Origin of the sequence: Gordonia sp. CPCC 205515, assembly GCF_048537925.1 — a bacterium.
In the GTDB taxonomy this organism is placed as follows: Bacteria; Actinomycetota; Actinomycetes; order Mycobacteriales; family Mycobacteriaceae; genus Gordonia.
This window is the reverse complement of record NZ_JBCLVJ010000004.1, coordinates 114,805-172,475: the sequence shown is the minus strand read 5'-3', so window position 1 is coordinate 172,475 and position 57,671 is coordinate 114,805. Positions and strand designations below refer to the sequence as shown.

The window sequence follows — 57,671 nt, the reverse complement described above, 5'->3', positions numbered from 1 at the left end:
GTCGCAGTTGATCTCCCGCGTCCCGCCGCACCGGTGGGAAGCGCACTTCTCGATGACGCCGGACACGATTGTCGGCGCCATCGATCCCGCCGAGGCCGGGCTCGTCGCAGCGTTGTGCACGGCGGCAGTCACGCACCGCGACCGGCGGTGGGCCACCGCCCTGCTCGCCCATCCGGCGGCGACCCCGGACATCATCGCCGTGGCCGACGAAACCCACGTCGTCGACGCCTTTCCCACGTTGCCCGGCGCGCTGAAGGTGCCGGCGCTACGCGCCTACCCCGGCGTGTGGCCGGATGCTCTGTGCCGCAGTGCTGTTCGAATGTTACAGGCCGAGCTGTCCGGGTCGCGGTTCATCACACCGCCCGCGGTGCAGATCATCGCTCTGATGGCGACCGGGTTGCCCGCCACCGACGGTTGGCGGCAGAGTGTCGAGGCGATGCGCGAGTCGGCACCGATTGCCACCACCCAGTTCGCGACGCTCAGCGAGGCGTTGCGCATCCGATCCGTCCTCGAGAAGGAGCTCACGTGACCGACGGCATCACCGAGGAACAGTTGTTGCGGCCCCACGCCGAGCAACTCTTCGCCGACGAACTGGCCGCCCTGGCCCGCCACGACACCGGGACCCGGCCATCGAGCTGGTTGCTCTCCCCGTCCGCGGTGGTGACCTACCTGCTCGGTGGTGAGCTCGACGACGGCACCGTGATCACCCCGAAGTACATCGGGCCGCGCCGGCTGATGGAGGTCGCCGTCGCGACCCTGGCCACCGACCGCGCGCTGCTGCTGCTCGGTGTCCCCGGAACCGCCAAAACCTGGGTATCCGAACACCTTTCCGCAGCCATCAGCGGGACGTCGACGCTGCTGGTACAGGGCACTGCGGGCACCCCGGAGGAGGCGATCCGGTACGGCTGGAACTATGCGCGACTCATCGCCGAGGGACCGTCGACGGCCGCACTGGTGCCCTCGCCCGTCATGATCGCGATGCAGCAGGGCAAGATCGCCCGCCTCGAAGAGCTCACCCGCATCCCGTCAGACGTACAGGACGCCCTCATCACCATCCTCTCCGAGAAGACACTGCCGATCCCCGAACTCGGCATGGAAGTGCAGGCGGTCAAGGGATTCAGCGTCATCGCCACCGCCAACGACCGCGACCGCGGCGTCAACGACCTGTCGTCGGCGCTGCGCCGCCGGTTCAACACCGTCGTCCTGCCGCTGCCCGCGACCGCCGACGAGGAGGTGGCGATCGTGACCCAGCGGGTGGCGGCGCTCGGTGCGTCGCTGGATCTACCCGCGTTGCCGTCGGCGGCCGAGGAGATCCGACGGGTGGTCACCGTGTTCCGGGAACTGCGCTCCGGCGTCACCGAGGACGGTCGCGCCAAGGTCAAGCAGCCCAGCGGCACTCTCTCGACCGCCGAAGCGATTTCGGTGATCACCCACGGCATCGCGATGTCGGCGCACTTCGGCGACGGCATGCTGCGGGCCGCGGACGTCGCCGCCGGTATCCAGGGTGCGGTGATCAAGGATCCGGCCGCCGACGCTGTGGTGTGGACCGAGTACCTGGAAAGTGTTGTGCGGGAGCGGCAGGACTGGTCGGACTTCTACCGCGCCGCACGCGGGGCGCTGCGCTGAGGCCATGACGCTCACCGAGACCGCACTTGAACCGGGAACGTACGTGCTGGGCATCCGGCACCACGGGCCCGGTTCGGCGCGCGCGGTGCTCGCCGAACTCGACCGCATCCGCCCGCAGGCGGTACTCATCGAGGGACCGGCCGACGCGACCCCGCTCATCGCCGCAGTCATCGACCCGGGCATGGCGCCGCCGGTGGCGGTGCTCGGCTACGCCGCCGACAACCCCGCCAAGGCCGCGTTCTGGCCGTTCGCGGAGTTCTCCCCCGAATGGCAGGCGATGCGCTGGGCGGTCAAAGCCGCAGTACCCGTGGAGTTCTGCGACCTCCCCACCTCGCAGGTCCTCGCCCACCGCGACGAAGCTCCCGTCGACGAGCCGCGGGCCCCGAGCCGCGCCGACCCGATCGGCACCCTGGCCGCCGCGGCCGGCTACGACGACCCGGAACGCTGGTGGGACGACGTCATCGAAACCCGCGGCGAGGGCACCGGTTTCGCGGCGATCACCGAAGCGATGGCGGCGCTGCGCACCGCCGCCGAACCGTTCGAACTCGGCGAGCCGAGCGCCGAGGAGGTCTATGAACGACGCCGGGAAGCGCACATGCGGCAGGTGCTCCGCAAGACGCTCAAACGGCCCGGAGTGGAGCGGGTCGCGCTCGTCTGCGGCGCCTGGCATGCGCCGGCCCTGTCCGGGAGGCTGCCCGCGGCCACCGTCGACAGCAAACTGCTGCGCGGCATGCCCAAGGTGCGCAGCAAACTCGCCTGGGTGCCGTGGACACACTCCCGCCTGGCCGCCGCCGGTGGCTACGGCGCCGGGGTGATCTCCCCCGGCTGGTATCACCATCTGTTCACCACCGCCGACGATGTCACGGTGCGCTGGCTCATCCACCAGGCCACCCTGTTGCGCGACAAAGACATCGACATCTCCTCGGCCCACATCATCGAGACCGCACGCCTGGCCGACACCCTGGCCGTGCTGCGCCGCCGACCCCTGGCCGGACTCACCGAGATCAACGAAGCCACCCTCGCGGTCATGTGCCAAGGGGATTCCGGACTCGCCGACCTGATGTACCGCGAAGCGGTCATCGGGGAACGTCTCGGCAGTGTCCCCGACGACGCTCCGGTGGTACCGCTCCAGGCCGATCTCACCGCGAGCGCGCGCTCGGCCCGCCTCAAGGTGGAGCCCGGCGCGAAGGAACTCGTCGTCGACCTCCGCCGTCCCGCCGACAAGGCCAAATCACTCTTGCTGCATCGACTCTCGGTACTCGACATCGAGTGGGGCACACCCCTGGAGGTGTCGGGCACCGGCACCTTCAAGGAAGGCTGGACGGTGCGGTGGCGCCCGGAGTTCGTCATCGACGTGGTGATGGCGTCCGTGTGGGGAACCACCGTGCACGCCGCCGCCACCGCCAAGGTCATCGACCGGGCGCGCTCGGGAGGATCGCTCGATCAGGTCACCGGTGCACTGGAGGCCGCGCTACTCGCCGAACTGGCCGACGCGCTGCCGCCGGTCCTCGACGCGTTGCATGCGCGGGTCGCCGTGGATCATGATGTGCTGCATCTGATTTCGGCGCTGCCGGCGCTCGGCCGGGCGCGACGCTACGGTGACGTGCGCGGCACCGACACCGCGGCGCTCGGCTCGGTCGCGTCGTCGTTGCTACTACGGGTGTGCATCGGTGTGCCGGCGGCGATCTCGAACCTCAACGACGACGCGGCCACCGAGTTCAAACGCGGACTCGATGCGGTGCACGCCACGGTATCGCTACTCGACGACGAGGACCGCGAGCGGTGGGCCGCGGCGGTCCGGGTCATCGCCGATCGGTCCGACGTCAACGGGCTCCTCGTCGGCAGAGCCACGCGACTACTGCTCGACGGCGGGCAGATCGACGCCGCCGACGCCGCCCGGCGACTCGGCCTGGCGCTGTCCACGGGTGCGACGCCGGTGGCCAAGGCGCAGTGGATCGAGGGGTTCCTCGGCGACGGCGGTTTACTCCTCGTCCATGACCGTCACCTGTTGGCCGTCATCGATCGCTGGTTGCTCGGCCTCGGCGACGACGACTTCACCGATGTTCTCCCGTTGCTGCGCAGGACCTTCGGCGAGTTCGACGCCGGTGTGCGTCGCAACATCGGCAACCGGGTCGCGTCCCTTGGTGAGGCTCCCGTACCCACGACGCCCGCCACCACCTTCGATACCGAACTCGCCGCGCCTGCGGTGGCAGTGGTTGCCGAGATCCTGGGGCTGCCATGACCGACGACATCTCGACCGATGACGAACGCGGCCGCCGCTGGCGACTGGTGCTCGGAGACGCAGCCGCCGAGTCGCTGCCCGCTCTCGGTGGCGCCGACTCCGCCATGGACGGTGCGCTCGGCGCCCTGTACGACAGCGGCGGAGATCGCAAGGGCGGCTTGGGCAAGTCGGCGCCGTCGGTGGCGCGCTGGCTCGGCGACATCCGCACCTACTTCCCGTCCACCGTGGTGCAGGTGATGCAGCACGACGCAGTGGAGCGTCTCAACCTGCACGCGCTGCTGACCGAACCGGAGCTGCTCGACAGTGTCGAGCCGGATATCGACATGGTGACCACGCTCATCGGCCTGGGCCGGGCGATCCCCGCGAAGTCCAAGGCGTCCGCGCGGGCGTTGGTGCGCAAGGTGGTTGACGAGGTGGAACGCCGCATCGCCGAACGCACCCGCAGTGCCGTGGGTGCCGCACTCGACAAGGCCGCCCGCGTCAACCGTCCCAAGCTGCACGACGTCGACTGGAACGCCACCATCGCACGAAATCTGCACAACTACCTGCCGGAGCAGAAAACCATTGTGCCCGAACGCCTTGTCGGCTACGGCCGCCGTTCCCGGGTGATCACCAAGGACATCGTGCTGGCCATCGATCAGTCCGGATCGATGGCCAATTCGATTGTGTACGCGTCGATCTTCGGGGCCGTGATCGCCACCATGCGCTCGGTGCGGACGTCGCTGGTCGTATTCGACACCGAGGTCGTCGACCTCACCGACCGGCTCGAAGACCCGGTGGACGTGCTGTTCGGCACCACCCTCGGCGGCGGCACCGACATCAACCGGGCCATCGCCTACTGCCAGGGACTCATCACCCGCCCCACCGACAGCATCTTCGTCCTCATCTCCGACCTCTACGAAGGTGGGGTGCGCGACGAAATGCTCAAGCGGGTGGCGCAGATGACCGGCGACGGCGTGCAAGTCGTTGTGCTGCTGGCACTCTCCGACGAGGGGGCACCGGCTTTCGACCGGGAGATCGCTGCCGCACTGGCCGCGCTAGGGGTGCCCGCCTTCGCCTGCACCCCGGACGCCTTCCCGGATCTACTGGCGGTCGCCATCAATCGCGGCGATATCGTCGGTTGGGCCGACGCCAACGAACTCGCGCAGCGGGGGATGTCGGACGAGGGGTGACCGGCCGACGGAATCGATGACTCGGCCGTCAAGTGAATTCCTATGTCCGCTATGGCGATCGCCGTCCGGTCGGGCCATCCTGCGGTGGAGCAGCATCCAGGGCGCTGGGGTGATCTCGGCCGCGGCTCGGAGTCAGAACGAATCGAGGTGTGCGTCGATCTCTTCGAAGCGAGTGACGGTCGGCCGCTCGATGACGGTTTCACCGAAACGGACAGCGTGATCCATCTCGCGCCACGTGTTGTAGTGGGTCACATACGTCAGTGACGCATCAGTACCCATGCCGATCGCGACCACACTGAGATGGCTCATCGTAAGCACCCGAAGGCGTCACGACTGTCGATTTCCAACGGACAGCATGTCGCGAGCGCGCAGGGCCAGCCACAGTTCGGAGATGTGCCCGGTGGCTTTGAGGTCGCGGTCGGTGAGTTCTTCGACGCGGTGGATGCGGTACACCACGGTTTGCCGGTGAACACCCAGGCGTGCCGACGCCTGCTGCCAGGAGCGATTGCAACTGAGGTAGGTGTCAAGGGTGGTCAGGAGTTCGGTGCTGTGACTTGTGTCGTACTCGATGAGTGTTCCGAGCACTCGGTCGACGAACAGGCGCGCGTCGTCGGTGCCTCGCAGCACCGACAGGGCTGAAGCGTCGGCGTATCGGTTGATGTTGCCGAGGGTGTGTTCGGCGGCGCGTACAGCCCAGTTGGCTTCCCGCACGGCGTCGGGGACCCGGTCCGTCTGGCGCAGCGCATTGCTGATGCCCAGTCTCGCGCGTGACCCCAGCCGGTTGTGTAAGACCTTGGTCGCTGCGCGGTCGTCGGGCAGCAGGGCGTACAGGTATCCGGCTCGTCTGACGACGAGGTTGGGAATGGAACGGCGATGAAAGCTCAGATGGAGACGCTGCTCATCGGTGTCGGTACCGCCGGTGGCGGCGATGAGAACACAGCCGTCGGGGTACAGGCCACGTTGGGCGAGGGCTTCGGCGGCCTCCAGATCCCCCAGTCGCCCGTCCATCATCGCGGCCAGCAGCTCACCTCCGACTCGCCGCTCGAGCTCGCGCCGGATTCCCTGCTGAGAAAGTAGAACCGCTGATGCGGTGGCAATGTGCAGCAGCAGCGCGATGTCGGGCGGCGCGGCTCGAAAGTCGTAGGCGAGCAACACCGTCGGCTCCACATCGGGCACATCGACCATATGTGCGCGTAAACCGTCGGCGTCCAGATGCACCACGCCCGGCAGTGCGCCACCGCGGCGGCGCACTTCGGCTACCACCGCGGTGCGCAGGGCGTCTGGGATCGAAGCGGCACCGTCGATGGCCGGCAGGCCCGTGTCGGCGTCGAGCACCGTGACTCGGCACGCGAGATCGCGGGCGAGCGGCCCCAGCACGTCGAGGCCGGCAGGTCCGGCCACCGCCCGTCGAATTGTGGTGTACACCCGGCTCGTCAGCGTCAACCGGCGGCTCTCATCGCTGACGTTCTGGTCCGCGATGATCCGGCCGATGGCACCAAACCCCACGGAGTAGGGCGCGACGAGGATCGGGAAACTCAACTGCTCTGCCGCGCCGAGGGTCTTCGCGGCGATGGGCGGCGTATCGGGATCCATGCCCAAGACCAGGCCACTGATGGCGTGGTCGTGCAGGTGGGTGACGAACTCGATCTGGGCATCCACCGACCGCGGCATGGTGAGCCCGTTCTTCATGAGCAACTCGCCGCCGGTCATCCAGTCCCAGGGGTTGTCCAGATCTGACGCCTGCGCCCAGGTGACCTCGTGGCCGAGTCCACGCTCTCCGGACCACAGCTCGAGACGCAGATGCCGCGTGTTCACCAGGTCCTCAACGGTTATCAGTCCCACCAACTACTCCGCCCGGCTTATATGATCATCTAAATTCTTCTGCAATTCTTAGCTGATCATAGTATTAAGTGTGACCCTCGTTACTGCCATAGTTGCGGCTACCCCAATCGTGAGGAGCCCAACCCATGGCATCGCCCGCCAGTGATTCGACGACAACCGCTCCCGCGACCGACGTGCCCGTCGGTCCGGTCGACGGACTGTCTGTACCCCGGTTCGCCGGGCATTCGACGTTCGCGCGGCTGCCGCGCATCGAGGACGTCAATGGCCACGACGTGGCCGTGGTCGGTGTCCCCTTCGACACCGGTGTGACTTACCGGCCCGGCGCGCGATTCGGACCCGCGCACATCCGACAGTCTTCTCGTCTGCTCAAGACCTACAACCCGGCTCTCGGCGTCGAACCCTTCGCCCATCAACAGGTCGTCGACGCCGGCGACATCGCGGTCAATCCCTTCGACATCACTGCCGCGATGACCCAGATCGAGCACGGTGCGTACGAACTGGTTCGCAACGGCGAACGCATCGTGTCCCTCGGTGGTGACCACACGATCGCCTACCCGCTCCTCAAGGCCCTCAACCGGGTTCACGGACCCGTCGCGCTGGTGCACTTCGACGCCCACCTCGATACCTGGGACACCTACTTCAACGCACCCCTGACCCACGGAACGCCCTTCCGGCGGGCAGCTGAAGAAGGACTGTTCCTATCCGGACACAGCGCCCACGTCGGTACCCGCGGATCGCTGTACTCATCGGACGATCTCGTCTCCGATGCCGGTCTCGGATTTCATGTGGTCGACTGCCGGGACTTCATCCGACGACCGATCGACGACATCATCAGCGAATTGGCCACGACCATCGGCAACCACCCGCTCTACGTCTCGATCGACATCGATGTCCTCGATCCCTGTCATGCACCCGGAACCGGCACCCCCGAGGCCGGCGGCATGAGCAGCCGAGAACTGCTCGAGCTGATCCGTAGCTTCGCCGGTCTCAATCTTGTCGGCGCCGACATCGTCGAGGTCGCCCCGGCCTACGACCACGCCGAGATCACCGGGATGGCCGCAGCCGCCCTCGGTTTCGAACTCATCTCGGTCATCGCGGCAACCTCACGCTGACCGTCGACGCCCGATCCGGCGTTTCCCGACGTTCGCCTTCGTCACTCCCCCCTTGCCTCATTCGTCTTCCTGTTGTGCCCTTGTCTATCCGGCGGCCGATCCGCCGAGAATCGAGTACTCGTCATGGATATCGCGATCATCGTGATCTACCTCGGAGCCATGCTCCTGTTCGGATGGTGGGGCAAACGCAGATCCACCAACTCCGCCGACTTCCTCGTCGCCGGACGACGTCTGGGTCCGTTCTTCTACACCGGCACGCTGTGCGCGGTGGTCATCGGCGGGGCGTCCACCGTCGGCGGAGTGGGTCTGGGCTACCGCTACGGTATGGCCGGAATGTGGCTGGTGGTAGCCATCGCCGTCGGAGTGCTGCTGGTCAGCCTGTTCATCGCTCCCCGCATCCAACAGCTCGGGATCTACACCGTCGGGGACATGCTGCGACTGCGCTACGGCCTCGATGGCACCCGAGCCTCGGGAATCCTCATGGCGCTCTACACCTTGATGCTGTGCGTCTCCTCCACCGTGGCGTACTCGACGATCTTCCGCGTGCTGTTCAACCTCGGCCAGGTCCAGTCGGTCCTCCTCGGCGGCGTCATCGTGGTGATGTACTCCAGCATCGGCGGCATGTGGGCCATCACGCTCACCGACATGGTCCAGTTCATCATCAAGACTGTCGGCATCTTCGCGTTGATGCTGCCGTTCACCTGGTCACGGGCCGGTGGTTACGACGGCATCGTCGATCGACTCGGCCACCAGGTGTTCAACGTGACGTCCATCGGCTGGGCCAGCATCATCACCTACTTCATCGTCTACACATTCGGAATCCTTATCGGACAGGACATCTGGCAGCGAGTGTTCACCGCACGCTCGCCCCGCGTGGCCCGCTGGGGAGGCACCGCGGCCGGCGTCTACTGTCTGCTCTACGGTGTCGCCGGCGCCGCCATCGGCACCGCGAGCGCGGTACTCATTCCGCATGCCGACGCCGCCGACGATGTCTACGCCGACATCGCCGCCAAAATCTTGCCGGTCGGTGTCGCCGGACTCGTCCTCGCCGCCGCCGTCGCCGCGATGATGTCCACCGCGTCCGGAGCGTTGATCGCCACCGCCACCGTGTGCCGAAATGACATCGCCCCATTCATCAAAAGCCTTCTCGGACAACCCCAGCACCACCAGGAAATCGTCGATACCGAACACGACGTGCGGGGCAACCGCATCTACATCGTCGTCACCGGTGTCCTCGCTGTGACACTCTCTATCATCATCAACGACGTGGTCAGCGCCATCACCATCGCCTACGACATCCTCGTCGGCGGACTGTTCGTCCCGATCATCGGCGGTCTGCTCTGGAAACGCGCCAATGGTGCCGGTGCGATAGCCGCCATGGTCGCCGGTCTGCTGGCCACCGTCGTCACACTGATCATGGTCGACGACGTGCTGGCCAACATGCCCGTCTACATCGGTCTGGGCACCTCGCTACTCGCCTACATCATCGCCAGCCTGGCCACCCCGCCTACACCGAAAGACGTTCGCCGGGAATGGGAACGGCGATCTGCAGGCAATCACGCCGATAGCGATGCCGCGGCATCGGCCGACCCCTCGCCGACCGCAAGCACACCCGGGGCGGCATAACCCCTCTCGGCCGGCCCCCGGCACCGCGGAGCGAGCGCCCGATCCGCATCGTCGGCTTGGCCGACGCCAACAAACTCGCGCATCGGGGGATGTCAGACGAAGGGTGACCGACAGACGGAGATCCTAATCACAACCGAGCCCGTGGCGCAGTGTCAGCAGGGATTGGGTTCGCTGTTCTTCACCACCGAGAGCACTGCGTCACCTTCAGTGAATGGTGTGCCTGGGTCGGGCGTCTGGCCGACGACGACCCAGTCACGATCGAGTATCTGATGCCGGCCCTGTCCTGTGGCGTCGCGGCTGCGGGAGAAGAACACCCCAGCAGCCTGGATGGCGTCCTGTGCCAGTTGCAGATTCATACAGACAACATTCGGCATGATCGCTTGGGTCTCGGTGGTCGTCGTCGTGGTAGCCGCGGGTTCGGTGCTCATAGCGGTATCGGTCGCGGTGGCTTCCTCGGTGGTCTCGGTGGCTGCCGGAGAAGGCTCGGTGGCCATATCCACAGTTGAGGTGGCCGGCGCGGTGACCGTGACCGTCGCAGGTGTGTCAGTAGCGCCGCCGCATCCGCCGACGAGTAATACCGCCGCGGCGATACTCAGGCCTGCTCCCGGGCTACGCGCCCGCATCGTCATCTCGGATCCTCCCCGCAGGCCACCACCCTGGAACCTGCACGAACATCATGCACCCAGAGACCGACAATTCGTACACCGCATCTGAGCTTGTCCTCTGGCAGGCGGCCGCAATGCCTCGTCAGAACCGAGCCCGAGGCGTCATGTCGCCAATCAGTGCCTCGATCCGATCCGCACCGGTCGCGATCCCATCGAGTGCCCGAATGTCACCGCCCAACCGTGCAGCGGCGGTGCGTATCTCGATATTGCTGAGCAGTTCCTCGATCGCCGGCCGCAACGCCGATGACCGGGAACGCCTGCTCATCATTCGCCCGGCCCCGGCATCCTGCAGCGAGCGGCCGACCCGCGGCTGGTCGCCGAGCCCGAACAGCGTCAGGGCAAGGACCGGGAGATCATGTGCGAGTGCGAGCATCGTCGTCGAGTGTCCACCGTGCCCCACCACCGCGGACACATGCGGCATCAGCTCGGCATGTGGCACGAACGAGTGCACCTCAATCCCCGGACCGACACGCAACGACGACGGATCGACGAGCGGGCCGGTCGTCACGATGCCCCGGACACCGAGTTCGCCGATCGCGTCGACGATGCGCTGCAAGGTCTCACGCATCTTCGGATAACCAAAGGTGCTGAGACTGACCAATACAACGGGCTCAGTGGGCATCGCCGCACGGCCGGCTACCAGCGGCCCGATCTGTTCGCGGTTGCCCCGGGCAACAGACAGCGGATCGAGCTCCGGCGCGGTAGCCACCAATACTGTTGCCGCGGAACCCAACAACTCGATCGGCGAGTATCCCCGTATCCGCAGGCCCAGGCCAACGGGCCCCTTCAGCCCGTCCTTACGCAGATACCCGTCATAGAGATGCTCCAACACCACGTACCCGATCCCACGCGCACGCAACGCGTCCATGACACCGAACAGCAGGCAGTCGACGACGACGAGGTCAGCCGGTCGTGCCGCCAGTTCCTCGAGCACATCGGCGCCCATCCCCCGGTCGCTGAACAGCTTCACCATGGTCAGAGGTTTGCTGCCGACGGATGCCGAGAACGCTCGGGCGGTGCGATAGCTCTGAACACAAAAGCCTCTGCCGCTCAGCGCCTCCCGCTGACTCGGGTGGCCGATGAACCGCACCCCATGGCCGCGCTTGACCAACTCGCCGGCAAGGGTGACGGCTGGCGTGACGTTTCCGCCGCCGTCCCAGGTGACGAACAGTATGCGGGCCATGGCGGCCTCCTCGGATCAGGGTTCCGGTGGGATGAGGACGGCCTCGACGAGGCGTCGCATGCGTGCTTCGGTGACGCGCCGTGATCGTCGTCGGTCGCGGCGGAGGAGTTTCCACGTGTAGACGTCGGTGGCAGTCACGAGGAGGTCGAAGAGTTCCTTCGGGTCTGCGGCGTCGGCGAGCATGGGAGCGAAAGCCGCCCGCACCCACGATTCGTGCGTGCCCCGAGCCGAAGCGACCACGGGTGCCGCGTCGGGGTCCTGTTCCTGCGCGAGGAGGAGCAGCGCCAGATCGCCGCGCTGCTCGTAGTGATCGATCACCACGCGGACGGCCTCGTCGACGTCTCCGACTGGCACCAGGCGTTCCTCGCTGATCACTGTCTTCGCATAATCAATGCTGGCTGCGATCAGCCCAGCGCGCGAAGCGAATTGGCGCAAGATCGTCTGCACCGACACCTCGGCACCGACAGCCACCGCGTCGAGGCTGATGGCGGCGATCGGCTGGATGTGCGCCAGGTCGAAGGTCGCCTGCATGATGCGTCGCCGGGTCTCTTGTACTGCCTCGGCCCGGGCTCCCATGGTGTACGCGCGCTTCGTTTTCATGTCAATGTAAGTACACGCCAATATTGATTTGGTGTCAATGGGTGATCACGCGAATTAAGTAGGCCTTCGCTCGCCGCGCACTCACCAATGCCACGCAGAACCGCCGACATTCTCGATCGTGCGTTGTAGTGTCCGGATCGTCGTGACGTAGTCGGTATCGGAGATTCCTTGGCGACGTTCAATTTCCAGCTCCTGTTGCACATCGGCGGCAATGCGGAAGATGTCACGGCCGGCGGGACTGGCCGACAGGACACCGCTGATACGAATGATCCAGCCGTTCGCGATGGCCTCATCGATGGCCGCGCGAATCGCGTCGTCCGAGTCATTCGGTCCGATGACCTCGATCATGCGCCCGTCGTCCATCCCGTCCGGATGCAGCGACAGCTGATGGAGGAGCCACCATTGCGGTTGCGTGACACCGACCTCCGCAAGTCGTCCACGGGTCCGGGCACGAATCGCCTCGCCGGCTCGGGCCGTCCAGAATCCAATGGGTTGTCGCAGCGGAGGTTGCATCTCAGCGGTCATGGCTCGACCGTAAGAGTTCAAGTCAGGTTGAGGTCAAGCGTCGCATGCAGGCGCGCACCGCAGATACAGTGAGTCGGTGGATGACGAGTTCAACCTGCTGACCGAGAACGCCGACGAACTGGGCTTGGACACCGCGATCCCTGACGTCCGGCGCATCGACACGACCGTCGACGGCAACGTCGTGAGTGCGCTCGCGTGGGGTTCGTCGAGTCCGAGAGCGGTGTTCCTGCATGGCGGCGGACAGAACGCCCACACCTGGGACAGCGTCCTCATCGCCCTGGGCATCCCAGCACTCGCGATCGACCTTCCCGGGCATGGCCACTCGTCGTGGCGCCCCGACCGTGACTACTCCCCGCAACGCAACGCCGAAACTGTCGCACCGGTCATCGAGCACCTGGCCCCCGACGCCGACCTGATCGTCGGTATGTCGCTCGGCGGGCTCACCACCATCCGTCTCGCCGCCACGGTCCCCGTACTGGTGCCTCGCGCTGTCATCGTCGATGTCACTCCCGAATCTCCCGAACGTGCAGCACAACTCGAACGCGAGGCGCGCGGCACGGTTGCGCTGATCGACGGCCCGCCGGAGTTCGCCACCCGCGACGAGATCATCGACCTCACCCACGCGGCCGCGCCGACCCGATCACGGGCGGCAATCCGTCGCGGCGTCATCCACAACACCCGTCAACGCCCCGACGGCGCGTGGGTGTGGCGCTACGACCGTCTCCGCGAAGCGCCTCGCGCACAACCACTCTGGGCCGATCTCGAGGCAACCCCGGTACCGATGACCCTCGTCTGTGGCGGACGCTCCGGATTCACCACCGCCGAGGATGTGGAACGCTTCCGCAGTCGACCCGCCCCCACCGATATCGTGACAGTCGACGACGCGGGCCACTCAGTGCAAAGCGATGCACCGCGCGACTTGGCAGAGCTGATCGCGCAGGTGCTGGCGCAGGGAGCGTGAACCATCCGGTGTTCCCCACGCGGTCGAGATCAGAGCATACCTCGCTGACGATGAGCTGAGCTGAGCTCTGAAACTTGTCATACCCCTCCCCTATCCTGAATGTGTCAGGTGATCCTCCCGCCCGCGGTGCCATTCCCGCCTCCGGCAGGACCCCCGCTCCTCGCACGTCCGCACCGCCGCCGAGGCGATGGTTGAGCGTGCCAACAGAAGGGAGAAGTCATGTCCGACTTCGATTCCGACGCCTTTACCGCCGAGGCGTGGCAGCGGTTCCAGGAGGCACTCGCACTGCGCCTGTCCGACGTGGTGCTCGATGATCTCCTCTTTGTGATGCCGCGCGACTCGGACCCGAACGAGCCGTTCGCGCTGCGCTTCAACCCGTCGCCCGAGGGCGTGCGCGGCACCGTCGCGTGCGATGCCCGCAACCGCGCCCAAGCGTTGCAGCGGCTGGGCTGGCGGCAACTCGACGACGGCCGATTCATCGTCGAGCGGCCGGCGGACCAGATCTCCGACCTCGTCCAGCTCGCGGTGGGGACGCTCCAGCAGATTTGGTCGGTGGCCGACCCCGGTTCCGTGGCCTACCTCGGGATCGGCCGGCGCGGGCACTGTTCCGAGCTCCCGGCTGCAGACATGGGGCCCGACTTGATGCGCGATCTCATCGGTTCCGAAATCGAAGGCCGCACCGGCGGGCACTTCCCCAGCAGAACCGACGGCACCATCTTCCTGCCGACCACCCACATCGCGTCGTCGATCGGCGTCAGCCACGACGACCCGCGGATCGACATCTTCGCGTGCCTCGCGACCGACGTCACCGGCACGCCGCACCTGGAGTGCATCCTCGCCGAGGTCCGGCGGGCCTGGCCGTCGATCGAGTTGGTCGTCAGCGACGACGACCTCTACGCGGCCCATCTGGTCGACGCGGAGATCTTCTCCCACGACCGCGTGTATACCGGGTTGATCACCTGGTTCGACTTCATCGACAACGGCCTGCCCGACCTCGATCGTCGACTTCACCCGGAGAACCCGCCGGTTCCGTACCTCTCGACAGGAGACACGATGATCTGCAACGGTTTCGATGAATCCATCGACGACGCGTGGCGTGCTTTCGGCCACGATCTCGGCAACCGACTCGCAGACCTCGCTCCGGGAGACAGCCTGCTCGTCGAGCAGGCGCGCGAGTTTCCGGAGGGCCCGCACGGTGTTCTCACGTTCACCGTCACCGGTGGGCGCCGGGTGCGGTGCACCGTCGTCGCCACCGACCTGCATCCCACGTGGGAGTTCTTCGACGAGCAGGTCACGGCCATGAAGGCGGCCGGCTGGCGGGAGTTGCGTGGTGGTCGGCTCATCTACGAGGTCGGCCGCCGCCGTGTCGATGAGCTCGCACGGGTCGCCGTGGACTCGCTGCGGGAGATCTGGGAGGTCGTCCATCCCAGTTTCCTGGCCGATGAAACCTCCGTCCCGATCGAGCCACGGGTCGAGGTAGGTGCAGCGCCCAAATCGGGAGATCATTTGCAACGCATGGTCATCGACGTACTCGAGGACATCGCCAAGTGTCCGATCACGGTCGACGAGGACGGTGACGTTCGACTCCCGACCCGCAGCCCATCGTGGCTGCGCGTGCGATCCGATGAACCGGTCATCGAGTTCTTCGGCACCCTCATCCGCACGGTGCAGGACCCGGCGGCCGCAGCCGTGTTCATCGCGACTCAGTCGCGGCGCTGGCTGGGCATCAAACTCACACTGACGGACTCGACACTGATGGCGTCAACATCGATGCGAGTCAAAGTCTTTCATCGCAAGAATCTGGTGACGACACTTAGCCACTGGCTGGACTTCATCGACGAGACCGGGATGGAGATCGTCGCGGAGATCGCCGAGCTGGACCCCGTCGTGGCTCCCACCGCTGACGCCGAGGCCACCGACGACGACCGCCTCCCCGATCCGCTGCAGACGCTCATCGTCCTCGACGATGACCACACCTCGCTCACCGCGCGGGACGTCGCGACCATCTGCCGCTTCGACCAGTCCGCCATCCTGCGCTACATCCACACTTCGCAGGAGCAGTACCTGTCGTGGAAGAGTTCCGCGGACGACGCCGACGACGCAGAGGAAGCAGCCGCCTGCCGGCACGAAGCCGAGGCGTGGGATGCAACCGTCGACAAGCTGCGCGGGGCGCTGCGGATGGTGGTGTTGGGCGATAGCGACGTCGGCCGCAAGCGTGATGTTGCAGGATGAACGACAGACACACAGGGAGCCGATCATGACCAAAGATGCCGCAGCGCACACGAAGAAGTCGAAGAAAAAGACGACGAAGAAGCCGAAGCTGAGGACGAAGAAGATCCTCTACATTGACATGGACAACACCCTTGTCGACTTCCAGTCGGGCATCGACAAGCTGAGCGAGGCCGAACGCACGCGGTTCGACGGGGACCTCGATGACGTTCCGGGCATCTTCTCCTTGATGGACCCGATGCCGGGCGCCATCAAGGCATACCGGCAGTTGTCGAAGAAGTTCGACACCTACATCCTGTCGACGGCACCGTGGGACAACCCGCTCGCGTGGACCGAGAAACTGCTCTGGGTCAAGATGCACCTCGGGCGCGACGAGGAGTCGCCGGCCTACAAGAGGCTCATCTTGTCGCACCACAAGAATCTCAACCACGGCAACTACATCATCGACGACCGCACCGCACGCGGCGTGGATGAAATGCCCGACGGCATGCATATTCACTTCGGGCAGCCGGGCTTCGAGACCTGGAAACAGGTCGTCGCCCACATGCTGCCGCTCGCCGAGCGCTGATTCGGTGAGGGTTTGATTCACTCCCGATGACCGGCGCCACTAACGATCCGAAGGACGGAGCGGTCGACAGCAAGGCCGACGTCCTCGCCGACGTGTGCGCCGAGTTGAGCATGGACGAGTTCGACTCCGCTCGCGGAATTCTGCGTTCCGACTACCCTTTTGCGGCCCAGACGACCACGGCCCGCCGCTACACCGCCCGGGAATCCCTGTGGGTGTTCTACCGCGACGGTTTCATCGACCGCTACTTCGGCACGCGCCTTGTCAATCCCGGAGTGCTGCGCGCACTTTCGGTGATCTTTCCGGCTGACTTTCCCACCCACTCGACGGCGAAGATGACCGAAACACATTCCGCGCATTGGGAACTGTGCCCCACCATCGACCATGTCATCCCCATGTCCCGCGGTGGCAACGACGACGACGCCAATCAGGTGACCACCTCCCTGCTCCGGGGTTCCGCGAAGGCGCACTGGACGCTCGACGACCTGGGGTGGTCGCTGGTGCCGCCCGGGGATCACCGCGAGTGGGATGGGCTCAGCGAGTGGTTTGTCGAGTACGTGCCGATGCACCCGCATCTACTGACCAACAACTATGTCGCCCGCTGGTATCGCGCCACCGTCGAGGTGCGTGGGGAGTTCGGCGCAGAGTAGTGCCACGAGTCGAGGCAAGAAGGAATCGATAACCGGTCTTTGACCTAAGAGGCGAGTACCGCAAAATAGCTTGTGCCCATCCGCTCGGCAAGCTACCTTGTCACGGAAGCGAAGTGGCGACGACACTCCCAGTGATCGTTCATGCACTGCTCCCAGTTCGACACCACTACGTGAGGTGATGACAATGCCACGAACCACAGCAGAGATACTCGCCCACGCAGATGAGCTCGCCGATCGGTTCGAGAACGGATTCGAACCGATCGAGACCACCGACGTCGAGGCGCTCGAGGGTCTCGGTCGAGCCGTCGTCGAGGCAGCAAACGCTCAGCGGAACGTCGAGCTGTGGGTACGCCGAGCTCGGGAACAGAACCATTCGTGGGCGTCGATCGGGACGGTGCCGGGAACTTCAGGAGAAGCCGCGCGGCAACGCTACGCACCGTCGCAAGAATCAGCTTGACCGGTCGTCGAGTTCGGATGCTTTGGCCCCCGAACGTCATCCGCACGCAGACTCAACACTTACCCCGCGTCACCTCATACGGCAGCGACCCGTTCATCACGACCTGCGACCCATTCCACTCGAACACAACTGACGCCTGACCCGTCGGATTCGCATTGGCATCACCAGGATTCGGCCAACGGTAGGTGACATTGACACTGCTCGGCGTCGACCCGGTCACCGTCTGAAACGCGGCGTTGCAGGCGATGGCCGGACCCACGAACTTCCCGAGATGGAACATCAACAACTGCGACGGCGACGACGCCGTCCCGCGTGCGGTCTCCACTGCCGCATAGCTCAGGTCGTAGCAGGTGTTGTAGTTGGTCTCGCCTTCGAAGATCCAGTTGTTGTCGGGCATCGATCCCGCGAACGGTGGCGGGATCTGGTTCATGGCCGCAGTGATCGCCGTGTTGCCGTCGGTGGAGCAGGTCGGTGCCGGCGTAGCGGTCGTGGTGACGGGCGGCGCGGTGGTCGTCGCGGGAGCGGAAGTCCCGGCGGGCGCCGACGCGGTCACCGTGACGGTCACCGGTTCCGGCGTCGCCGATGGCTGACCGTCGGTACTGCAGGCGGCCAGGCCACCACTTGCCATAGCCAGGCCCAGCGCGAGGCAAATCACGGATCGAGCGGACCTCATCACGACCTCCTTCCGCCGAGAACGGTACCGGAGTCGGCCGCTTCCCTACCCCACCACAGCGGCGTCGAACTCCCCCAACACCTCCCGCGTGTGCTCACCGTGCCGCGGCGGCGCGGTGCGCAGTGGTGGCCGCACCCCGGAATAGCTGACGGGGAAGCCGATCTGCCGCAGCGCCCCCGTGTGGTGCGGGACGGTGCCGATCATGCCGATCGCCTCGGTGTGCGGGTCGTCGTAGATCTCGTCGAGGTGTCGGATCGGTGAGACGGGCACCTCATGTGCCTTGAGCAGCGTCACCCAGTGGTCGACGGTGTCGCCGGCGAACACCTCGGACAGCACGGCGGCGAGCCGTTCCCGGTTCTGAACACGGTCGCGATTACGACGGAAGTCGTCGGAGTCCGCCAGCTCGGGCTTCCTGATTGCCGCGCACAGGGCGGCGAACAGTTTGTCGTTGCCGACCGCGATGACGAAGTGGCCGTCTGAGGCCGGGAAGGCCTGATAGGGAGCCAGATTCGGGTGCGCGGACCCCATCGCCTGCGGCCGTTGACCGTCGGCGAAGTAGTTGGTCGCCCAGTTGACGTGCATGGCCAGTTGGCATTCGAACAGTGAGGTGGTGACGTACTGGCCGCGTCCGGTGCGGGACCGTTCGACGAGCGCGGACAGCACGCCGATGATGCCGAACAGTCCGGCGCCGAGATCGCCCATCGCATAACCGGATTTCATCGGTGCGCCGCCGGGCTCGCCGGTCAGCGACATCAGCCCGCCGGCGGCTTGCGCGACCATGTCGTAGCCGGGTTCATCACGCAGTGGCCCCTCCTCCCCGAACGCGGAGATGTGCAGCACCACCAGGTGTGGATGCCGCGCGGAGAGGTCACGGTAGTCGAAAACCTGCTGCAGGCTGCTACCTGGCCGGAAGTTCTCGACGACGACGTCGGCGTCCTCGAGCATCCGATCGATGAGTCGCTGCCCCTCTTCGCTCTTCAGGTCGACAGTGACCGACTTCTTGCCGCGATTGACGGCCAGGTAGTAGGTGGCGTCGTCGCCGACGAAGGGCGGTCCCCAGCCGCGAGTGGGGTCGCCACCGTCGGGGTGTTCGATCTTGATGACCTCGGCGCCGAGGTCGGCGAGCGACATGGTGGCGTAGGGGCCGGCGAGGATCTTGGACAGGTCGATGACCTTGATCCCGGCCAGTGGCGCGGGTCCGGATGTGGCGGTGTTCATGCGGAAGCTCCTGCAAGAGTGCGGTGTTCGATACGGGCAGCAACCTCGGTGCCGTCGGCGATGATGGCAAGTTGCTCGATGGCGGTACCCGACACGTCGCCGTCCAGCGCGGCGAGGTAGGCGTTCGCCACGAGCAGCGAGCGATCGCCACGGCCGGTGGCGATGCGGTGGGCGGCCAGGTCGAACAGCAGGGTGGCCATCACCGTCCGGGCGAGGTCGTCGGTGTAACGGGCGCAGGCGATTTGCGCGGTGGCGTCATCGGCGTCGAGCATGTCGTCGCCGCGGGCCACCAGCTGGGTCCATCGTCGAGTGAGAGTCGTTGCGCTGTCAGCACATTCCGGTCCGAAGACGGTCAGCGTGTCGATCATGGCGGTTGCCAGGTGCCGATGTGCCTGTTGTTTGCGCATGCAGCGCAGAACGTCGAGGGCGATGACGTTCGACGACCCTTCCCAGATCGATCCGAGGTGGGCGTCGCGGACGAGTTTGGCGAAGCCCCATTCCTCGATGTAGCCGTTGCCGCCGCGGATCTCCATCGCCTCACCCGTGACGGCGCGAGCACGTTTGCACACATAGTGTTTGGCCATCGGGGTGAGGATACGGATGAGGGTGCGGGCGGTGTCGTCGCCGGCGTCGGCGCGCTGCAGGCAGTCGGCGCTGTAACCGACGAGCGCGAGCGCCGCCTCGGCGTCGAGCAGCAGGGGCAGCAGCGTCGCGCGCATGAGTGGCTGATCGAATAGTTTGGTGCCGAACACTTCTCGTTCACGGGTGTGGGCGACGGCGTCTCGGACGGCGCGCCGCATCAGTGCGGTGGATCGCATCGCATTCGACAGTCGAGAGGTGTTGACCATTTCGGCCATCTGCCGGAATCCGCGGTCGAGCTCACCCACCTGCAGGCCGATCGCGCCGTCGAGGGTGACCTCACCGCTGGGCATGGATCGGGTGCCGAGTTTGTCCTTGAGGCGGTCGATGCGGTAGCTGTTCCGGCTGCCGTCGGGAAGCCGTTTGGGCACCATGAACATTCCGACGCCGCGGGTGGAATCCTGTTCGCCGCCGGGGAATCGGGCGAGGGTGATGATCACGTCAGCGTCGGGATTAGAGGCGAACCACTTCATGCCCGAGAGCCGCCAGGTGTCGCCGTCGCGTTCGGCCACGGTCGCGGTCTGCGCGATGTCGGTGCCGGCCTGGGTTTCGGTCATGAACATGGCGCCGGTCATCGACGTCGCCGGGTCCGTGGAGGTCAGCGCGTCAATCCAGGAGGCGAATGTGTCGGAGTCGCCGAACATGCGGAGGGTGCGGGCGGCGGCGTCGGTCATCGACACCGGGCACGCCAGCCCGAACTCGGACTGCACGAACAAGTACGACGCCAGATACTTGACGACATGCGGCGGTTTGGCCTCCCATCCGTGAATCCCTCTGTGTGACAGCGCTGAGAGTCCGTACTCGTGGTACGCCGCCCGGCACAGTTCCTGATAGGCCGGGTGATAGTCGATCTCGTCAACCCGGTTGCCGTCGCGGTCGAACTGCCGCAGCGTCGGCGGATTCTGGTCGGCGACGGCGGCGAGGTCGGTGAGACGAGTGGCGGCGTCGGCGCCGAGGCGCTCGAGCAGTGCATCGGTTCGTGCGCGGTCGTCGGTCTCGATCCAGCGGTCCACGACCGCGGTCAGTGCGGGATCGTTGTGCGCGTAGTTCATTGCTTGCCTTTCGTGCCGAGTGCAGTCGCGGATCACGCGGTAGCCGAAGCGCGGTCGGGTTCCACGGCCGAGGGAGCTGCGCTGCTCGGCCGCAGCAGGGCTCGCATGCAGACCAGCGAGAGGATGACGTAGCCGAGGCCCAGTCCGATGACCGGCCAGATCGCACCAGTGCGGTTGAGCAGGAACTGGCTGACCATCGGGGCGGTCCCGGCGAAGAGCGCCGTCGACACCTGATAGGAGATCGAGATGCCGGTGTAGCGGATGTGAGTCGGGAAGCGTTGGGCGAGAATGCCGGCCAGCGCCGAGTAGTACATCGCGTGCGGAGCGGTGGCCAGTGCCATGCCGATGATGGCCAGGGTGAGTGAGCCGGTCTTGATCAGCAGGAACATCAAGGGGAGCAGCACGAGTTCGGGTAGCAGCATGATCAGGACGGCGCGTCGTTGATCCATCCGGCTGGCCAGCACCGCGCCGAACGGTTGCACCAGAACCTGCACCACAAGAGCGATGGTCACCACCATCAGGAACTCGCTGCGGCCGAATCCGAGGTCGGTGGTGGCCCAGGAGAGCGCGAACGTGGTCTTGATGTAGGTGATGGCAACGCCCGCAACGACTGCGCCGATGCCGAGCAGGACCTTCACCCAGTGTTCGCGCAGTACCTCGACGAGCGGGATGCGGTTCTTCTCCTGTTTGGCGACGGCCTCCCGCATTTCCGGGGTTTCGGAGATCGTGATGCGGATGTAGAGCGCGACGATGATCAGAAGCGCGGAGCCGAGGAACGGGATGCGCCAGCCCCAGGTGTCGAAGACGGAGTCCGACAGCACCGAGAGTCCCAGGAAGGCCAGTGTGGCCAGCAGATTGCCGACCGGTGAGCCTTGCTGGGCGAAGGCGCCGTAGAGGACCTTCTTGTTCTCGGGCGCGAATTCGGTGGCGATGAGAACCGCGCCACCCCATTCGCCGCCCATCGCCACGCCCTGCAGGACCCGCAACAGCACCAGCAGGATTGGCGCCCAGATGCCGATAGTGGCGTAGGTGGGCAGCAGACCGACGCCGACCGTGCCGATCCCCATGAGGGCGAGGGTGATGATGACCGCGTTCTTGCGGCCGAACTTGTCGCCAAAGTGGCCGAAGATGATGCCGCCGAGCGGGCGGGCGATGAACCCGATCGCGAAGGTGGCAAACGCGGCGAGCGTTCCGACGGCCGGGGAGGCGTCGGGGAAGAATAGTCGACCCAAGACGAGGGCCGAAGCGGTGCCGTAGATGTAGAAGTCGAACCACTCGATGGTGGTGCCGACGAATGCGGTGATGCCGGCACGTCGGGCTTGGCGGACGTCGTGCCGGGGCTGATCCGGGGTGTCGGACAGGCTCGGTGTCGGTTCGGGGGTCACCCTGTCCTCCTCTCGTGTGACGCGCGGGGCGGCGTCGGTGTGCTGAGACCTCTACCACTCTGTGGCCGCGACCTTGTAAAGTCCAAGACCTAATCCCGCATGACTATGTGCGGACACAGATATAAAGGCGGGTGGCCTGTGGAGATACGACAACTGCGAGCGTTTCTCGCGGTCGCGGACGAACTCCACTTCGGTCGTGCGGCCGCAAAACTGCACATCGCGCAGTCACCGCTGAGCCAGATGATCCGCGCGCTCGAGAAGGAACTCGGCGCCGAACTGTTCGTCCGCACCACCCGGTCGGTGCAGCTGTCGGCGGCCGGGCAGGCGCTGCTCGGCCCGACACGCATCATCGACGCGCAAACCGAGATCGCGCGCACGGTGACCCGGGCCGCGGCTGCCGGCGAAAGCGGTGTGGTGCGCATCGGCTTTGGAGGTGCGAGTGGCTACGTGGCGCTGTCCGCGCTGACCCGGCAGATGGCCGAACGACACCCCGGCATCCAGTTGGATCTGCGGCCGCAGACGTATTCCGGCGAAGTGGTGGAGTTGCTCGACGACGGCGCGATCGACATGGGCATTGTGGCGCTGCCCGTGTCGTCGAAGTTGTCGACGGCGACGGTGCGGACAGAGTCACTGATCGTGGCGCTGCCCGCGTCACATCGCCTTGCCGAACGCGAGCAGATCTCGGTCGCCGACCTGGCCGACGAACTGTTCGTCGCCTACCCGTCCGCGCACGGATCGAAGGTCCGGGACGCCGCGTTCACCGTCTGCGCGGCAGCGGGTTTCGTCCCCCGCATCGCCCGTGAGGCACCCGATCCCTACAGCCTGCTCGCGCTGGTCGGCGTGGGCATCGGGGTGGCGGTCGTGGTCGCGGCGACGACACACATCACCGTCGACGGCGTCGTTTATCGACCGATCGCGGACGACACCACTCAACTGCGAATTGCGTTGGCGTGGCGAGCGGATCGGATGTCACCGGCGATGGGGAGGGTGGTGGAAGAACTCAGTTACTGAGGGCAACCGCAGTACTCCGCCGAACGATCAACTCCGGCTCCAACAGCACCGACTCCGGCGTCTTCCCACCCAGCACCTCAAGCAGTAGCCGCACCGACTGCCGCCCCATCTCATGCATGGGCGAACGAATCGTGGTGAGCGGCACCGCCCCGCCCTCGGCGAGCGGGGTGTCGTTGTAGCCAACGACGGCAACGTCGTCGGGTACCCGAATTCCCTTGTCCCGCAGCACACCGAAGGCGCCCAGCGCGGCGAAGTCGTTCGTCGCGAAGATCGCGTCAGGGACTGGACCCGAGGCAAGGATCTGCTCGATTGCCGCGCGCCCGCCGGCTGGGTCGAAGCCGGTATACACGATCCGCTGACGTGGGACTTCAATCCCGTTCTCTGCCAACGCCTCAACCAGTCCACGGGTGCGGTCGCGGGCGGTGGAGGCGAACTCGAGTCCCGCCAATACCGCCACGTCGCGTCGCCCGATGTCGGCGAGGTGCTGCCCGACCAGGCGTCCGCCCTTCACGTCGTCGACGGTGGCTGATGGATAGTCGCCGGCCGTTCTCGACGCGAGCACGAATTGCAGTCCCTGCGCGTGCATCTCGTCAAGGAAGACGTGGTCGAGGTGGGCGTCACCGAAGATCATCCCGTCCACGCGCCGATCCATCATCATGCGTGTCCGGGCGCGTTGGTTCTCGTCGGAGTCGAGGGAGTTGGTGACAAACGTCGACAGGCCCGATTCCGAGGCGGCCTCTTCGATTCCCTCGTAGATCGTTGCCAGCACGTAGTCCTGGAGGCGAGGGACCAGCACCCCGATCAGTCCGGACTTGCGCGTCCGCAGGCTCGAGGCCTGAGGGTTGGGCGAGTAGCCGTTCTCCTCCGCGAATGCCCGGATGCGCGCCACCGTCTCCGACGATCCCCACCGCAAGGCGGCGTCACCCGGGGTATTGAGGACCCGAGACACCGTCGACGGACTCACCCCGAGCTCAGTCGCGATCATGCGCAGCGTCAGCGGCCCTCGTGTCGCGGTCACCCGACCTCCTCCCTCACAGTTCGCCACCAGACTACAAGAGCCCACGTGTTACATGACGGTTTACACAAACGTTTGAGCAAAGTTACACAAACGATTGCCACAAACGTTTGTGTAGTGGTTTACTCAGAACATGTTCAACCCCCACCCCGCATTCCCGCCTATCCGGTGCGATGAATTTCTGCTGCTCAAGGCGTTCCGATGACCCGGATCGCCGTCATCGCCACCGGCGGAACCATCGCCTCCACGGCCACCGACTCCGGCGTGCTCGCCACCCGCACGGCCGCGAGCCTGTTGGATGCCGCCGGAGTGTCCGGCGTCGAGGTCGAGACCATCGATCTGATGACGGTCGGTTCCTACCGGATGACGCTGCATCACTTGCGGGTCGTCAGCGATGCGGTGGCCGAGCTGCTGGCCCGCACCGAGGACCCGGTCGACGGCATCGTGATCACCCACGGCACGGACACCATGGAAGAGACCGCGATCATGCTCGACCTCGTCCACGATGATCCGCGTCCGGTCATCCTCACCGGCGCCCAGCGGGCCAGCGATGCCCTCGACGGCGACGGACCCCGCAATCTCGCCGAAGCGGTCCGCGTGGCTGCCGCACCCGACGCCCGCGATCTCGGTGTCCTGATCGTGTTCGCCGGACGCATCCTGCCCGCCCGCGGCACCCGCAAGATGCACACCACGGCCCTCGACGCATTCCGGTGCACCACCGGAAGCAGCATCGGCGACGTCACCGACACCGCCATCACAGTCACCGCGTTCCCCCGCCGGCCCAAGCCGCTGCCGCGCCCGACCGCCGACTTCGACCACACCCGGGTCGACCTGGTCGAGATGTATCCCGGCGCCGACGACGCACTCATCCGCGCTGCCGTCGACGCCGGTGCAACGGGGGTGGTCATCGCGGGCACCGGAATCGGCAACGCGAATCCGACCGTCGTCGAAACCGTGGAGAACCTCACCGCCAACGGCGTCGCCGCAGTGCTCTCCACCCGCGTCCCCGAAGGACCCGTCGCCGGCGTCTACGGCAATGGCGGTGGCGCGGACCTGATCGCAGCGGGAGTGCCGGCGGCCTCCGGATTGCCGGCAACACAACTACGAATCCTATTGGCTCTCTGGCTATCTCACCACCAAAACGGGTCGGAGTCGGTCACCTCGATGGTCGACACCTACGCAAACAACAAGGAGGACTGAATCATGGCAAAAGAAATCTTCGTGGCCTTCGGCATCGACGTCGACGCGGTCGGCGGATGGCTCGGCTCGTACGGCGGAGAAAACTCCCCCGGCGACATCTCACGCGGCGTCTTCGCCGGTGAGGTCGGCGTGCCGCGCCTGAACAACCTGCTCGCCAAATACGACCTGCCAGCAACCTGGTTCTGGCCCGGCCACTCGGTGGAAACCTTCCCCGAGCAGTTCGAGACCGTCGTGGCCTCCGGTCACGAGATCGGCCTGCACGGCTACAGCCACGAGAATCCGATCGCGATGACCCGCGAGCAGGAGTCGGAAATCCTCGACCACTGCATCGACCTCATCAGCACCCGCACCGGCACCCGCCCCACCGGCTACGTCGCCCCGTGGTGGGAGTTCAGCAAGGTCACCAACGAGCTGCTCGTCGAACGTGGCATCACCTACGACCACTCGCTGATGCACCGCGACTTCGAGCCCTACTATGTGCGGGTCGGCGACTCATGGACACCCATCGACTACGACAAGCCGGCCGCCGAATGGATGAAACCCCTTGTCCGCGGCGAAGAAACCGACCTGGTCGAGATCCCGGCCAGCTGGTACCTCGACGACCTGCCCCCGATGATGTTCATCAAGGGCAGCCCCAACAGCCACGGCTTCGTCAACCCGCGGCACATCGAGGAGATGTGGCGCGACCAGTTCGACTGGGTCTACCGCGAAAGCGACTACGCCGTCTTCACCTTCACCATCCACCCCGACGTCTCCGGACGCCCGCAGGTGCTGCTGATGCTGGAACGCCTCATCGAGCACATCAACTCCCACGACGGCGTCACCTGGGCGAACTTCAACACCATCGCCGAGGACTTCAAGAAGCGTTCACCGCGCACCTAACCGACCTGACGTCACCCGACGTCACCACCGCCGACCCGATGACGCGCCGGCACCCCATCCGAATTGCCTAACAAGAGAGCACTTCTCATGTCTCAATCGCACACCTCCCGGGCACCGGGACTTCGGCGGGTCACCGGCAAGGAAACCCGCCGCGCCTCGGGCATCGCGTTCTTCGCGTGGACCATCGCCGTCTACGACTTCATTCTGTTCGGCACCCTACTGCCGCGCATCGAAGAGTCGTTCGGCTGGACTACCAGCCACGCCCTACTGGTCTCGACGCTGGTCAGCGTCGGCACCGCCATCGTCGTCCTGCTCGTCGGACCGATGGTCGACAAAGCTCGGTCGCCGCAAGGGCATGATCATCTCGGTCGCCGGCACCGCCGCGTCGTCGGCGGCCACCGCGGCCACCTTCGGTGCGGGCTCGCTGATCGGCGTCCGCTCGATCAGTGGCCTCGGGCTGGCCGAGCAGTCGGTCAACGCCACCTACCTCAACGAACTCTACGAGCTCACCGAGGACGAGAAGATCAAGAAGCGTCGCGGCTTCGTCTACTCGATGGTCCAAACCGGTTGGCCTGCAGGCGCTCTCCTCGCTGCCGGATTCGTGGCCGTGGTCACCGCCATCTTCGGTGCCGACGCGTGGCGCATCGCCTTCCTCCTCGCCACCATCCCCGCGGTCATCGTCGCACTGGTTTGCCGCACCCTGAAGGAAAGCCCGCAGTTCGAGGCGCACGACGCCATCAAGAAGCTGCGTGCCGCCGGCAAGCACACCGCGGCCGACGAGCTGGCCGCGGCGACGGCTACTGTTGAGCAGACCTCGGCACCGTTCAAGCGGATCTTCGCCGGTAAGCACCTGCGCAACACGGTCGTCCTGTCGGTGGCATGGCTGCTGAATTGGTTTGCCATCCAGACCTTCTCGGTGCTCGGCACCACCGTGCTGGAGAGGGCAAAGGCATCGACGCGTCGAGCACGCTGATCCTCGTCGTGCTCTCGAACCTCGTCGCTGTCGCCGGCTACCTGGCACACGGCTGGGCCGGTGACCGCTTCGGTCGCCGCAACACCATCGCTGTCGGATGGACGCTGTCCGGTCTGTTCTTCGGCGCCATGCTCCTCGGACCGTCGAGCCAGCTGTTCGTGCTCGTCACCTACATGATGGGGCTGTTCTTCCTGCTCGGACCGTACGCCGCGATCATGTTCTTCCAGGCCGAGTGCTTCGACACCGATTGCCGCGCAACGGGTAGTGCGTTCATCGGCGCGATGTCGCAGCCGGGTGCCATCATCTCCGGCTTCATCCTCACCGGCCTCACCGCCGCGTCCATCGGCTACTCGACCGCAGCCTTGTGGGTCGGCGCGTTGGGTGCGATCGCCTCGGCCGTCGTCGTTCTCGGCGCGCACAAGGTCTCCGACGACACCCCCACCGACAACCTGCAGCCCGCTGCCGCACCGCTGCGTGCCACCGACACCGGAGCACAGTCATGAGCGAGCAGCCCGTCGCGATGATCACCGGCGCCGCCTCCGGGATCGGCGCAGCGACCGCAGTGTGCTTCGCCGAGCGAGGTATTCGCGTCGGGATCGGCACCTTCCCCGGCGACCCGCACGACCCGGAGACCACGCTGCGTGACGTCCACGATGCCGGCGGCGAAGGCCAGATCGTGGAGGTGGATGTCCGCTCCACCGAGTCGGTCGACTCATTCGCCGAGACCCTGGTGTCGTCGTGGCAGCGTCTGGACATCGCCGTCGCCAACGCGGGCATCCTGCGTGAGTCGAGCTTCGACGGTCTCGCCGATGAGCAGTGGCACGACATGATCGACGTCGATCTGCACGGTGTGATGCGGACGGCGCGAGCGGGCCTGCGGCACATGGGTGATGGTGGTTCGGTCACCGCGATCTCGTCGATCGCCGGTGGCGTGTACGGATGGCAGAACCATGCACATTACGCCACCGCGAAGGCGGGGGTCATCGGGCTGGTGCGCAGTCTGGCGGTGGAATACGGACCGCGCGGCATCCGCGCCAACGCCATCATCCCCGGACTCATCCGGACACCGCAGTCCAGTGATGCGAAGAACTCGCTCGGACCCGAGGGTCTCGACCGCGCCGGCAGCTACATCCCGTGGGGACGCGTCGGGCATCCCCGCGAGGTCGCCGAGGTGATCGCATTCCTGTCCAGTCCCCAGGCCTCCTACGTCAGCGGCCAGGCGATCGTCGTCGACGGTGCGCTGACCGTCGCGATGCGCGACTGAGCGAAAGGACTCTGCAATGTCTGACATTCTCAAAGGTCAACGCGCGCTGATCAGTGGCGGCGCATCCGGCATCGGCCGAGCAATCGCCTCGGCGTTCGTCGCGGAAGGCGCCGACGTCACGATCGTCGACCGCGATCCCCGCGTGGTCGATGTGGCCACCGAGGTGGGCGCCACTCGTGGTGAAGTTCTCGATGCCACCGCCGAAGACGGCGTCAACGGCCTGATCGACCGACTGGTGACCGACGACGGCGGCCTCGACGTACTCGTCTGCTCCCACGGCATCCTGACTCAGTCACCAGCCGTCGAGATGCCGATCAGTCAGTGGCGGGAGACGATCGACATCGACCTCACGAGCGTCTTCCTGCTGAACCGTGCCGCCTTGCGGCCGATGCTGGCGCAAGGCCGCGGACGCATCATCAACGTCGCGTCCCAACTGGGAATCAAGGGCGGAGTGTCGTTGGCGCACTATGCCGCGGCGAAGGCCGGGGTCATCGCGATGACGAAATCCATTGCGCTGGAGACAGCGTCGCAGGGAGTCTTGGTCAACGCCATCGCGCCGGGGCCGATCGACACCCCGATGGTGGCCGGTATCGACGACGACTGGAAGCGTGCGAAGCGCGCCGAGCTGCCGCTCGGCCGGTTCGGGACCGCCGAGGAGATCGCGCCGACCGCGGTGCTCTTGGCGTCCGATCCGGGTGGGAATCTGTTTGTCGGACAGGTGCTGGGACCAAACTCGGGCGATGTGATGCCCTGATGTGTGGGGGATGCTCTGGCGCACCGCAGGATTGGGCTGCGGAGCAGGTCAGCGGCCCTCGTCGACGGTCGGCGGTGGCGCGCCGGCTGTCGACGGTCCTCTCCCGGCACACGATCCGGGCAATTCCCTCGGGCTGGACGGTCAGTTCACCGACCGGGGCGTCCACGGTGTGTCGGACGTTCGATCAGTTGGTGGATGTGGTTGCGAAGATTACCTCTCTGCCACGACGAGATGTAATTGAACTCGGCTTGAGTGCGGGGAAAAATCAAGAACTGACAGCTGCAATGCATCCGTCCCGCTCGTCGTTCACGCGTTTGCAAGAGACGTGAGCGGACCCACTGAGGCAGCCCTGAGTCAAAAGGTCGAGGAGACGACGTCTTGCTCCACTCGCAGGGTGGAGCAAGACGCCGGCCTCTCAGCGATCATTGAGCGGTTGTCACTCCGCAGTGCCAGAGCAGCTCGCGTTGGCGCCCGGCCCGGACGCCGTATTCTCGGAGATCACTTTATCGCCTTGTCGGATGACGCACTTAATCGAACCACTGCCGTCGATGCCGTTACTCGCCAGCAGCGACACATACTTGCCAAGGCCCGTGATCTGAACTTCTTTCTTCCACGGGATTTGGACATCCGTGTCTTGCGAGGTATCGCCGTTGCCGGCAGTGTACGTTGCCGATCCGGTAGGGCCGTCGCCGGTGATTTCGTACGTAACTGACACAGTCTTTTTGGATTCTTCGTCCACTGAGTTGATCGCGCCACCCACGAGTGCCACACATCCGCCGACGATGGCGAGGAACACGACGACCAAGGCGAGTAGGACCCAGGGCCACTTCTTGCGCTTCTTCGGCGGCTGGGCAGGGGGGTAGCCGGGATAGGCCTGACCGGGCTGTCCTTGGTAGGGCTGTTGTCCGTAATTCGGGGGCTGCTGTCCGTAGTTCGGCTGATCACCCGGGTTGTTCGGATCGGTCATTCGCTCGACTTCCTTTGCTTCGCAAATCAATTTGCACATGACCAAGCGCGCGTCATACGCGCAGAAACTCTCTTGGCCTCCGAAGATTCATAGCAATTTGCTGAACTTACGTTACCAACTCTTTGGAGTTCGTTACCTGTCGGTGACTTATCCGAGAGCGACCTGTACCGGACGTCCACCTGACGCGCGTAGCGAAATTGTCGCCGGATCAACTCCGACAGGCATGTCGAAGGCAAGTCGAACCGTCACTGAGTTACCTGGGTTTATAGCGTTGTACGCCCCGGCGTTATCGTCGCTGGCCAGCGACGTTGCCGAGGTATCAACTTGGAACGCGCGATTATTAGCGTCACGAATGAATTGTTGATGGGCGTCAAAATCAATTGCGTTGTCGGAAGTGTTGGTGACCGCCACGGTGACAATTGTGTACGCACCTTGCGCTTTATCAGTCAAGAAGTCGCCAACTGACGGTACTCCAGTTTCCACAGCGCTCACCAAGAACGTCGCCGACGCTCCGTCAGCGATAGGAGTATTCATTTGGCCTGTCGGCTGTGTCGATCGTGAAGGAGTTACAGCACTGGCCTCCGGCGGTCGCATTGCTGTAGACGTTGCCAGTGAGGAGTTGGCGTTCGTGGAGTCTGCGTTTGACGACAGGACCGCCATGCAGCCGCCAAAGAAAATCAGGACCGCGATAATGACGGCAAACGCTACGACCAGCCACACCCACGTCGGAGTGTCCGGTTTGCGCTGCGGTGGCGGGTACTGCGAATACGACATAGGAAGGCTCAACTTTCGGACTCGATACCAAGCGATGGGCGACTTTACTGCATCCCCAGATAGACGATGTGTCGCAGATATACGGATAACGAGCAGCCCGAACATTCCGACTCGTGCCTGCATCATCGAACGACGACACTCTGGTCAATAATGCGTCTGCCGGACCGCTCGGCGCAGAAGGTGATCGATCTGACCGATTGCCGATCACTACCGGCCACCACAGAATGAGCCCACGGAGGTTCTGTTCTCCGAACACGCGGTCGTAGTTCGACCTCCTCAAACCCAACACGCGCGATACGCTCGGCAAATCATGATCGGCCGGAGGAGCGTGAGACGATGCCGCAGAACACCGGCGACGCCGCGCCCACCCAAGCGATCCGCCTGTCGATGCTGGGCCCACTGCACCTCGAGATGGATTCCCAGCCAACCGAACTCGGTGCCCGAAGCCAGCGGGCGCTGATCGCGCGGCTCGTTGTCGCCGGCGGGCAGGTCGTCTCCACGGACCGGCTCATCGACGATCTGTGGAGCGGCGAACCCCCACCGAAAGCGCTGACCAGCCTACAGGCCTACATCTCCAACCTGCGGCGCATCCTCGAACCCGACCGCCCACCGCGGGCACCGGCCCGCATCCTGGTGAGCGAACCACCGGGGTACGCGCTGCGGCTACCGCGCGACCGCGTCGACGTCTGGGAGTTCATCGACCTCCTCGCCGACCCCGGCACCGATCCGGCCACCCGAGATCGACACCTCACCGCCGCCCTCGACCTCTGGTCTGGCGAACCGTACGGCCAGCACGCGACCGAACCGTGGGCGGTCCCCGAGGTCACCCGCCTCGACGCGCTCCGGGTGACCGCCGTCGAGCAACGCGCAGCCGCCGCCCTCGACCTCGGCCGGCCCGACGAGGTGGCCACCACCCTGCCCGCGCTGTGCGCCGACCACCCGACCCGCGAAGAACTCTTCCGCCTCCTCGCCCTCGCGCAGTATCAACTCGGCCGGCAGGCCGACGCGATGGACACCCTACGCACCCTGCGCACCTACCTCGCCGACGAACTCGGCGTCGACCCCGGGCCTGCCATCGGGCAGCTCGAACAGGCCATCCTGCACCATGATCCGGCGCTCCTCCGGCCGAATACACCACCGCCCGTCGCCACGGCATCCACCGCACCCGAGGACATCGTCCCCCAGCCGTCACCGGACATTGCGGTGCACACCCCGCCCGCCGGACGCGAGAGCGAACTCGAGAAGCTCACCGAACATGCGCGGACCGCCGCTGCTACGGGCCTGCGCATCGTGTGGGTCACCGCGGAAGCCGGCGGTGGAAAGTCCACGCTCGCCCAGACTTTCGCCGATCGGCTCGGCGTCGAGGGATGGCGCACGGCACTCGGACACTGCCCCGAGGTTGACGGTGCACCCGCGGCGTGGGCGTGGCGTGAGATCCTCGACGGCCTCGGCGCCGCCCAGGACGCCGACGACCCGTTCCAGCTGGCACGCGGGGTGGTCGCCGCCGTGGAAGCCGTTCCCGGACAGCCGTTGCTGCTGATTCTCGACGACGCGCACCGCGCCGACAGCGCCACCCTGCAGGTGCTGCGTCAAGTGGTCACGTGGATGGCGCGTCGGCCGGTGCTGGTGGTCGCGACCTACCGGCCGTCCGAGGCCGCCAACGAACTGCTCGCCACCGCCGCCTCACTGGTCACCGTCACCGTCGATCTGATTGCCCTGCAAGGACTGTCCGACGCCGGAATCGAGGACATCGCCCGCTCGGTCGGGTTGTGGCCGCTGACCGCCGACACCCATGACCTGCTGCGCACCCGCACCGATGGCAACCCGCTGTTCGTGCGTGAACTGGCCAAACTCGTCGCGTCCCAAGGGCCCCGGGCGGCGACCAGCACCGTGCCGACCGGGGTACGGGATGTGTTGCTGCACAGAATCGATCGGCTACCCCCGGACACCGCGAGAATGCTGCGGCTGGCTGCGGTGGGTGGACGGGAGATCGAGATCGACACCGTGGTGGCGCTGTGGTCGTCATCGGGCGACGATGCCACCGACGTCGAGGACGTCGTGCTCGATGCGGTGGACTCCGCGAGTGTCGCGGGTCTGCTCACCGCGACCGCGGACCGCATCCGGTTCAATCACGTGCTGGTGCGCGACGCGGTGTATGACGCCATCCCGGCACTACGACGACGCCGGATGCATTGGCAGACTTTGCAGATCCTGCGTGCACGCCCGCACCACAATGCGGACGAGCTGGCCCACCATGCGGCACTCGGCGCGTCGACCTCCACCGCGGTCGAGGCCCTGGGAGTGGTGGAACCGGTCGCCCGCCAACGCTTCGCCACCGAACTCAAGGCCGACTCGGCGTCGCTGTGGCAGGCCAGTGTCGACCTGCATCGGATGGCCGGCCACGATCACGTCGGCGCTGCGACCGCCGACCGCATCGCACTCATCGATGCGATGCGCAATCTCGTCACCGCGCTGGCCTACAAGGGCGATGTCAACGAGGCGCGCACACAACGCAATGAGGCTCTCACGTTGGCCAGGGCACTCGGCGACCACGACGTCATCCTTAACGTCCTGACCTGCTGGCGCACCCCGCACGTCTGGACGACCCGCCCGCAGGGTGGCGCCGACCCGGTGATGGCTCCGGTGGTCCTCGACATGCTGCCCACCACAACAGGAATTGACCGGGCTCGACTTCTGGTCACCGCGACGCTGGAATTCGAGGGCAACGACCAGGATCGTGCGGTCGCCTACTCGGCCGAAGCCGTCGAGCTGGCACGCGGGATCGGCGACCAGGAGTTGCTGTGCGCGGCTCTCAACGCCCGGGTGTTCACCTCGCTCGGCCCGGACATGCGGTTCGAGCTTCCGCGGATTGCCGCCGAGTCACTCAGCGCCGCTGAAGAATTGGAGAGTCTCCCCTACCAGGCGGCCGCCCACTGGGGACTGTTCCAGGCACGTCTCGCGGAAACCGATCTACCCGGTGCGGCGGCCGAGATGAGCCGGGGACTACAGAAGGCCAGCAGCGGCCGGGTCGGCGAGCTGGTGGTGGTGCTGTCCACGTTCACCGCCGTGCTGGAAGCCCTTCGGGGAAACCTGGATACGGCGTCGGCCATCTATGACACGGTGGCCGCCAACCTGCGCGCCGCCGGACTGCCCAACGGGGCCGACATCGGCCTGATCGGCGAGTTCGTCGTGTCGTGGTACCGGGGGTCGTTTGCGCACATCATCGACGAACTGCTGGAGCTCTACCGGCGGGTGCCGGCCCGGGTCGGGTGGGTCTACGTCAACGGACTGCTCGACGCCGGACGCGTCACCGAGGCCCACGTCATCGCCGAACTGAAACCGCCGTCCATCCGCGACTACTACTGGACCGCGATGGAGGCCTTTCACGCCCGCGGCCTGGCCCGGCTGGGGCTGGTCGAGGAGGGCCGCGAACTCTACGCCGAGCTCGTCGGCTTCTCCGGCACGGTCGCCGGACTCAACTCCGGCAGTGTGGCATTCGGGCCGATGGATGTGGTGCTCGCGGAGCTGGCCGAATTGATCGGGGATGAAGAAGCGGCGCAACGGCATCGGGAGATTGCCGCCGAGGTGGAGGAGAAGATTCGGCGCGGATTGGATGAGGTCGGGCGGGTGGGGTGAGGCCACCGCAAATATCGCGTGCATGTGGCGGCGAACAGTAGTAACGTCGTTCTACTCGCCACCGGAGCGAGATACCGCTGGAGACACCATGTCCCACACCGACAAGACGAAACCCCTCTGGGTCAAGCTCGCGCATCATGACCTCGAATGGTCCGAGGTCCACGATCACACTGGCGGCCCCTGTGACCTGCCGCCCATCGCTGACGGCTGCGCATTCACCTACGGTACGACGCAGTGTTATCGCGAACTGCGCTACACCGGCACCCGTGTGTGCTGCTGTCCGATCTGTCACGCTGTCGAATGGCCGCGGTCGGAGCGCCAGCGTCGACGGAGGGAGCGTCGGCGCCGGCGGGCAGATCTGCGGGGATGAAGGACTCTGCGACCTGGAGTTAGTGCCATCTTTGGCTTCTTATGGCCACTTATGGGGAATCTCCCATAAGTCAGCATAATTGCGTCGCGTTCCTCTGAGTCCGGCTGCAATGATGGCGTGAAGGTGCCCTGCTTGCGAGTCGCTCTTCACCACAACATGATTGGTACTACATCAAGCCGTGGACGAAACCTACAATCGTCTCCGCGAAGTCCACCCAGACCTGCGGAGAACTCATCATGTCGTCCGAATCTGGGTCATTCACGGTGGGCGCACCGCCTTGCAGTACGTCCTCTCCCTCCAATCCGAGGTCGGATGAGCTGTAGGTGAGCTCCAGATTCCGGCCGTCCGCCCACGAGGCAGTCCCGTAGACGGGTGCACTGGACATGACCGACAGTCCGCCCGTTCGCATGCTGATGTCCTCGTACCACTCGACTTCGCGGCCGCCGGCCCAGGTGAACACGACATCCCAGGCCATCATCTCGTCGGTCCAGTACGGCACCGCCCAGAGAGTCAGACCAAACTGGCCGGGAACGATGACCGCGGGCAACTGATCGACCGGATCGGCATCCCACGGCTCGACCTCAGGCTCGTCGCCAGAGTCCTGATTCGTTTTGTTGTCGCTCATGAAACCTTGCACCCCAATGTCGTCGGCGCTACCTTCTCGTCGGAGTAGCGCGTCGGCGCCGGTAGCAGATGTGCAATGTCTACCATCTCGGTCTGACATCTTGGGCCGGCAATTTCGATGTTCGCTCACCCAAAACCGGATTCACGGCCAGCGGCGATGCGGGGCGGTTCGCAGGATGACGCTGTCATCATGCTCCGGAATTGTCAGAGCCTCCTTGTATCCTGGACCACGCTTCACGAGACATCGTCGCCAAGCTCCGACTGGACGGTGCGCCAACCCCACGCTCGTGGGTGGCTCGGATGACGAAAGCGGTCGATACCAACAGGTTTCGACAAGAGCGCCTCTCCCGCGGAGGCTTCACCACGGATGGACACAATGGCAGACCCCGCATCGCCCGACGACCGCACGCCTCAGAGCGACCACGCCCGCGCGACGCCAGCCTACGACATGGGTTACCTCGCGTATCACGACAAGCGGTTCTCGGGCCCACCACGATCGGGATGGCACAAATCGAAACGTGAGACCTCGGGCATGAACGTCTCCCGCCGACTGTGGGACCAGCGTCAGGGATTACGGCGCGACTACGAGGCCGTCCACGGCACCGATCCCACACAGTGGCCGGTCCGGCATCCCGGGGTTGTTCTCGACGCCGTCCAATGGATCGCACATTCGGCATGCCTCGGTTGCGAGTGGATGGACCGGCAAGGCGTCTACATGAAGGAATCTGGCTGGCGGGAGAGAGCACTGGCGGCGGCGCGCGAGCACGAGGAGTCATGGCACCGCTAGCACGCGGGCTATCTCGCTGTCTGTCAGACGATCCCGAAAGCCGCACCAAGCTCCGAGCCCAGTGCAAGGGTCGACCGTCGGCCCCCGCACCTACAACCACGACCGACATAACGGAGACCAATATCTGTGAAGCTCTATTACCACCCCGACTACGTTGCCGCCGCGTACGGCTTTGACACCACCCGCAAGTCCGGCTGGATCGCGGACTCATTGGCCAGCGATCCTATTGAGGGTGTCGAGGTCACCGCACCGACGCCGCTGACCGTACGCGACCTCACCCGCGTCCATGACCCTGAGTATGTGGCAGCAGTGCGGACCGGCACCCCCGACTGGCTCGCCGAGTCGCAGGGATTCGACTGGGTCCCCGCGCTCTGGCAGATGGTGCTCTCGTCCAACAGCGGCGTCGTGGCGGCGGCACGCAGCGCCCTGAAGGAGGGCGTGGCCGGCTCGCTGTCCTCGGGACTGCACCACGCGCGCTATGACGAGGGCGCAGGATTCTGCACCTTCAACGTCCTGGTCGTCGCCGCGAAGAAGCTTCTCCACGAGGGCGACGTGCGCTCGGTGCTGATCCTCGACTTCGACGCACACTGTGGCGGCGGCACCGCCCAGCTCATTGCCGACGATGAGCGCATCACGCAGGTCGACGTGTCGGTCAGCCCGTTCGACCGCTACCCGGGGCATGCCAACTCGAACCTGACGCTGGTGGACAACGCCGACGGGTACCTGACCACCATCAAGGATGCACTGGCCCGGGCCGATGCCACAGAGTTCGATCTCTGCTTGTACAACGCAGGGATGGACCCCTACGAGGGCTGCGTCGTGGGCGGACTGGACGGCATCACCGCCGACGTGCTCGCCCGTCGGGAGCGCATGGTGTTCGACTGGTGCCGGCAGGCCGCCCTGCCGACGGCGTTCGTACTCGCCAAGCGGGTACATCAGCAGCACGCTTGATGACGACACTCTGGTGGGATTGCATCGACTCACCATCGATGCCGCTGCCAATCATCAACACCAATCAACACTGAAGCAGAGGCACCGTGAGCAGCCGCTACCGTGACACCAAACGCCGCATCATCACCGTCGAGTCGGCCTCTTGCGTAAAGAGAATTGCTCATCTTGGTGGGACCACCGTTGCTGTTGTTTCGTGCTGCGTCCACAGTTCATTCCACGTGCGAGTGTCACGTCATCCGTGTCGGCAGTCTCAGATTTGCCGGGAATGACACGAACCCGGTCGAAACTGTGGTGCATCGGCGTTTTGCGATGCCCAACCTCGCAGACATAGCACTCAGTCCTGGAAACCCGGTCTTAGCCGTTGCGTAAGCCATCTGATGGATCTCTTGTCAGTGCGTGTCGGGTAGTCCGCAGCCGAAAGTTCGGCGACGGTCATCACGGGCGTGGCGAGGCTGTCGCCGCAGCCGGGTACGGCCTCGTTGAGCCAGTCGGCTAAGTACCGCCGCAGCGTCTGGTAATCGCGGGGGTATCTACAACCTCGAATGTCCGCAGATCGGTCGGCAGACGGCCATCCGGAGCTTCAGGTGGGTTCAGGTCCCGGCTTGCTTGCGGTTCCGTTGCCTGGTCTGCGACATCGCGGTCCTCTGGGCATGTTCAGTTCTCCTCGATGGATGCGAAGCTCAGGCGTGCGAGTAGCTGAGCGAGTATCCCGCGTTGAAACCCGATCTCGGATTTCAGCGGATGGCTGCCCACCTGCCCGGCGCTACTTTGCATGGTCAGCGGCTCACTGGCGGTTGCCTTGTCCAACTCGGCGACGGTGCCGGAGACCCGGCAGGCGTGCGTTAGCGCCTCGATCTTGGTTGGTTCGTTGTCTAGGTCGTACTCGTCGAGCACGGTTCGCCAGAGTCTCTGGCCTGCAGGCCCGAAACCCCTCGGCGTTCGTGGTCGCATAGGCGTTTCAACTCCTTAGTCTGAAGCAGGAAATATCCCCTGAACTGGGCCTTAGGTGCGAAGTCAGGTTCTGAAAACCTGGCGCGATGGCTCAGTCGCCTTACGTCCCGGTCAACGCGGTGGGTAGGGAAGGTCCCCGTGGGGTCGCTGATCCTGCCGGGACACTTCCGCACCGGACGTCTCAGCCGGGTGCGAGGATGATCGGGTGATGCCACCGACTGAGCCAGTAGAGCCACCCGGGGGAGACGTAGCGCCCGATCCAATGTCGGTGCTCACCCTCGGCGGCAACCGTTGGCTAGCGGTGTCCGGCGAGGTCCTCGACTATCCTTTCGGGAATCCTGTTGATGTCCAACCCAACACTCGAACGTTCTGGGAAGGTGCAGCCCACCGAGGAGGACACACGCTCGACGAGCTACTGGATGCGTAGTGAACAGCCGATTCGACTGATGATTGACCTACTAGCTGTTCTTGGGCTCAGCTCGACTGCGTTTGACGAACGCTAATCAGACGAGAGGGCGTCGCTTGCCGCCGCGCTCCGTTTCGAAGCCTGTAACTAGGTTGTCTTGATGGCCGCCTCTTGCTCAGCATGTCGCGCTGTGGATTTCTTATCCGCGTCTATACCGGGTACGAACCACCCGGGCTCACCGTTCACACGCGCTTGCTCAAACTTTTGCTGACGTTGCCGGTCCGCGTTGGCCTTTGCTGTGCGAAGCTTTCGATACGGCATAAGCATTCCAGTCAGCCGCCGATTTCAGCTTTTCGCATTTCTTGGCGGGATCTTCCGCACCCGTGAGGTGAAGTTGTTGGCCGACGCCGTCCGATTTTCCCGCCGTTTATTCGGCGTCGGTGAGGTATCCGTTGGCGAACATGTCTGAGCCCTGGTTCAGGGCCGTCGTACAGACAGCCTCGGTCTCGCGCGCGCCGTCAACCGCCTCCGCGCACAGCTTGAGGAGCGCCGCCTTCGGGGTGACGACCCGCTCGTCAGTGGTCGGGTCCGCCAGAGCGATCTGGGCGTTCTCGGCGTACCAGCCGACAGCCGGATCGGGCTTGAGCATCAGCACCGGATCGGTTCGTAGCGAACAGAAAGGACCGATCACGGATCGGTCCTTGGGGCGCGTCGCAGAGGCTCAGGGTTGATCTGGTGTTGTCTCAGACAACGGTTAGTCAGCTCGAAACTTCATCAGGCCATCGAACATCGAATCTGACTTGCTCGGTGTCCTTCGTTGCCTTTAGTCGGATCGAACGCGGGTGCGTGCTTCTTCGAGCCCGGTCGCGCGGCCAGGAAGGCGTAGACATCAGCAGCCACCTTGGCTGGGTCGACGCTGCCGGCATCGTCGAGGTAGTCGGCGAGCCCATTGCCGGACACTATTAGCACATCGGATGGATGCGAAAGGCCCACGTCGGCGGCGAATCGTTCGACCTCGGTGCGATGTATCCTACCGCCTCGTGCGCCTCAGCAGTGCTGGGCCATTCGACGGCGCCGGTAATCACCGGCGCGTCTTCAGACATTGCAGTCACGCCTTGCGACCTCTCGTTGCCGTCCTTCTCCGCGTGACCGGCTTTCCCGGGCTCTGAGTGCTAACGACTGCTTCGCCCCACCTGCCCTCTTCGGCTGGCAACGCGCCTATCCCCGCAGGAGTGAGGTGCAGGTGGCTCTCACCTTCACTGTCGTCTGGTCAAGGAACGAGGTGTACCGGCTCTGCCCTGCGGTCTCGTCGCGGCTACCCCGTAGACAGTCACCACGACCTGCTGGACCCGACACAATAACCGTCCCAACAGTTCCCCGCCCGAGCGGTCACCTGGATGATGACCTCCCTAGCGGTTACGCAACGCGCTCCAGCCCAACTCCGCCGGGTTCGAGTTGGTCGACGATGAAGAGGCTTTACGACACCGGTTCCTTGGTACACCTTCCCGTCTCGCTCACCTGGCACGGCCCATCAGGCAGTACCGGACCGCCCTGACTTCGTCGCGGCTGCTCTCCACCCGCACCCACAGTTCCCCGGGCCGGGCCGCCCAGCTTCACCCCGCTGCTACGACCACAAAGCGATCAACGTCTCTCACCTCCATCCGGACTAGCAGCGCCTCGTGGCGCACCCTATGCCACTTTCTCTAGCACGAAACAGACTCTGCCAGCTGAGTTGTCGGGCTCACGTGATCTACTCCTATCGTGTCTGATCCTCTTGCGCCCGGGATATACGAATCGGTCGTCACGCGCCGCCTCGAGCAACTCTTGGCAACGTCCGAACTCGCGCCCGAGTTCACGACCCTCGGCCGTGACGAAGACATCCACGTGCTGACTCGCCACATCGCGGAGGTCGCTGCTCGGCACCTGGGCAGCCTGCCGGCGGCCGAACGTCTCGCTGGTGCAAACGCCATCATCAGCAACTTGGTCGACGCGCAGTTCGACTCGGTCACGCGTACCGACATATTTACCGCCGCGCACCAACCTGCCCGCACTGCTCCAGTTCGCCCAGCAACGCCGTTGTCGGAAGTCGCGCTGCTCACCAACACACGCGACGAACCGAATATGGCAAGCGAGATCTCGCGGGAACTGGCCAGCGCCGACCGCGTCGACCTCCTCTGCGCCTTCATCCGATTCGCCGGCATCTCCGTCATCAGTCGTGAACTGGCTGCTCTGCACGAACGGGGCGTCCGCCTGCGTGTCATCACCACGACCTACCGCGGAGCCACTCAACGTCGCGCAATCGATGAACTCGTCGCCAAGTACGGCGCCGAGGTGCGTATCCGGTATGAAACAGCGTCGACGCGTCTGCACGCCAAAGCATGGCTGTTCCGTCGTGACTCCGGCTTCGACACGGGCTACGTCGGCAGCTCGAACCTGTCGCGCTCAGCGATGATCGACGGCCTGGAGTGGAACGTCCGTATCTCGTCGGTCAGCACGCCGGCGCTCACTCGTAAGTTCGAAGCCACCTTTGACACCTATTGGGATGACCCTGCTTTCAAGACGTACGACCCGTCGACGGACGCGGACCTCCTCGACCGTGCCCTCGCCGAAGCCGGCAGTAGCGGCACCAGCCGCGAAACGATCACTATTTCGGGTCTCGACGTCCAGCCGTATCCACATCAGGAGCGCATCCTCGAAGCCCTCGACGTAGCACGCGAAGTCCATGACCGACACAGCAACCTGCTGGTTGCCGCGACCGGCACGGGCAAGACCGTCGTTGCGGCGCTGGATTACAAACGCCTCCGCACGGACGCGCAGCGGCCCCTGAGTCTGCTGTTCGTGGCCCACCGCAAAGAGATCCTCGAGCAGTCACTGCGCAAGTACCGAGAAGTACTGGGCGACGGCAACTTCGGCGAGTTGTTCGTCGACGGTCACCGCCCGCAGGACTGGACACATGTGTTCGCCAGCGTTCAATCTTTGAGCGGCAAGAACGTCGACATTATCGATCCCGCGCACTTCGACGTCGTCGTGGTCGACGAGTTTCACCACGCGGCAACGGCCACATACCGAACTCTGCTGGACCGCAGCAACCCCATCGAACTGTTAGGTCTCACCGCGACACCCGAGCGCGCTGACGGCGGCGACATTCTGCACTGGTTTGGTGGGCAACCAACCTACGAACTACGACTGTGGGACGCGTTAGAGCAAGACCTGTTGTGTCCGTTCCATTATTACGGCATCGCCGATAACACCAACCTTCGCAACGTCCGCTGGTCGAACGGCAAGTACGACGCCGCCGACCTGGAAAACGTCTACACCGGTGATGATGCACGGACACGGCTGATCTTGCATGCACTCCGGGACCACATTGCCGACGCGACAGCGATGCGGGCACTGGGCTTCTGCGTGACGATCGCCCACGCCGAGTACATGGCCCGATCGTTTTCCCAACAGGGCATCGCGGCGACAGCCATTTCGGCGAACACGCCGAGTAGTGCACGTGCACAAGCATTTTCTGATCTTCGCAGTGGTGCCGTCCAATGTCTGTTCGCCGTGGACATCTTCAACGAGGGCATTGACATCCCAGACGTCGACACCTTGCTCATGCTTCGGCCGACTCAGAGTGCCACCGTGTTTCTGCAACAGTTGGGACGAGGCTTGCGCCGCAGCACCGACAAAGCGGTCTTGACCGTCCTCGATTTCATTGGTCATCACCGGGCCGAGTTCAACTTCGCGCCGCAGTTCACCGCGCTGACCGGTGCACGCGGAAATCGTCTGGTGTCCGAAATCGAACAGGGATTCCCGTTTCTGCCTGGTGCGAGCCGCCTCATCTTGGATCGCCAATCGCAAGAGGTCGTGCTGGACTCGATCAAGCGCGCGCTGCCCAGCAACCGCAGGGCGGTGCTAATCACGTCGGTCCGCGAAACCAAAACGACTGTGCTGAGCGAATACCTGCACCGCACGCAAAGCGGTCTTTCCGACGTCTACGCGGGCAACAGCAGCGCACACGCCCGCGCGTGGACCCCACTGCTGCGCGACGCGAACCTACCCGCACCGGCGGCCGGTCCCGGTGAGACGGATCTCGCCAAGCGCATGCGGGTGCTGACACACGTCGATGACCTGGAACGCGCCGCGGTGTATCGCCGCCTCGCGTCACCCGACGCTCCAACCTATTTCGATCTATCCATGCGGGACAAAGCGTTGGCCCGGATGCTGTTCTTCGCTCTCTGGCCGAACCACGGTGGCTTCGCCAACTATGAAGAAGGACTCCGGTTCTTACGTGAGCACCCCGCGTTGTGCACCGAGATCGGTCAACTGCTCGACGTGACCACCGCACATATTGATCACATTCCCCGCCCAGTCCCCGAGTTGGGTGACAACATGCCGCTTGTGACCCACGCGCACTATCGCCGCGAGGAAGTCCTCTCCGCCATCGGCTTCGCCGACATGGAACACAAAGCGCAGGGTCAGGCCGGTGGTGTTGTCTTCAACCGCAGCGACACCGAGGCGCTCTTTGTAACCCTCCACAAGGAGGCGGGCGAGTTCAGCCCCACCACCATGTATCGGGATTTCCCGATGTCTCGCGAGCTCTTCCATTGGGAGTCACCAAACAACACCGCCCAGGATTCGGCACGTGGCCGCCGATATCTGGAGCAGCGCGAGAATGGATGCCGCATCCTGCTGTTCGTCCGTGACCGTACCGACGGACCGATGGGAGCCGAGCCGTACATCTTCCTTGGTCCGGTCGACTACGTCAGCCACCGCGGTGAAAGACCCATCGCGATCACCTGGAAGTTGCGACGTGCGATGCCTATTGACGTGTTCGAAAGTGGGTCGGTGGTGGCGAGTTAGCCGTGCTAATTCGTTGGTCGTTCACGATGATGGCGAGAAGTCCCGCCCGCACCCGCCCAAAGACACGGTGGTGTTTGGTCGCGATCTCGCAGCGAACTGGCTGCACAGGAATTGACCCTGTCTGTCGGTGTGCGGGAGCCGAGACTGTCGGCGGCGATTCTGGTCGACACCGACCAGAATCGCCGCGAAGCCCTTCCGGCAAAACTCGAGACGTCAGAGCGCAGTCAGTACTTAGTGTCACGCGTCCGCCTGCGACAATGTCGACCATTAGGGGCGAGGATCATTTGTATCCCGCGCCCCTCGTGACCGACCACAGCAGTTGCATGTCCTCGAATCAGCACTTCTCGATGTCCATCGCGCGAGGTCGACGTCTCTCGGTCATGCGAAGATCGATACGACGCCGGCATGTCACCTCGTCGTCGACGGCATCTCATTGCTCCGGAAAGGCTCACAGGCGTCCACAGATCCTCCAATCTCAACGAAAGGGGACCGCGCGAACTGAGGTCAGCAGTTGGTCCGCCACGGGTCGTCGGCCACCCGCGACACTGTGGATCGTGTCAGACGCCCGGAGTAACTTCGTCGCAGAGTAATTTGAGAGTTTCAACAACTCCCGAGCGAAGGTTCGGGCAGTCGGGTTTGTTCAGCAAGGAGATTGAATCGCATGTGCTCTCGTATATGAGGCACGCCCGAACGTGGCCTTTGCCCAACGCCGCTAACTCACCGAACAGGACTTCCAGAGTTGCAAGCCGATATCGTTCACTGCCCACGGTGTGGGGCGCCCATGACCCAACTCGTCGCGAGCCGCGGACCGCGCGCAGGACAGCTATTCCTTGGCTGCACCCGTTTCCCCGCCTGCAAAGGGACACTGTCGGTGGACGGAACCGAACCAGCGCAGCGGCGGCGAGGTAAGACTTCGAAGTCCACAAGAGCGAGGGGGACCAACTCCGGCAAGCGGTCACCGCTCCTTAAAGGCGACCTCATGGTGTGTTCCGAGAACTCACTAGGAGTAGGTAAGGCTGTCGATCGCCGCGGCGATATCGTCGTCCTCGAGTACTTCGACAATCCTGCACAACCTGCAGCGGATCGATTCCATGCCGAAGTCCATGTGCGAAGCCTGCGCCGGTTTAGGCTCGACCAGGAAGTTCGTGTCTTCTGGTCAACAGATCTCGGATGGCTGTCTGGGCGATTGGAGCCGAGTAACGAGCACAGGGACATTTCGGTTAAGACCCGCGATGGGGGGCACAAATTACTGCGCGAACGCGACGTCTACATCCGCTGGGACCGTCCCCTGTACGATCCGGTGGGTTTCGGTGGGGCCGGAATGATGGAGTCCCCACTTCTGTCCGATCTTCGCCGACCATTCATGCATCACGTCCTGCGCCAACGATCGGCGTCACACGGAATGGGCAGCGCCATCTCCGCTTCCATTCAACTCCATCCTCATCAACTTGACGCAGCACGGCGCGTCCTCGAAGACCCCATTCAGCGCTACCTGCTCGCCGACGAGGTCGGGCTTGGAAAAACCATCGAGGCTGGCATTGTCATCCGACAGATTATGGAAGATGACTGTGCAGCGACCGTGCAGTTAATCCTTCCCCCGTTTCTGGTCGCGCAGTGGCGGCGGGAACTCGAAACCAAATTCAATGTGCTGGACTTCCAGCGTGATCGAATTCGCATCTCACGCGACGATCGCCCTGACACCTGGAAACCCGCAGATTTACTCGTCGTCGACGAGGCGCACAATCTCGCATCGTTGAGGACCAGTGCCTCGCCGGACCTCCAAGCCCGATTTACAAAACTAACCGAAGTCGCGCTTGCTAGCCCTCGTCTGTTGCTGCTCTCCGCTACTCCGATCCTCCACAATGAGGAGGTCTTTCTCGGGATGCTGCGCTTACTTGATCCATCCCTATATGGTCGGGCCACAGTGAATGACGTACGGAAGAAGGTAGCCTCCCGCGCTGACCTTGGTCGTACGCTCTTGGGGTTGAAGCCATCGCTGCCAGCTTCCGTTATCACTCGGCGTCTCGACGAGGTTCGGTCGCTTCTTGTCGATGATCCTCAAGTGCAGGTGATGGCCCAGTCGGTGCAGGAAGCTGTCGGTACCAAGGATAAAACGATTGTCGCCGAGGCCATCGTTAGACTTCACGGTCATGTGTCGGAGGTGCATCGCGTTCACCGTCGAATGATCCGGACACGTCGTACGGACGGGCTACGTGCTGGTTACCGAGTCCAAGGACGCACAAAGCCAACTAGATGGGCACTCGATGCCGCGGTACTTGATACCGCATCGAATCTCCTCGATGAGTGGCGTGAGTACGCCGTCGAGTCCACCGAGATTGGCAGTCTTAAGTTGCAAGATGCCGGACGACTCTTCTCGGAAGCGTGCAGTCTACTTCTCGATCACAAAGCCTTGTCTGGCTGGGCAAGGCGGCGGCGAGATAACGCTTCTTCCGATGACGAGGTAGAGGTTCTTGAACGAATGGAGTACGTCCTCGATAAGGTTGATCGGCGAGCAACTGTCAGCGCCCCTCTCGCCGACCACCTCAGCTACGAAATCGCGACTGGAGAACGCGTCCTCGTCTTCTGCCCTACACCTTCGTTGGCTGAGGAACTCGCTGCGGAGATCGGCGAGCTGCTCGGAGAGCAAATCGTTGCACTCCATCTACAAACGAGTGACCCCGACGATGCCGAGGCCTCCATCAGAGCGTTCGAGAGTGACGGCGACGTCGCGCGCATTCTGGTCTGCGACAGGTCCGCTGAAGAAGGCCGCAACTTCCAAATGGCCGACCTCGTCGTGCACGTCGGCCTACCGAGCAGCGTCAATCAATTGGAGCAGCGCATCGGTCGTACGGATCGATGGACCGGAAGTACCGAAGTCGAACCTCCTCGAGGTCTGCACGTTGTATCCGGCGATCGGCACGACAATTGGGACCTTGCGTGGACGGCAATCGTCGAACGCGGCTTCGAGGTGTTCACTGCATCAGTGGCCAGTCTGCAGCACGCAGTTGAACGGTCCACCGATGAGGCCTGGGCCGCGTTGTTACTAGACGGCCCGGACGCGATCGACCGCGTCGTGAAAAACGTCACCGAGCAGTTGGCCGAAGAATTAGAGAAGGTCCGGGAGCAGGACGCCGTCGACAGTCGCGAGGCGCCGGTCGATTCTCGATCGATCTTCGCTGAGGTCAGCGTATGCGAAGCCGATCAGCAAGATTTTGCCGAGGCCTCTGACAACCTCCTGGCCCGAGAAAGGGCCCCAGGCAACATTCGGCTTACGACGAACGGTTCCCCTCGCACCGGCATCGGTTCGTACCGAATCATCAAGGAACGGAGCGCAGAACCGCCACTGATCCCGCTGTCGCGACTGCGACGCGACTTTGTCCCGATCGAGGGTCAGGCTGGCACTTTCAGGCGCGAGATCGCTGTCGCGACACCCGATGTGCGACTGTTTCGGTATGGTTCTCGATTTATCAACGCCGTATCTGATTTCATCATGAACGACGATCGCGGCCGAGCATTCGGGATGTGGCGCTACGACACCGACTGGGAGTACGAGGAACTCGTCGCCTTTCGGTTCGATTTTCATGTCGAGGCAAACATTGAGTTGGCGAGTGGCGTGGAGTCATCCGCCGATTCAGACGGTTCACGTGCGGCCCTTCGGCGCGCGGACTCTCTGTTTCCACCCGCTATTGAAACCGTGTGGGTGGACAGTGCCGGCAGCATCATTACCGAACCGGCGACGCTCGCCGTGCTCAACCGTCACTACCGTAAGAGACGAGTTCCCGGAGAATCTGATGACTTCAGTCTCAATCTCCAGCGCCTTCAGAAGGCATTCCGCCTTGTGCCGCAGTCCAGTTGGCTAGACCAGTGGCGCGCGGCCGAGGCGGCCGCCAAGCGCGCGATAACCGGACTGCCGCGAGTCCAGGAGAAGATTGCGACTGGCATGTCCCTCTGTTCCGAGGACAGCAACGGACGAATCCAACAACTAGCACTGCGCGAGCAGTACGCATCTGCTGAGGAAGTTGCGGCGCTTGCATCTGAACGAACTGCTGAAGCGTACATGGCACAGACGTTGTCCGAGGCGATTGCTGAACCGGCCTTGCGCCTCGACTCCACTGGCATCGTGATCGTTGCCGGTCACAGCATCGAAGACGAGTCCGAATGACCACGTGGCAACTCGAGGCTGTCCAAGGCATTCTCGACGGTACCGACGTCACGCGATCGAACCTCAACGGCCCGTTCGCCCGACTCCTCGACGCATGGCATTCAAATGTGGACGGTAATGCGATCCGGTCCGACATTCTCGGTCTGATCTCACAGGTCCTTCATCACACACGCCTAACCAATGCTGGCGCGCCGCCAGTCCTTGATATCGCCTTGACGTGGCGTGGGATCTCAAGTGATTCGGTGGCAAGGTTTGGTCTTAAGGGGACTCCGTTATACGGCGGAAAGACGCGACTCGAACCAGCGGAAACTTGGACGCCCGATTGGATCTACGGCGATTCACGGTGGGTTGACCATGCCATTGCTAGTCCCGACGACATCGTCTGCGACGATGGCACAGCTATCTCGACCGACGCACGCCCCAGGACCGGCGAATCAGTGATTGCGGACCCAGCCGTGACCGCTGTTGCGCCCAACGTAAATCGCTATCAGTCACCTGCGCAGGCCACTGCATTACGCACCGTTGCACTCAAGGAAGAGGGCTCAACCCTTCACATTGTGCTGCCAACAGGTTCCGGGAAATCTCTGGTCGGGATTGTCCCGGGCTTAATCGAACCCGGATCAACAACCGTCGTTGTCGTCCCAACGATCGCTCTAGCCATTGATCAGGAAAAGCAAAGTCCCTCGCGCTACCCGGGCGCTGAACTACCGAGAGAACTTGCATTTCACAGTGGTCGGAACAAGGAAGAAAAACGGGCAATACGAGAACGACTTGCAGCGGGCACCCAACGACTGCTCTTCACCTCTCCCGAATCCCTTGTACATGGTCTCGCGCCGCAACTTCGCGAACTCGCCCGATGGGGCGGCCTGACGTATCTCGTCATAGACGAGGCACACCTCGTATATTCATGGGGACTCGATTTTCGACCCGAGTTTCAACTGGCGGCAGAACTAATCCGCGAACTTCGTTCGATCGCACTTCAGCATGGACAGAAACGGCCGAAGACTGTGCTAATGACAGCAACGCTGTCCGGCCAGGCACTCCGACTCAACGACGATCTCTTCACGGAAGACAAGTCGGCCTTCGTCGGGTGTACGTACCTTCGAACCGAATTGCGTTACCTCGTTTCCGAATGTAGCGATGCTGAATCCCGCAAGCAACGAGTCATTGAAGCAATGCATCGTCTCCCTAAGCCCGCCATTGTGTACACCACCAAGCGCGAAGACGCCGAGGAACTCGTATCGGTCCTCCGTAGCAACGGTTTTGGGCGCACTGCTGCGTTCCACGGCAAAGTCAGTGACGTCCAACGGACCGCGGTACTGAACGGTTGGTCAGGCGCAGACCAACCAACATCGATAGACATCGTTGTCGGAACGACCGCGTTTGGCTTGGGCATCGACCAATCCGATGTCCGGAGCGTCGTCCATGCGTGTATTCCGCGCTCGGTGGACCGTTTCTATCAGGAGGTGGGTCGCGCGGGACGCGACGGACACACTGCCGTATCACTTTGGCTGCCTGTGCCGAGTCGCGACTTTGGAGACTCACGTGTCGAACTCACCCGCCTCATCGGTCATACGAAGGGGTGGAATCGATGGTCTGCAATGGTTAATCGAGCCGTCCATGCGCCTCCTGATTCTTCCTACGCCATGACGATCGATCTTCGGACTGTCCCGGTGCACAACGAAAGGGACACCGATCACAACCGACTATGGAACCGAAACATCATCACCGTGCTTCGCCACGCAGGCGCGATAGGCATCGCTCCGGTCCATCCACCTGTCATTCATCGGGAACGCGATGAGTCCGATTCGGCGTGGGAGTTACGACTAGCGGATGCATGGGAAAAGTCCAGGACCAGCCTGGACATCATAGCCAAACAATCACTAAATGAACCAAATTTCGAAGCGGTGTTCAGATCCGTTAAGGAATCCACCTATCGCCGCGAGAACGAAACATTCGCACGGATCCGCCGATTGCTAGCACTTGAAGAATGCTGGGGATCAATCTTCGCGGAGGAATACACCCTCCACATTGGAGACATAGAGGGCACCGATCAACACCCGAGTCCGTCATGCTCAGGTTGCCCTGCCACGCACCACCGACGTGCGCCAAACGAATCCCCCGCCAGGACAATAATTGCGAGGCCTGCACTGGCAGCGATTTCTTACAGCCTGAGACCTGCATTGAAACAGGAACTGATGAATCGGGCAGTTCTCGTACTCACCTACGATTCGGACTCCGAGCGCAGAATCGGTCAGGCGATCACCGCAATCATCAGCGGTGGCTTCAGCCAGATTTTCTATTCGCGCCGATTGATCAAAGAACTCGTGAGTAATGTCATTCAAGGAGTCGGCACTAGACGCTTAGTTGTTGTCGAGGCTGTCGACTTTAATCGACCACTCCGCAAACTATCGCTGCCGACAGCTCTTGTAATAGCCAACGGCGACCCTATTACCTCGCTATTAGCCGAGCCAGGGGTGGATGCCATGCCTCGAATTATCATCGCACCCAGCGACACTCCAGCTCCGAATCGGCCAGACAGGCCCCTCACGGAGATGATCCATCCCAACTTGCAGCTTTCCGAATTTGTCAGGAGATTGTGATGACAATCATTAATGCTGTGGGTTCACTGCCTGGACTCGGTCGCCTACTTGTCAATCATGTCATCTCTGCCGGAAATACTATAGACAGAACAGAGTTGGCGGCTCGACTCCTTCCGAAAGATCTCCGTACAGGCGACAACCCGACCGCAAGCCTCGACACCACGCTCACCGCCATTCGTGATTCTGGCCTCTTAGCGGTGTCGGGCGATGCTGTTTCCACTACCCCCATCGTCGACGAGTTCACACGCGGCAAACAGGTGACTCCCCAACAGTTTCGTCGACTCTTCCAGAAATCAATTTTCGATCCTAGCAACGAGGATCCATGGAAGCACGGAACGGGGGACACACTGACGGCAGGGGCAAAGGACCTGAACCGCGCACTATCTTGGTTCCTTGCTCAGGATTGCATGAGTGTCGTAACTTGGGACACCAACTCAACAGGGGTGTATAGCGCACAAGCGCTGCAGATCGATCAATTGCCCGATGCTGAAACCCTCCGACCGTTCTCCAACGACGTCAGATGGAATACGTTCGCGCGTTGGTCCGTGGCCATCGGTATGGCAGAACCAGCTCTGCGAGGCAACGGGTTGCACCCGAATGCCACCGTCGCGATTCGAGACGTCACACGCGAGATGAGCCCAACGGTCCACCGAGTCGACGACTATCTGGCCGAGTTAGCAAGACGACTTCCCGTCCTCAGTGGCGGAACAATGCGCCGCGGTTTTCTCCAGCACACGGACAGCGACCCAGACCCTCACGTGTCAACCGCCGCGCTGGACACCACAGTCGGACAAGCCTTACTCGCGCTTGAAGAAGAAGACCTCCTGGTGTTGAAATCGGAAGCGGATACTGGCAGGAGAACTATAAACATGGGTGCGACCCCGCGTTCGGTAACCCACGTCGAGATCCTGGGGGGTGGACGCTAAATGAGTTGGCAAGCACTCCGTCCGACACTCTGCTGGGATCGAAATTCTGCCCTCGACATAATACCCGTCGAAGCAGAAACTCCCTCAGATGCAGTCTTCGACGCAACTCACAGTAACCTTCCAATTCTCCGCCGCAATCGGATTGATGACGAACACGGTGAAGTGGTGTACGAGGATCAACTGCTCGATGCTGTGGAATCTCAACCGCCCGACTATCCGATCCTCCCCATCCTGGGTCACTCAGGCACTGGCAAATCACACCTCGTTCGATGGCTGCGCATGAAACTCGAAACGAGTAATGCGTTGGCGCCGAATCGGCGAGTGATCTTTGTTCCGAAGCACAAGATGTCGCTGCGTGCGATCCTCGACCTGATACTCAGTCAGACACAGACCCAGGAGGCCGACGCGTTCCGAGAACGTGTGCACGCCGCAACCGAAAAGCTGACCCATGAAGGCAACGCCCGTTTGCAGCTTCGTTCTCGACTTGCCGATCTCATTGCTGCTCAAGCCGACTCACCATCCGCGGCCGAGGAAACCGCTGAAAGCGCCGAGCGTATGTACCTGGCCACAGAACTTCCGAATCTTCTTCTCGATCCTCACTTCCGGGCGAGACTACTCGCCGATGACGGAGCTATCGCGCGGTTGGTGCGCGAAAAACTCTTTGGGAAAGGGCCGGAGGACAAGGATGAACCCTTCGCGTTCACCGATGGGGATCTTTATCTAAGCGTCGACGATGCCGATCGTGCTTCCGCCGCCGCCCAAGAAATTGCTGAGACGCTGAACGGGGACGAACCGCTGCGCACGCTTGCCGCAAGAATGCTGAACGAACAACTCACGCCCGCCGTCAGTTGGGTGTTCGGTGTCGGTGGGGACGACCTCAAAGATCTATTGATAGAACTTCGCCTAGAACTCGGACGAAATGGTGAAGAGATCTTACTCCTGATTGAGGACTTCTCCATCTTTCAGGGCGTTCAGGGCGGCCTCATCGACGCAATGACTCAGATTGCGACGAAGAATCTTCCACTGTGCCCCATGAAGGTCGTCATGGCTGTAACGACTGGCTACTTCCGCGATCAGATACCGGACACAGCCAAGACCCGTACCTACCAGGTTTTCGACATGGACGTACCAGGTGAATCCGTGGCGGTAGATGCCGTGGAGTTTGCCAGTCGATACCTCAATGCAGTTCGAGTCGGAACCGAAGGTATCGACTCGGCATTCGCTGAACGTGACGGGGTGCCCAACGCCTGCGACATGTGCACAATATCTGCAAGGTGTCGCGCCTCATTCGGCGAGAGAGACGGGATCAGTCTGTTCCCTTTCAACGAGTCGGCTCTCAATCTCGCGATTGAAAGCCAACAGAGCGACGACCGCGGCTTCGTTGCCCGCGACGTTCTCAATCGAGTTCTTCGCCCAGTCCTCCAGGAGGATCGAGAGGCCCTCGAGCAACGCCGGTTTCCACCCCGTGAGTTCGCAACGCGCTTCTCGTCCCGCGCCACCGCGCAAAGATGGAATGTGGAAGAAACTGCACTAATCCAGGCACCCGGTGAAACCGAAGAAATGGTCCAGCGGCGCCAGAGGTTGCTCACCTTCTGGTCTGCAGAACCACAAGCACAGAACCTCGATCCCGCCGTGCATGACGCGTTCTCGATCCCCGAGGTCCCGGGCCTCCGACAGTGGAATTCGCCTGGCCCAAGGCCACCCGGTCCCCGGCCACCCGGTCCCCGGCCACCCGGTCCCCGGCCACCCGGTCCCCGGCCACCCGCACCGCCGCCTACCGACCCCCCGCTAGTGGAGGCGCTCGACTTGTGGAGCCAGGGCGAACCCCTTAAGCAGGCGCCGCAGAACGCGCTCCGAAGGCTCGCCTATTCCTCGATCGTCACAAAACTCAACTTCGAAGATGGTCTACGTGGCAACTCAAGTTGGACGCTGTCTGGTACAAGGACAGTTGGCGATGAGTCACTCGCGGGCTCTCCGTTGTTTGGGCAGACAGCAATCTTTTTCGAGGGGACCAAACGAACAGATAGACCAGCCATACGTCTCGACATCTCGCGTAACGACACCGACGCGGTCCGAACGCTTCGTGCACTCGCTCACCTGGACGCCTCCAACTCTTGGACTGAAATCTCTCACGGGGCTGATCTGCAACGGTTGACATTTCGTCAGGTCGACAAGTGGGCGCGGCAGATAGAGACGCAACTCGCGCTATACCGATACGATCCAACGGCTATCGACCCCGAGGTGGGGTACCTCACGGATGCACTAATTCTCAGCGCTCAACTGTTGGGAGTCGAGTCAAGTTACACGGAAGGGTCAGCGGCAAAGAAGATCGCCGCAGTCTTCGCACCCCCACCCCCATCCGACCCCTCGCTTCTCCCTCCTGCGCTTCGCCAACTACGTGCATGGGCCAGCTCCGAGAAGAGTAGTCGGGATTCACTGCAGAGACTGCTTCTGCGACGGGTGAGCTACACGCAGGGCGGCGGCAGGATCGCGGGCGTGGACGTCAACCGAATTCTGCAGTCTCACAAAGTGTTCCAGAAGTCACCCACAACCCCGCCATCCGTGTCGAGTGACGTGGCAGCCTACGTCGAACGATTGCGCTCTAGCGCAGAGGCGCTAGATGCTATTCATGGTCCCGTCGAAGCAATGCTTCCCCCCACATCGACGCTCGACTTCAAAGTGAAAGAAACGGTCAAGGCGGTTGCGAAGACTCTCCAGATGCTCCAGACCACGGGGATGACGCCCGCCCGTGTCGACGTAAACAAGATCATCGAACTTGGTCAACCGCTAGACGCGAGCGACCTGCACCGTGTCGCAAAACTACGACAGCAACTGGCTACGTGGGACACACTTTCCGCCGTTGAAAAGCTGGAAGCACTATCGGGAAACTGGCCATCCTCGGCAGCCCGCCTCGCACCGTGGATCGAGGCGGTGTCGACTGGCCTCGACAGCATCGAGGCTCACATCAACACCAAGATCGATTCGGAACTGCAGTCTCATGCCGAGAAACTGGACAATGACCTTACTGACGCACTAAATGCGGCGCTAGCTTCAGCGTCGGCAATCGTTGAGTCGGGGAACGAGTCATGAGTATCCTCGAACGATTAGAGCATATCGAGACCCGTGCACAGATCGCGCGCGACAGCGGAGTTCTTCAACAGAGTCTCGGCAGGATCGAACGAGCAGTTGTTCGGGTGAACGACATGGCTTCGTCGCTGTCAAAAGCCACGACCGCATTCCACGAACTTCACCCGGTCGATTCAACTCTCAGCGAACTCATTCCGAAATTCGGGCAGATCGCCACTGCGTTGGGCTTACTAGCGGCGAAGGCAGGCTCGAAGCCGCAATTCGGCGCGCTAGAAGAGTTCACGACGGAACTCGGCGTAAACGAGCGACTGCTGAAGGCTATCGAAGCATCACTGAGTGAGTCATGGGCGCGATACCAAGAGCAGAACCCGGCGACATCGGTCGACCGAGCCTTGTTAACCACTTTCGAGAACTCCGGACTCAAGGTGGATCATTTGATAGAGCAGTTCGATGACGCGAGTCGCGAACTGGCAATCGTAGCTGAACTACGTCTGCCGACAAGCGGTACTGTCCATCGCCACCAGACGAGTCTCAATAAGCTTGCTGCGGTATCGGAAGGATTGACCGATGTCGTTCCCGCAGCGCTGGCATCATTCTTCCGCCGAGCCGACAGTCCCGATGGTGCGCCCCTCTCAAGTCTCACTAACGACGTAGTTAGTTTCCTTACCGAGCATCAGATAATCGACCGATATTCGATTCGAGGCCACCGATGATCGATAAGCAACGACTTCTCGAACTCCTGGGGTCACTCGAGTCTCTCGAAGACCCTCTGCTCTCGTGGGGCGTCGTCGACGGCGGGATATCCGAAGGCGAACTCCACGACCACATCCGCGAATGGGGAATGCGTAATGCGCCATTCGATGCAGTCGAAGACCTTGTCGTTGAACTTGTCAATCATGGCTTCATCTTCCGCGACGACACTGCCGACCCGCCTCGTTGGCGGACACGAATCGCAGAAACTCTGCGCCTACTCGCACGACTTCGCCAAATTTTTCCCACTAGAACCGACGCGGGGAGCGCTTGGAGAAAAGGTACCTCGTTGGTGGCCGATTTCCGGTATCTGCGCCGGCCCCGCTCTTACCCATTGCGCAACGTCACCTCGGATTCGATCCTCGAAGGAATTGACGTTAGGAGTGACGTCCTTGAGGAAGCCCTCCGGTCGCTCACGTCGAACGGCAGCCAGCAACTGATGTTGAGCGGCTTCCAAGTACGAGCAACGCGCCAGGTACTCGCCTCATTGGAAACCAGTAGGTCGAGTGGGACGGTGGTCGGAGCAGGCACCGGAAGCGGAAAAACCCTGGCGTTTTACCTGCCTGCTTACGCCTACCTCGCCAGTCTGCAGGACAGTTCAGCCTGGACGCGGGCGGTCGCAATCTATCCTCGAACCGAACTTCTTCGCGATCAGTTCACATCGGCGTTCCAGAATGCACGTGCTGCCGACGACTTGTTTCGCGCACACACTGGTCGAAAACTACGCATCGGCGCCTTCTATGGTGCTGCACCGCGGAACTTCAAGAGCCTGGACGACAGGTACTCCCAGTGGCGTAAGACCACTCACGGATATCGGTGCCCATACCTGGGGTGTCCCGGCGTCGACGCATCGGGGTGCGGCGGCGAACTGTACTGGCCGTTCGAGGCGGTGAAGCAACACGAGGAACTGCTCGTGTGCGAGTCCTGTGGTGCCCAATTCGGCGAAGACACGATTGTCATCACCCGAGATCGGATGAAGACCCAGGCGCCGGACATTGTCTTCAGCACAACGGAGATGCTAAATAAGACCCTGCCCGACCGCTCGATGTGCTCAATTCTCGGACTCGGGGTACCCGAATCAGTGCGACCTCGCCTGATGCTCCTCGACGAGATCCACACCTACGGCGGCGCAACAGGCGCGCAGACCGCAATGGTTCTACGACGATGGCGCCATCGCGTAGGTTCACCAGTGGCATTCGTCGGATTGTCCGCAACGCTTGTCGACGCAAGCAACTACTTCGCCGACTTGATCGGACTCGATGCCGACTCGGTCACCACTGTCGAACCCGAACCGGACGAACTGACCTACGAAGGTGCCGAATACATGGTCGCTGTCCGCAGCGACCCGACCAGTGGAGCGAGTGTCCTCTCCGCCACAATTCAATCCGCAATGCTTGTCCCTCGCATACTCGATACACTTGATCGAAAGATCTCCGAAGGCGCATTTGGGACCAAGACATTCGTGTTCACCGACGATCTGGACGTCACAAACCGCCTCTACTACGACCTGACTGATGCAGAGGGACTTCGTTTCGGGAACTTCGGCCGGGCTTCGACCGCTTCCAAAGCACCCCTGGCATCGCTGCGCAACCCCGCCCTCGGTGGCGGAATCCCACGACGAATCGCCGGCCAGTCCTGGGATCTGCCTGCCCTTCTCGGGCACCCTATCGATGAGAACGGCAGATTGCGATTGGGACGCACCTCATCACAAGACACTGGTGTCGACCGCAACGCCCAACTCACGGTCGCAACAGCCTCGCTCGAGGTCGGATTCGACGACCCCGAGGTGGGTGCGGTTATCCAGCACAAGGCGCCGCGAGACGTCGCTCAGTTCGTCCAACGGAAAGGACGCGCAGGACGTCCCCGGGGCATGCGTCCCATCACCCTGATCATTTTGTCGGACTATGGTCGCGACCGAGCGACCTACGAGGCGTGGGACACCCTGTTCGACCCTGTCTTGCCGCGCCGCACGCTCCCAATTCACAATCGCGCCGTCCTACGAATGCACGCCACTCAGTCACTACTTGAGTGGATTGCAGTTAAAATCCCAACATTTCCCAACTCGAATTTGTGGCAAGCTCTCAAAGAGGCCCCGTCCGGACCTTACGCCGAATGGAACATTTCCCTCCACAAGGCGATCGCAGATATGCTCGAGAAACTGCTCATCGACCCGAACCTTCAAAACGACCTCGCGCGGTGGATACAGCGATCGCTGTACCTCTCACCAACAGAAGTCGACGAGATTCTGTGGCATCCTCCTCGCCCAGTGCTCATCGGTGCGGTACCGACACTCATCCGACGATTA

The 57,671-nt window shown here is 63.4% G+C and carries 46 protein-coding genes and 1 riboswitch (2 of these 47 only partly in view); of the genes, 29 read left to right on the top strand and 17 right to left on the bottom strand.

The window, feature by feature from the left end:
* The 4 genes in view from AAFP30_RS06000 to AAFP30_RS05985 are tightly spaced (at most 4 nt apart) and all read left to right on the top strand, a layout consistent with a single transcriptional unit that may run on beyond the window.
* Positions 1-529: the final stretch of a DUF5691 domain-containing protein gene (locus AAFP30_RS06000; RefSeq protein WP_419228957.1), read on the top strand. The gene continues 932 nt to the left of window position 1, outside the view; the window shows 529 of its 1,461 coding nt (coding positions 933-1,461); the start codon falls outside the window, past its left edge; its stop codon occupies positions 527-529.
* Positions 526-1,626 (top strand): ATP-binding protein, encoded by a 1,101-nt coding sequence (locus tag AAFP30_RS05995; RefSeq protein WP_419228956.1) that lies wholly within the window; start codon positions 526-528, stop codon positions 1,624-1,626. The genes AAFP30_RS06000 and AAFP30_RS05995 overlap by 4 nt, the downstream gene beginning before the upstream one ends.
* Positions 1,627-1,630: 4 nt before the next feature.
* Positions 1,631-3,868: a DUF5682 family protein gene (locus tag AAFP30_RS05990; RefSeq protein WP_419228955.1), complete on the top strand. Its 2,238-nt coding sequence runs from the start codon at positions 1,631-1,633 to the stop codon at positions 3,866-3,868.
* Entirely contained in the window at positions 3,865-5,040 is a 1,176-nt protein-coding gene (locus tag AAFP30_RS05985; RefSeq protein WP_419228954.1) for a vWA domain-containing protein, read from the top strand. The genes AAFP30_RS05990 and AAFP30_RS05985 overlap by 4 nt, the downstream gene beginning before the upstream one ends.
* A 132-nt stretch (positions 5,041-5,172) precedes the next feature.
* Here the strand turns inward: AAFP30_RS05985 and AAFP30_RS05980 are convergent, their stop codons facing one another.
* Together AAFP30_RS05980 and AAFP30_RS05975 are read right to left on the bottom strand one after the other, a co-directional pair.
* A complete protein-coding gene (locus AAFP30_RS05980) occupies positions 5,173-5,349 on the bottom strand; it encodes a hypothetical protein (protein ID WP_419228953.1) in 177 nt (58 codons plus the stop codon).
* Between the two features lie 18 nt (positions 5,350-5,367).
* Positions 5,368-6,855, bottom strand: coding sequence for a helix-turn-helix domain-containing protein (locus tag AAFP30_RS05975; RefSeq protein ID WP_419228952.1), 1,488 nt, complete (start codon positions 6,853-6,855; stop codon positions 5,368-5,370).
* Positions 6,856-7,007: 152 nt separating this feature from the next.
* Here AAFP30_RS05975 and speB point away from each other — a divergent pair, with 152 nt between their 5' ends.
* The gene (gene speB, locus AAFP30_RS05970; RefSeq protein WP_419228951.1) at positions 7,008-7,994 is read left to right on the top strand and encodes an agmatinase; all 987 of its coding nucleotides are present in this window, start codon (positions 7,008-7,010) and stop codon (positions 7,992-7,994) included.
* Between the two features lie 123 nt (positions 7,995-8,117).
* Positions 8,118-9,620 carry a sodium:solute symporter gene (locus AAFP30_RS05965; protein WP_419228950.1) on the top strand — a complete coding sequence of 501 codons (1,503 nt, stop codon included), beginning with the start codon at positions 8,118-8,120 and terminating at the stop codon, positions 9,618-9,620.
* Between the two features lie 152 nt (positions 9,621-9,772).
* Here AAFP30_RS05965 and AAFP30_RS05960 read toward each other — a convergent pair whose 3' ends face one another.
* The 4 genes from AAFP30_RS05960 to AAFP30_RS05945 all read right to left on the bottom strand — a co-directional run bounded on the left by AAFP30_RS05960 (position 9,773) and on the right by AAFP30_RS05945 (position 12,416).
* Positions 9,773-10,249: a PASTA domain-containing protein gene (locus AAFP30_RS05960; RefSeq protein ID WP_419228949.1), complete on the bottom strand. Its 477-nt coding sequence runs from the start codon at positions 10,247-10,249 to the stop codon at positions 9,773-9,775.
* A gap of 118 nt (positions 10,250-10,367) precedes the next feature.
* Positions 10,368-11,468 (bottom strand): glycosyltransferase, encoded by a 1,101-nt coding sequence (locus tag AAFP30_RS05955; protein WP_419228948.1) that lies wholly within the window; start codon positions 11,466-11,468, stop codon positions 10,368-10,370.
* Positions 11,469-11,483: 15 nt separating this feature from the next.
* The gene (locus tag AAFP30_RS05950) at positions 11,484-12,068 is read right to left on the bottom strand and encodes a TetR/AcrR family transcriptional regulator (protein ID WP_419228947.1); all 585 of its coding nucleotides are present in this window, start codon (positions 12,066-12,068) and stop codon (positions 11,484-11,486) included.
* 81 nt (positions 12,069-12,149) lie between these two features.
* On the bottom strand, positions 12,150-12,416 hold the full coding sequence (locus tag AAFP30_RS05945) for a hypothetical protein (RefSeq protein ID WP_419228946.1): 267 nt from the start codon (positions 12,414-12,416) through the stop codon (positions 12,150-12,152).
* Between the two features lie 253 nt (positions 12,417-12,669).
* On the opposite strand from AAFP30_RS05945, the gene AAFP30_RS05940 reads away from it, so the two are divergent.
* From AAFP30_RS05940 to AAFP30_RS05920, 5 genes are all read left to right on the top strand, one after another.
* Entirely contained in the window at positions 12,670-13,554 is an 885-nt protein-coding gene (locus AAFP30_RS05940) for an alpha/beta fold hydrolase (RefSeq protein WP_419228945.1), read from the top strand.
* A 219-nt stretch (positions 13,555-13,773) separates the two neighbouring features.
* Positions 13,774-15,786, top strand: coding sequence for a TY-Chap domain-containing protein (locus AAFP30_RS05935; RefSeq protein ID WP_419228944.1), 2,013 nt, complete (start codon positions 13,774-13,776; stop codon positions 15,784-15,786).
* A gap of 118 nt (positions 15,787-15,904) precedes the next feature.
* A complete protein-coding gene (locus AAFP30_RS05930; RefSeq protein WP_419229212.1) occupies positions 15,905-16,351 on the top strand; it encodes a 5' nucleotidase, NT5C type in 447 nt (148 codons plus the stop codon).
* Between the two features lie 26 nt (positions 16,352-16,377).
* Positions 16,378-16,998 (top strand): HNH endonuclease, encoded by a 621-nt coding sequence (locus AAFP30_RS05925; RefSeq protein WP_419228943.1) that lies wholly within the window; start codon positions 16,378-16,380, stop codon positions 16,996-16,998.
* A 184-nt stretch (positions 16,999-17,182) separates the two neighbouring features.
* Positions 17,183-17,455, top strand: a complete 273-nt coding sequence (locus AAFP30_RS05920) for a hypothetical protein (protein ID WP_419228942.1) — start codon at positions 17,183-17,185, stop codon at positions 17,453-17,455.
* A gap of 52 nt (positions 17,456-17,507) precedes the next feature.
* On the opposite strand, the gene AAFP30_RS05915 is transcribed toward AAFP30_RS05920, so the two are convergent.
* The gene (locus AAFP30_RS05915) at positions 17,508-17,885 is read right to left on the bottom strand and encodes an LppP/LprE family lipoprotein (RefSeq protein ID WP_419228941.1); all 378 of its coding nucleotides are present in this window, start codon (positions 17,883-17,885) and stop codon (positions 17,508-17,510) included.
* On the opposite strand from AAFP30_RS05915, the gene AAFP30_RS05910 reads away from it, so the two are divergent.
* A complete protein-coding gene (locus AAFP30_RS05910; protein ID WP_419228940.1) occupies positions 17,884-18,045 on the top strand; it encodes a hypothetical protein in 162 nt (53 codons plus the stop codon). The genes AAFP30_RS05915 and AAFP30_RS05910 overlap by 2 nt on opposite strands.
* Before the next feature lie 128 nt (positions 18,046-18,173).
* Here the strand turns inward: AAFP30_RS05910 and AAFP30_RS05905 are convergent, their stop codons facing one another.
* Genes AAFP30_RS05905 through AAFP30_RS05895 form a run of 3 tightly spaced genes read right to left on the bottom strand, consistent with a single transcriptional unit; the run spans position 18,174 to position 22,422 of the window.
* Entirely contained in the window at positions 18,174-19,346 is a 1,173-nt protein-coding gene (locus AAFP30_RS05905) for a CaiB/BaiF CoA transferase family protein (protein WP_419228939.1), read from the bottom strand.
* Complete coding sequence (locus tag AAFP30_RS05900; RefSeq protein WP_419228938.1) at positions 19,343-21,037, bottom strand: acyl-CoA dehydrogenase family protein; 1,695 nt, start codon at positions 21,035-21,037, stop codon at positions 19,343-19,345. The genes AAFP30_RS05905 and AAFP30_RS05900 overlap by 4 nt, the downstream gene beginning before the upstream one ends.
* 32 nt (positions 21,038-21,069) lie before the next feature.
* Positions 21,070-22,422, bottom strand: a complete 1,353-nt coding sequence (locus AAFP30_RS05895; RefSeq protein ID WP_419228937.1) for an MFS transporter — start codon at positions 22,420-22,422, stop codon at positions 21,070-21,072.
* Positions 22,423-22,560: 138 nt separating this feature from the next.
* Here AAFP30_RS05895 and AAFP30_RS05890 point away from each other — a divergent pair, with 138 nt between their 5' ends.
* Positions 22,561-23,433 carry a LysR family transcriptional regulator gene (locus AAFP30_RS05890; RefSeq protein ID WP_419228936.1) on the top strand — a complete coding sequence of 291 codons (873 nt, stop codon included), beginning with the start codon at positions 22,561-22,563 and terminating at the stop codon, positions 23,431-23,433.
* On the opposite strand, the gene AAFP30_RS05885 is transcribed toward AAFP30_RS05890, so the two are convergent.
* Positions 23,423-24,451, bottom strand: a complete 1,029-nt coding sequence (locus AAFP30_RS05885; protein WP_419228935.1) for a LacI family DNA-binding transcriptional regulator — start codon at positions 24,449-24,451, stop codon at positions 23,423-23,425. The two genes, AAFP30_RS05890 and AAFP30_RS05885, sit on opposite strands and share 11 nt — an antisense overlap.
* Before the next feature lie 198 nt (positions 24,452-24,649).
* Here AAFP30_RS05885 and AAFP30_RS05880 point away from each other — a divergent pair, with 198 nt between their 5' ends.
* The 6 genes from AAFP30_RS05880 to AAFP30_RS05855 all read left to right on the top strand — a co-directional run bounded on the left by AAFP30_RS05880 (position 24,650) and on the right by AAFP30_RS05855 (position 29,521).
* Positions 24,650-25,648 carry an asparaginase gene (locus tag AAFP30_RS05880; RefSeq protein WP_419228934.1) on the top strand — a complete coding sequence of 333 codons (999 nt, stop codon included), beginning with the start codon at positions 24,650-24,652 and terminating at the stop codon, positions 25,646-25,648.
* Between the two features lie 3 nt (positions 25,649-25,651).
* The gene (locus AAFP30_RS05875) at positions 25,652-26,530 is read left to right on the top strand and encodes a polysaccharide deacetylase family protein (protein ID WP_419228933.1); all 879 of its coding nucleotides are present in this window, start codon (positions 25,652-25,654) and stop codon (positions 26,528-26,530) included.
* 355 nt (positions 26,531-26,885) lie between these two features.
* A complete protein-coding gene (locus AAFP30_RS05870; RefSeq protein ID WP_419228932.1) occupies positions 26,886-27,503 on the top strand; it encodes an MFS transporter in 618 nt (205 codons plus the stop codon).
* Positions 27,504-27,511: 8 nt separating this feature from the next.
* Entirely contained in the window at positions 27,512-28,006 is a 495-nt protein-coding gene (locus tag AAFP30_RS05865) for an MFS transporter (protein WP_419228931.1), read from the top strand.
* Complete coding sequence (locus AAFP30_RS05860; RefSeq protein WP_419228930.1) at positions 28,003-28,767, top strand: SDR family NAD(P)-dependent oxidoreductase; 765 nt, start codon at positions 28,003-28,005, stop codon at positions 28,765-28,767. Before AAFP30_RS05865 ends, AAFP30_RS05860 begins: the two co-directional genes overlap by 4 nt.
* Before the next feature lie 16 nt (positions 28,768-28,783).
* Positions 28,784-29,521 (top strand): SDR family NAD(P)-dependent oxidoreductase, encoded by a 738-nt coding sequence (locus AAFP30_RS05855; RefSeq protein WP_419228929.1) that lies wholly within the window; start codon positions 28,784-28,786, stop codon positions 29,519-29,521.
* A 436-nt stretch (positions 29,522-29,957) separates the two neighbouring features.
* On the opposite strand, the gene AAFP30_RS05850 is transcribed toward AAFP30_RS05855, so the two are convergent.
* Both AAFP30_RS05850 and AAFP30_RS05845 read right to left on the bottom strand, forming a co-directional pair.
* Complete coding sequence (locus AAFP30_RS05850; protein WP_419228928.1) at positions 29,958-30,488, bottom strand: hypothetical protein; 531 nt, start codon at positions 30,486-30,488, stop codon at positions 29,958-29,960.
* A 147-nt stretch (positions 30,489-30,635) separates the two neighbouring features.
* Positions 30,636-31,022 carry a DUF4352 domain-containing protein gene (locus tag AAFP30_RS05845; protein WP_419229211.1) on the bottom strand — a complete coding sequence of 129 codons (387 nt, stop codon included), beginning with the start codon at positions 31,020-31,022 and terminating at the stop codon, positions 30,636-30,638.
* Positions 31,023-31,598: 576 nt separating this feature from the next.
* Between AAFP30_RS05845 and AAFP30_RS05840 the strand changes: the two genes are divergently transcribed.
* On the top strand, positions 31,599-34,898 hold the full coding sequence (locus tag AAFP30_RS05840) for a BTAD domain-containing putative transcriptional regulator (RefSeq protein WP_419228927.1): 3,300 nt from the start codon (positions 31,599-31,601) through the stop codon (positions 34,896-34,898).
* Between the two features lie 536 nt (positions 34,899-35,434).
* On the opposite strand, the gene AAFP30_RS05835 is transcribed toward AAFP30_RS05840, so the two are convergent.
* A complete protein-coding gene (locus tag AAFP30_RS05835; protein ID WP_419228926.1) occupies positions 35,435-35,893 on the bottom strand; it encodes a hypothetical protein in 459 nt (152 codons plus the stop codon).
* 231 nt (positions 35,894-36,124) lie between these two features.
* A riboswitch (SAM riboswitch) is annotated at positions 36,125-36,237 on the top strand.
* A gap of 31 nt (positions 36,238-36,268) precedes the next feature.
* Between AAFP30_RS05835 and AAFP30_RS05830 the strand changes: the two genes are divergently transcribed.
* On the top strand, positions 36,269-36,679 hold the full coding sequence (locus AAFP30_RS05830) for a hypothetical protein (RefSeq protein WP_419228925.1): 411 nt from the start codon (positions 36,269-36,271) through the stop codon (positions 36,677-36,679).
* Positions 36,680-36,805: 126 nt separating this feature from the next.
* A complete protein-coding gene (locus AAFP30_RS05825; RefSeq protein ID WP_419228924.1) occupies positions 36,806-37,630 on the top strand; it encodes a hypothetical protein in 825 nt (274 codons plus the stop codon).
* Positions 37,631-38,284: 654 nt separating this feature from the next.
* Here the strand turns inward: AAFP30_RS05825 and AAFP30_RS05820 are convergent.
* The 3 genes from AAFP30_RS05820 to AAFP30_RS05810 all read right to left on the bottom strand — a co-directional run bounded on the left by AAFP30_RS05820 (position 38,285) and on the right by AAFP30_RS05810 (position 39,947).
* The gene (locus AAFP30_RS05820) at positions 38,285-38,524 is read right to left on the bottom strand and encodes a hypothetical protein (protein WP_419228923.1); all 240 of its coding nucleotides are present in this window, start codon (positions 38,522-38,524) and stop codon (positions 38,285-38,287) included.
* A gap of 890 nt (positions 38,525-39,414) precedes the next feature.
* Positions 39,415-39,678 (bottom strand): hypothetical protein, encoded by a 264-nt coding sequence (locus AAFP30_RS05815; protein WP_419228922.1) that lies wholly within the window; start codon positions 39,676-39,678, stop codon positions 39,415-39,417.
* 83 nt (positions 39,679-39,761) lie between these two features.
* The gene (locus AAFP30_RS05810; protein ID WP_419228921.1) at positions 39,762-39,947 is read right to left on the bottom strand and encodes a hypothetical protein; all 186 of its coding nucleotides are present in this window, start codon (positions 39,945-39,947) and stop codon (positions 39,762-39,764) included.
* A gap of 801 nt (positions 39,948-40,748) precedes the next feature.
* On the opposite strand from AAFP30_RS05810, the gene AAFP30_RS05805 reads away from it, so the two are divergent.
* The 7 genes from AAFP30_RS05805 to dpdJ form a co-directional block, all read left to right on the top strand.
* The gene (locus tag AAFP30_RS05805; protein WP_419228920.1) at positions 40,749-43,838 is read left to right on the top strand and encodes a DUF3427 domain-containing protein; all 3,090 of its coding nucleotides are present in this window, start codon (positions 40,749-40,751) and stop codon (positions 43,836-43,838) included.
* 781 nt (positions 43,839-44,619) lie between these two features.
* Positions 44,620-48,000, top strand: coding sequence for a protein DpdE (dpdE, locus tag AAFP30_RS05800; RefSeq protein WP_419228919.1), 3,381 nt, complete (start codon positions 44,620-44,622; stop codon positions 47,998-48,000).
* A complete protein-coding gene (dpdF, locus tag AAFP30_RS05795; RefSeq protein ID WP_419228918.1) occupies positions 47,997-50,603 on the top strand; it encodes a protein DpdF in 2,607 nt (868 codons plus the stop codon). The genes dpdE and dpdF overlap by 4 nt, the downstream gene beginning before the upstream one ends.
* Positions 50,603-51,529 carry a protein DpdG gene (gene dpdG, locus AAFP30_RS05790; protein ID WP_419228917.1) on the top strand — a complete coding sequence of 309 codons (927 nt, stop codon included), beginning with the start codon at positions 50,603-50,605 and terminating at the stop codon, positions 51,527-51,529. Before dpdF ends, dpdG begins: the two co-directional genes overlap by 1 nt.
* Complete coding sequence (gene dpdH, locus AAFP30_RS05785; RefSeq protein WP_419228916.1) at positions 51,530-54,619, top strand: protein DpdH; 3,090 nt, start codon at positions 51,530-51,532, stop codon at positions 54,617-54,619. It abuts the gene before it with no gap.
* Positions 54,616-55,329 (top strand): hypothetical protein, encoded by a 714-nt coding sequence (locus AAFP30_RS05780; RefSeq protein ID WP_419228915.1) that lies wholly within the window; start codon positions 54,616-54,618, stop codon positions 55,327-55,329. Before dpdH ends, AAFP30_RS05780 begins: the two co-directional genes overlap by 4 nt.
* A protein-coding gene (gene dpdJ, locus AAFP30_RS05775) for a protein DpdJ (RefSeq protein ID WP_419228914.1) crosses the window boundary here: on the top strand, positions 55,326-57,671 show its 5' portion. It continues 2,175 nt past the right edge of the window; 2,346 of the gene's 4,521 nt are visible here — the first part of the coding sequence; the start codon lies at positions 55,326-55,328; its stop codon lies beyond the right edge, outside the window. The genes AAFP30_RS05780 and dpdJ overlap by 4 nt, the downstream gene beginning before the upstream one ends.

Bases quoted from the DNA above. Each gene is read 5' to 3' on its own strand.
- AAFP30_RS05990 (WP_419228955.1), top strand. From the start codon at position 1,631: ATGACGCTCACCGAGACCGCACTTGAACCGGGAACGTACGTGCTGGGC.
- AAFP30_RS05985 (WP_419228954.1), top strand. From the start codon at position 3,865: ATGACCGACGACATCTCGACCGATGACGAACGCGGCCGCCGCTGGCGA.
- AAFP30_RS05980 (WP_419228953.1), bottom strand. From the start codon at position 5,349: ATGAGCCATCTCAGTGTGGTCGCGATCGGCATGGGTACTGATGCGTCA.
- speB (WP_419228951.1), top strand. From the start codon at position 7,008: ATGGCATCGCCCGCCAGTGATTCGACGACAACCGCTCCCGCGACCGAC.
- AAFP30_RS05965 (WP_419228950.1), top strand. From the start codon at position 8,118: ATGGATATCGCGATCATCGTGATCTACCTCGGAGCCATGCTCCTGTTC.
- AAFP30_RS05960 (WP_419228949.1), bottom strand. From the start codon at position 10,249: ATGACGATGCGGGCGCGTAGCCCGGGAGCAGGCCTGAGTATCGCCGCG.
- AAFP30_RS05955 (WP_419228948.1), bottom strand. From the start codon at position 11,468: ATGGCCCGCATACTGTTCGTCACCTGGGACGGCGGCGGAAACGTCACG.
- AAFP30_RS05950 (WP_419228947.1), bottom strand. From the start codon at position 12,068: ATGAAAACGAAGCGCGCGTACACCATGGGAGCCCGGGCCGAGGCAGTA.
- AAFP30_RS05945 (WP_419228946.1), bottom strand. From the start codon at position 12,416: ATGATCGAGGTCATCGGACCGAATGACTCGGACGACGCGATTCGCGCG.
- AAFP30_RS05935 (WP_419228944.1), top strand. From the start codon at position 13,774: ATGTCCGACTTCGATTCCGACGCCTTTACCGCCGAGGCGTGGCAGCGG.
- AAFP30_RS05930 (WP_419229212.1), top strand. From the start codon at position 15,905: ATGGACAACACCCTTGTCGACTTCCAGTCGGGCATCGACAAGCTGAGC.
- AAFP30_RS05925 (WP_419228943.1), top strand. From the start codon at position 16,378: ATGACCGGCGCCACTAACGATCCGAAGGACGGAGCGGTCGACAGCAAG.
- AAFP30_RS05920 (WP_419228942.1), top strand. From the start codon at position 17,183: ATGCCACGAACCACAGCAGAGATACTCGCCCACGCAGATGAGCTCGCC.
- AAFP30_RS05910 (WP_419228940.1), top strand. From the start codon at position 17,884: ATGGCCGCAGTGATCGCCGTGTTGCCGTCGGTGGAGCAGGTCGGTGCC.
- AAFP30_RS05915 (WP_419228941.1), bottom strand. From the start codon at position 17,885: ATGAACCAGATCCCGCCACCGTTCGCGGGATCGATGCCCGACAACAAC.
- AAFP30_RS05905 (WP_419228939.1), bottom strand. From the start codon at position 19,346: ATGAACACCGCCACATCCGGACCCGCGCCACTGGCCGGGATCAAGGTC.
- AAFP30_RS05900 (WP_419228938.1), bottom strand. From the start codon at position 21,037: ATGAACTACGCGCACAACGATCCCGCACTGACCGCGGTCGTGGACCGC.
- AAFP30_RS05880 (WP_419228934.1), top strand. From the start codon at position 24,650: ATGACCCGGATCGCCGTCATCGCCACCGGCGGAACCATCGCCTCCACG.
- AAFP30_RS05875 (WP_419228933.1), top strand. From the start codon at position 25,652: ATGGCAAAAGAAATCTTCGTGGCCTTCGGCATCGACGTCGACGCGGTC.
- AAFP30_RS05870 (WP_419228932.1), top strand. From the start codon at position 26,886: ATGATCATCTCGGTCGCCGGCACCGCCGCGTCGTCGGCGGCCACCGCG.
- AAFP30_RS05860 (WP_419228930.1), top strand. From the start codon at position 28,003: ATGAGCGAGCAGCCCGTCGCGATGATCACCGGCGCCGCCTCCGGGATC.
- AAFP30_RS05855 (WP_419228929.1), top strand. From the start codon at position 28,784: ATGTCTGACATTCTCAAAGGTCAACGCGCGCTGATCAGTGGCGGCGCA.
- AAFP30_RS05850 (WP_419228928.1), bottom strand. From the start codon at position 30,488: ATGACCGATCCGAACAACCCGGGTGATCAGCCGAACTACGGACAGCAG.
- AAFP30_RS05845 (WP_419229211.1), bottom strand. From the start codon at position 31,022: ATGAATACTCCTATCGCTGACGGAGCGTCGGCGACGTTCTTGGTGAGC.
- AAFP30_RS05840 (WP_419228927.1), top strand. From the start codon at position 31,599: ATGCCGCAGAACACCGGCGACGCCGCGCCCACCCAAGCGATCCGCCTG.
- AAFP30_RS05835 (WP_419228926.1), bottom strand. From the start codon at position 35,893: ATGAGCGACAACAAAACGAATCAGGACTCTGGCGACGAGCCTGAGGTC.
- AAFP30_RS05830 (WP_419228925.1), top strand. From the start codon at position 36,269: ATGGCAGACCCCGCATCGCCCGACGACCGCACGCCTCAGAGCGACCAC.
- dpdE (WP_419228919.1), top strand. From the start codon at position 44,620: ATGACCCAACTCGTCGCGAGCCGCGGACCGCGCGCAGGACAGCTATTC.
- dpdF (WP_419228918.1), top strand. From the start codon at position 47,997: ATGACCACGTGGCAACTCGAGGCTGTCCAAGGCATTCTCGACGGTACC.
- dpdG (WP_419228917.1), top strand. From the start codon at position 50,603: ATGACAATCATTAATGCTGTGGGTTCACTGCCTGGACTCGGTCGCCTA.
- dpdH (WP_419228916.1), top strand. From the start codon at position 51,530: ATGAGTTGGCAAGCACTCCGTCCGACACTCTGCTGGGATCGAAATTCT.
- AAFP30_RS05780 (WP_419228915.1), top strand. From the start codon at position 54,616: ATGAGTATCCTCGAACGATTAGAGCATATCGAGACCCGTGCACAGATC.